At 60.6% G+C, this 57,671-nt stretch carries 54 protein-coding genes (2 of these 54 cut by a window edge); 30 read left to right on the top strand and 24 right to left on the bottom strand.

The annotated features are described in order from the left end of the window. The 11 genes from IE127_RS15805 to IE127_RS15755 all read left to right on the top strand — a co-directional run. On the top strand, positions 1-1,003 hold the 3' portion of the coding sequence (locus tag IE127_RS15805) for an ABC transporter ATP-binding protein (RefSeq protein ID WP_189426662.1). It extends 848 nt beyond the left edge of the window; 1,003 of the gene's 1,851 nt are visible here — the last part of the coding sequence; the start codon falls outside the window, past its left edge; the stop codon is at positions 1,001-1,003. Beyond that, the gene (locus IE127_RS15800) at positions 993-1,925 is read left to right on the top strand and encodes an ABC transporter permease (RefSeq protein WP_189426661.1); all 933 of its coding nucleotides are present in this window, start codon (positions 993-995) and stop codon (positions 1,923-1,925) included. The genes IE127_RS15805 and IE127_RS15800 overlap by 11 nt, the downstream gene beginning before the upstream one ends. Next, positions 1,925-2,881, top strand: coding sequence for an ABC transporter permease (locus IE127_RS15795; protein ID WP_189426660.1), 957 nt, complete (start codon positions 1,925-1,927; stop codon positions 2,879-2,881). Before IE127_RS15800 ends, IE127_RS15795 begins: the two co-directional genes overlap by 1 nt. A 94-nt stretch (positions 2,882-2,975) precedes the next feature. Beyond that, a complete protein-coding gene (locus IE127_RS15790) occupies positions 2,976-4,190 on the top strand; it encodes an NAD(P)/FAD-dependent oxidoreductase (RefSeq protein WP_244640237.1) in 1,215 nt (404 codons plus the stop codon). Between the two features lie 88 nt (positions 4,191-4,278). Next, positions 4,279-5,445, top strand: coding sequence for a pyridoxal phosphate-dependent aminotransferase (locus IE127_RS15785; protein WP_189426658.1), 1,167 nt, complete (start codon positions 4,279-4,281; stop codon positions 5,443-5,445). A gap of 86 nt (positions 5,446-5,531) precedes the next feature. Continuing rightward, entirely contained in the window at positions 5,532-6,257 is a 726-nt protein-coding gene (locus tag IE127_RS15780) for a GntR family transcriptional regulator (RefSeq protein WP_189426657.1), read from the top strand. Positions 6,258-6,296: 39 nt separating this feature from the next. Next, positions 6,297-6,689 (top strand): RidA family protein, encoded by a 393-nt coding sequence (locus IE127_RS15775; RefSeq protein WP_189426656.1) that lies wholly within the window; start codon positions 6,297-6,299, stop codon positions 6,687-6,689. Positions 6,690-6,952: 263 nt separating this feature from the next. Further along, on the top strand, positions 6,953-8,044 hold the full coding sequence (locus IE127_RS15770) for an ABC transporter ATP-binding protein (protein WP_189426655.1): 1,092 nt from the start codon (positions 6,953-6,955) through the stop codon (positions 8,042-8,044). Between the two features lie 43 nt (positions 8,045-8,087). After that, positions 8,088-9,392, top strand: coding sequence for an extracellular solute-binding protein (locus IE127_RS15765; protein ID WP_189426654.1), 1,305 nt, complete (start codon positions 8,088-8,090; stop codon positions 9,390-9,392). A gap of 66 nt (positions 9,393-9,458) precedes the next feature. Then, positions 9,459-10,382, top strand: a complete 924-nt coding sequence (locus tag IE127_RS15760) for a carbohydrate ABC transporter permease (protein WP_189426653.1) — start codon at positions 9,459-9,461, stop codon at positions 10,380-10,382. Next, positions 10,382-11,221 (top strand): carbohydrate ABC transporter permease, encoded by an 840-nt coding sequence (locus tag IE127_RS15755; RefSeq protein ID WP_189426652.1) that lies wholly within the window; start codon positions 10,382-10,384, stop codon positions 11,219-11,221. Before IE127_RS15760 ends, IE127_RS15755 begins: the two co-directional genes overlap by 1 nt. Here IE127_RS15755 and IE127_RS15750 read toward each other — a convergent pair. Genes IE127_RS15750 through IE127_RS15740 form a run of 3 tightly spaced genes read right to left on the bottom strand, consistent with a single transcriptional unit; the run spans position 11,211 to position 14,548 of the window. Beyond that, positions 11,211-12,137, bottom strand: coding sequence for a lysylphosphatidylglycerol synthase transmembrane domain-containing protein (locus IE127_RS15750; RefSeq protein WP_189426651.1), 927 nt, complete (start codon positions 12,135-12,137; stop codon positions 11,211-11,213). The two genes, IE127_RS15755 and IE127_RS15750, sit on opposite strands and share 11 nt — an antisense overlap. Positions 12,138-12,197: 60 nt before the next feature. Continuing rightward, positions 12,198-13,796, bottom strand: coding sequence for a sulfatase-like hydrolase/transferase (locus IE127_RS15745; protein ID WP_210310518.1), 1,599 nt, complete (start codon positions 13,794-13,796; stop codon positions 12,198-12,200). Then, positions 13,793-14,548: a CDP-alcohol phosphatidyltransferase family protein gene (locus IE127_RS15740; protein WP_189426650.1), complete on the bottom strand. Its 756-nt coding sequence runs from the start codon at positions 14,546-14,548 to the stop codon at positions 13,793-13,795. Before IE127_RS15740 ends, IE127_RS15745 begins: the two co-directional genes overlap by 4 nt. Positions 14,549-14,650: 102 nt before the next feature. Between IE127_RS15740 and IE127_RS15735 the strand changes: the two genes are divergently transcribed. Beyond that, complete coding sequence (locus IE127_RS15735; RefSeq protein ID WP_189426649.1) at positions 14,651-15,214, top strand: cytochrome b; 564 nt, start codon at positions 14,651-14,653, stop codon at positions 15,212-15,214. Here IE127_RS15735 and IE127_RS15730 read toward each other — a convergent pair. The 4 genes from IE127_RS15730 to IE127_RS15715 form a co-directional block, all read right to left on the bottom strand. Then, positions 15,211-15,942, bottom strand: a complete 732-nt coding sequence (locus IE127_RS15730; protein WP_189426648.1) for an endonuclease/exonuclease/phosphatase family protein — start codon at positions 15,940-15,942, stop codon at positions 15,211-15,213. The two genes, IE127_RS15735 and IE127_RS15730, sit on opposite strands and share 4 nt — an antisense overlap. Positions 15,943-16,026: 84 nt before the next feature. Continuing rightward, the gene (locus tag IE127_RS15725) at positions 16,027-16,524 is read right to left on the bottom strand and encodes a CehA/McbA family metallohydrolase domain-containing protein (protein ID WP_189426647.1); all 498 of its coding nucleotides are present in this window, start codon (positions 16,522-16,524) and stop codon (positions 16,027-16,029) included. Between the two features lie 193 nt (positions 16,525-16,717). Beyond that, complete coding sequence (locus tag IE127_RS15720) at positions 16,718-19,261, bottom strand: ABC transporter permease (RefSeq protein WP_189426646.1); 2,544 nt, start codon at positions 19,259-19,261, stop codon at positions 16,718-16,720. Next, on the bottom strand, positions 19,258-19,959 hold the full coding sequence (locus tag IE127_RS15715) for an ABC transporter ATP-binding protein (protein ID WP_189426645.1): 702 nt from the start codon (positions 19,957-19,959) through the stop codon (positions 19,258-19,260). Before IE127_RS15715 ends, IE127_RS15720 begins: the two co-directional genes overlap by 4 nt. A gap of 112 nt (positions 19,960-20,071) precedes the next feature. Between IE127_RS15715 and IE127_RS15710 the strand changes: the two genes are divergently transcribed. The 15 genes from IE127_RS15710 (at position 20,072) to IE127_RS15640 (ending at position 35,149) form a co-directional block, all read left to right on the top strand. Continuing rightward, complete coding sequence (locus IE127_RS15710) at positions 20,072-20,662, top strand: arylesterase (protein WP_210310516.1); 591 nt, start codon at positions 20,072-20,074, stop codon at positions 20,660-20,662. A 198-nt stretch (positions 20,663-20,860) separates the two neighbouring features. After that, entirely contained in the window at positions 20,861-22,081 is a 1,221-nt protein-coding gene (locus tag IE127_RS15705) for a nuclear transport factor 2 family protein (RefSeq protein WP_244640235.1), read from the top strand. A gap of 335 nt (positions 22,082-22,416) precedes the next feature. Then, positions 22,417-23,655, top strand: coding sequence for an ABC transporter substrate-binding protein (locus IE127_RS15700; RefSeq protein WP_244640234.1), 1,239 nt, complete (start codon positions 22,417-22,419; stop codon positions 23,653-23,655). An 80-nt stretch (positions 23,656-23,735) separates the two neighbouring features. Next, positions 23,736-24,764 carry a carbohydrate ABC transporter permease gene (locus IE127_RS15695; protein WP_189426643.1) on the top strand — a complete coding sequence of 343 codons (1,029 nt, stop codon included), beginning with the start codon at positions 23,736-23,738 and terminating at the stop codon, positions 24,762-24,764. Between the two features lie 10 nt (positions 24,765-24,774). After that, on the top strand, positions 24,775-25,665 hold the full coding sequence (locus IE127_RS15690) for a carbohydrate ABC transporter permease (RefSeq protein WP_244640231.1): 891 nt from the start codon (positions 24,775-24,777) through the stop codon (positions 25,663-25,665). A gap of 11 nt (positions 25,666-25,676) precedes the next feature. Then, positions 25,677-26,729, top strand: a complete 1,053-nt coding sequence (locus IE127_RS15685; RefSeq protein WP_189426642.1) for an ABC transporter ATP-binding protein — start codon at positions 25,677-25,679, stop codon at positions 26,727-26,729. 23 nt (positions 26,730-26,752) lie between these two features. Further along, positions 26,753-28,063, top strand: coding sequence for a histidinol dehydrogenase (hisD, locus tag IE127_RS15680; protein ID WP_189426641.1), 1,311 nt, complete (start codon positions 26,753-26,755; stop codon positions 28,061-28,063). A 1-nt stretch (position 28,064) separates the two neighbouring features. Continuing rightward, complete coding sequence (locus IE127_RS15675) at positions 28,065-28,829, top strand: SDR family NAD(P)-dependent oxidoreductase (protein ID WP_189426640.1); 765 nt, start codon at positions 28,065-28,067, stop codon at positions 28,827-28,829. Further along, positions 28,829-29,845: a LacI family DNA-binding transcriptional regulator gene (locus tag IE127_RS15670; protein ID WP_189426639.1), complete on the top strand. Its 1,017-nt coding sequence runs from the start codon at positions 28,829-28,831 to the stop codon at positions 29,843-29,845. Before IE127_RS15675 ends, IE127_RS15670 begins: the two co-directional genes overlap by 1 nt. 213 nt (positions 29,846-30,058) lie before the next feature. Continuing rightward, entirely contained in the window at positions 30,059-31,027 is a 969-nt protein-coding gene (locus IE127_RS15665; RefSeq protein ID WP_244640229.1) for a cupin domain-containing protein, read from the top strand. A 59-nt stretch (positions 31,028-31,086) separates the two neighbouring features. Continuing rightward, complete coding sequence (locus IE127_RS15660) at positions 31,087-32,220, top strand: cobalamin-independent methionine synthase II family protein (RefSeq protein WP_189426638.1); 1,134 nt, start codon at positions 31,087-31,089, stop codon at positions 32,218-32,220. Beyond that, a complete protein-coding gene (locus IE127_RS15655) occupies positions 32,217-32,909 on the top strand; it encodes an alpha/beta fold hydrolase (RefSeq protein WP_189426637.1) in 693 nt (230 codons plus the stop codon). The genes IE127_RS15660 and IE127_RS15655 overlap by 4 nt, the downstream gene beginning before the upstream one ends. Next, positions 32,909-33,604 (top strand): RraA family protein, encoded by a 696-nt coding sequence (locus IE127_RS15650; RefSeq protein ID WP_189426636.1) that lies wholly within the window; start codon positions 32,909-32,911, stop codon positions 33,602-33,604. The genes IE127_RS15655 and IE127_RS15650 overlap by 1 nt, the downstream gene beginning before the upstream one ends. A gap of 7 nt (positions 33,605-33,611) precedes the next feature. Beyond that, a complete protein-coding gene (locus tag IE127_RS15645; protein WP_189426635.1) occupies positions 33,612-33,788 on the top strand; it encodes a hypothetical protein in 177 nt (58 codons plus the stop codon). After that, positions 33,785-35,149, top strand: coding sequence for an amidase (locus tag IE127_RS15640; RefSeq protein WP_189426634.1), 1,365 nt, complete (start codon positions 33,785-33,787; stop codon positions 35,147-35,149). The genes IE127_RS15645 and IE127_RS15640 overlap by 4 nt, the downstream gene beginning before the upstream one ends. A 62-nt stretch (positions 35,150-35,211) precedes the next feature. On the opposite strand, the gene hisD (IE127_RS15635) is transcribed toward IE127_RS15640, so the two are convergent. After that, on the bottom strand, positions 35,212-36,501 hold the full coding sequence (gene hisD / locus IE127_RS15635) for a histidinol dehydrogenase (RefSeq protein WP_189426633.1): 1,290 nt from the start codon (positions 36,499-36,501) through the stop codon (positions 35,212-35,214). Between the two features lie 224 nt (positions 36,502-36,725). Between hisD (IE127_RS15635) and IE127_RS15630 the strand changes: the two genes are divergently transcribed. Continuing rightward, a complete protein-coding gene (locus IE127_RS15630) occupies positions 36,726-37,367 on the top strand; it encodes a DUF998 domain-containing protein (RefSeq protein ID WP_189426632.1) in 642 nt (213 codons plus the stop codon). Positions 37,368-37,407: 40 nt separating this feature from the next. Here the strand turns inward: IE127_RS15630 and IE127_RS15625 are convergent, their stop codons facing one another. Continuing rightward, positions 37,408-38,454, bottom strand: coding sequence for an L-idonate 5-dehydrogenase (locus IE127_RS15625; protein ID WP_189426631.1), 1,047 nt, complete (start codon positions 38,452-38,454; stop codon positions 37,408-37,410). 349 nt (positions 38,455-38,803) lie between these two features. Between IE127_RS15625 and IE127_RS15620 the strand changes: the two genes are divergently transcribed. Next, positions 38,804-39,121 carry an Hpt domain-containing protein gene (locus IE127_RS15620; RefSeq protein ID WP_189426630.1) on the top strand — a complete coding sequence of 106 codons (318 nt, stop codon included), beginning with the start codon at positions 38,804-38,806 and terminating at the stop codon, positions 39,119-39,121. A gap of 69 nt (positions 39,122-39,190) precedes the next feature. Here IE127_RS15620 and IE127_RS15615 read toward each other — a convergent pair whose 3' ends face one another. The 11 genes from IE127_RS15615 to IE127_RS15565 all read right to left on the bottom strand — a co-directional run bounded on the left by IE127_RS15615 (position 39,191) and on the right by IE127_RS15565 (position 52,576). Further along, positions 39,191-39,565 carry a response regulator gene (locus IE127_RS15615; RefSeq protein WP_189426629.1) on the bottom strand — a complete coding sequence of 125 codons (375 nt, stop codon included), beginning with the start codon at positions 39,563-39,565 and terminating at the stop codon, positions 39,191-39,193. 22 nt (positions 39,566-39,587) lie between these two features. Then, on the bottom strand, positions 39,588-42,683 hold the full coding sequence (locus IE127_RS15610) for a CHASE domain-containing protein (protein ID WP_189426628.1): 3,096 nt from the start codon (positions 42,681-42,683) through the stop codon (positions 39,588-39,590). Continuing rightward, positions 42,655-43,521 (bottom strand): response regulator, encoded by an 867-nt coding sequence (locus IE127_RS15605; protein ID WP_189426627.1) that lies wholly within the window; start codon positions 43,519-43,521, stop codon positions 42,655-42,657. Before IE127_RS15605 ends, IE127_RS15610 begins: the two co-directional genes overlap by 29 nt. Positions 43,522-43,717: 196 nt before the next feature. Further along, positions 43,718-44,872, bottom strand: coding sequence for an acetate/propionate family kinase (locus IE127_RS15600; RefSeq protein WP_189426626.1), 1,155 nt, complete (start codon positions 44,870-44,872; stop codon positions 43,718-43,720). Continuing rightward, entirely contained in the window at positions 44,869-47,256 is a 2,388-nt protein-coding gene (locus tag IE127_RS15595; RefSeq protein WP_189426625.1) for a phosphoketolase family protein, read from the bottom strand. The genes IE127_RS15600 and IE127_RS15595 overlap by 4 nt, the downstream gene beginning before the upstream one ends. A gap of 71 nt (positions 47,257-47,327) precedes the next feature. After that, entirely contained in the window at positions 47,328-48,041 is a 714-nt protein-coding gene (locus tag IE127_RS15590) for an ABC transporter ATP-binding protein (protein WP_189426624.1), read from the bottom strand. After that, positions 48,034-48,798: an ABC transporter permease gene (locus IE127_RS15585; RefSeq protein WP_244640227.1), complete on the bottom strand. Its 765-nt coding sequence runs from the start codon at positions 48,796-48,798 to the stop codon at positions 48,034-48,036. Before IE127_RS15585 ends, IE127_RS15590 begins: the two co-directional genes overlap by 8 nt. Further along, positions 48,788-49,774 (bottom strand): ABC transporter substrate-binding protein, encoded by a 987-nt coding sequence (locus tag IE127_RS15580; RefSeq protein WP_189426622.1) that lies wholly within the window; start codon positions 49,772-49,774, stop codon positions 48,788-48,790. Before IE127_RS15580 ends, IE127_RS15585 begins: the two co-directional genes overlap by 11 nt. Before the next feature lie 93 nt (positions 49,775-49,867). Further along, entirely contained in the window at positions 49,868-50,755 is an 888-nt protein-coding gene (locus IE127_RS15575) for an NAD-dependent epimerase/dehydratase family protein (RefSeq protein WP_189426621.1), read from the bottom strand. Then, positions 50,718-51,584: an aldo/keto reductase gene (locus IE127_RS15570; protein ID WP_189426620.1), complete on the bottom strand. Its 867-nt coding sequence runs from the start codon at positions 51,582-51,584 to the stop codon at positions 50,718-50,720. The genes IE127_RS15575 and IE127_RS15570 overlap by 38 nt, the downstream gene beginning before the upstream one ends. Before the next feature lie 17 nt (positions 51,585-51,601). Further along, positions 51,602-52,576 carry an aldo/keto reductase gene (locus IE127_RS15565; RefSeq protein WP_189426619.1) on the bottom strand — a complete coding sequence of 325 codons (975 nt, stop codon included), beginning with the start codon at positions 52,574-52,576 and terminating at the stop codon, positions 51,602-51,604. A gap of 162 nt (positions 52,577-52,738) precedes the next feature. Here IE127_RS15565 and IE127_RS15560 point away from each other — a divergent pair, with 162 nt between their 5' ends. Continuing rightward, a complete protein-coding gene (locus IE127_RS15560) occupies positions 52,739-53,677 on the top strand; it encodes a LysR family transcriptional regulator (protein ID WP_244640225.1) in 939 nt (312 codons plus the stop codon). Positions 53,678-53,698: 21 nt separating this feature from the next. Here IE127_RS15560 and IE127_RS15555 read toward each other — a convergent pair whose 3' ends face one another. The 4 genes from IE127_RS15555 to IE127_RS15540 form a co-directional block, all read right to left on the bottom strand. Beyond that, positions 53,699-54,520, bottom strand: coding sequence for a SapC family protein (locus IE127_RS15555; RefSeq protein WP_189426618.1), 822 nt, complete (start codon positions 54,518-54,520; stop codon positions 53,699-53,701). A gap of 73 nt (positions 54,521-54,593) precedes the next feature. Further along, positions 54,594-55,142, bottom strand: coding sequence for a hypothetical protein (locus tag IE127_RS15550; RefSeq protein WP_189426617.1), 549 nt, complete (start codon positions 55,140-55,142; stop codon positions 54,594-54,596). A 15-nt stretch (positions 55,143-55,157) separates the two neighbouring features. After that, positions 55,158-57,074: a polysaccharide biosynthesis protein gene (locus IE127_RS15545; RefSeq protein ID WP_189426616.1), complete on the bottom strand. Its 1,917-nt coding sequence runs from the start codon at positions 57,072-57,074 to the stop codon at positions 55,158-55,160. Then, positions 57,067-57,671: the 3' portion of an MraY family glycosyltransferase gene (locus IE127_RS15540; protein ID WP_189426615.1), read on the bottom strand. Its footprint extends 412 nt past the window's final position; the window shows 605 of its 1,017 coding nt (coding positions 413-1,017); its start codon lies off the right edge, out of view; the stop codon is at positions 57,067-57,069. Before IE127_RS15540 ends, IE127_RS15545 begins: the two co-directional genes overlap by 8 nt.

Genomic DNA, 57,671 nt, shown 5'->3' with positions numbered 1-57,671 from the left:
TGCTGATCGCTGCCCGGCCGTAATGGATGTGTGCCGCAACCAGCGCCCGCCAATCCGTCAGTTCGAGGACGGAACGCACTCGCTGTGCTGGCTGGAAGAGAAGGCCTCGAAGGCTTTGACGCCCGCACAAGCGACACCCGAGCAAACATACACGCCGGACACCTCCGATATCGTCGTCAGCGCATCGGACGTGCGCCTGACATATGGCGGACGTTCGCTGTTTTTGCGCAGCTCCGGGGTCGAGGTGCTCAAGGGCGTCAGTCTCGAGCTGGCGCGGGGCACAACCCTCGGTATCGTCGGCGAGAGCGGATGTGGAAAATCCACCCTTGCGCGCATCATCGCGGGATTATTGCCGCCCAGCGCAGGTGATGTCGCCATCGAAGGCAAGAGCATTATCGACCTCGACCGGGCTGAGTGGGTCGAGACCCGCAAGCGCGTTCAGATGGTGTTTCAGGACCCGTTCGGATCGCTCAACCCGAAACGCCGCGTCGGCTCCATCATCGGTGACCCGTTCCGCATCCAGAATGTCGCCAAAGGTGACGACCGCAGGAACCGGGTGCGTGAATTGATGGAGCTGGTGGGGCTCAATCCCGAGCACTATAACCGCTTCCCTTCCGAGTTTTCCGGCGGCCAGCGCCAGCGCATCGGCATCGCGCGCGCTCTCGCGCTCAATCCCTCCATCATCATCTTCGATGAACCAGTCTCGGCGCTCGATGTGTCGATTCAGGCGCAGATTCTCAACCTGATCGCGAAGCTTCAGAGGGATCTAGGGCTGTCCTACCTGTTCATCTCCCACGACCTCGCCGTGGTTCGCCATGTCAGCGCGCAGATCATCGTCATGAAAGACGGACAGGTGGTCGAGCGCGGCGCGACGCAAGAGCTCTACAACGACCCGCAGCACCCCTATACGCGCGAACTGCTGGCGGCAGCGGACCCCAATTATCGCAATGTCGGCGGTGCTCCTGGGTCAATGATCAGCGAGGGCACAGTGCATGGCGCCTGAGATCAAACAGCGCAGTTCCTTCGACCTGACTATGCGGCGCCTGCTGGCTGACCGCGCCGGGCTGGTGTCGCTGACCTTCATCGTGATTCTCGTTGTCATGGCCATCGGGGCCGACGGCATTGCCGCGCTGACAGGGCATTCGGCAATCGCGCAGTTCCGCGATACCGGCCTGACACCGACAGGCTTGCCGGTACCGCCAAGCGGAGAGTTCCTGTTCGGCACCGACCAGATCGGCCGCGATCTCTTCGTTCGCCTCGCGTATGGCGCGCGCATATCGCTTGCAATCGGCATGGTGGCCTCTCTGCTTGCGGCGGCAATTGGCGTGACCATCGGACTCGTGGCCGGCTATTTCGGCGGCTGGGTCGATGCCGTGCTTGGGCGCGTGATGGATCTCGTTATGAGCATCCCGGTGCTGTTGTGCATGCTCTCACTCGTGGCGGTTTTCGGCCCCAGTGTCTCTCTCAGCTTGAGCGTGATCGTCTTCTTCTCGTGGACAACGATGGGCCGCGTCATCCGAGGGCAGGTGCTGTCGCTGAAGGAGCGCGAGTTCGTTCTTGCCTCCCGGTCGATGGGGGCAGGGCACTTTTCCATCATGTTCACTGACATCCTGCCCAATCTCGGCGCGCCAATCATCATTTACACGACGATGATGGTACCCACCTCGATCATCTTCGAGGCGACCCTGTCGTTTCTTGGGCTTGGCATCGTCCCGCCGGCACCAAGCTGGGGCGGCATGCTGGCGGAGGCCGCCAACAACTCGATCTACATGTTTGCCTGGTGGCTGGTGCTGTTTCCCGGCCTTGCGCTGCTGCTCACCACGTTGTCCTTCAACATTCTTGGTGATGCCCTGCGCGATGCGCTCGATCCGGCAAATAAGGGGCCGAAAGCCGCGAAGGCCAAGAAACCGGCGGGGGTAGCATAATGATCGGCTTTATCGCCAGCCGGATCGGCTTTGCCTGTCTCGTCCTCATCATGTTGAGCGGCTTCGTCTTCACCCTATTTTTCGTTGCCCCGGGTGACCCGGCACGCATCGTCGCAGGTGAGCGCGCAACAGAGGCGCAGGTAGCACTTGTTCGAGAGAATCTGGGGCTCGACCGCCCCGTCATCGAACAATATGTGAGCTTTCTCGGGCGCAGTCTGCGTGGTGACCTCGGCTATTCCTACCGCAACCAGCAGCCGGTCCTTGAACTGATCCAGAACCGCATGCCGGCGACCATTTCGCTGTGCATCGGCGCTGTCGTGATGTGGCTGTTGATGGGCGTTCCCATAGGCATCATGTCGGCGCGTCGGCCCGGCAGCCTGCAAGACCGGATCGGGCAAGGCTTCGTCTTGATCGGGGTAAGCTTTCCCTCATTCGTCCTCGGTATGGCGGCGCTTTATTTCTTGTACTTCCTGCCACGCCAGGCCGGCTTCACGCTGTTCCCACCAGGCGGTTACCGCAGCTTTTTCGACAATCCCGCCGTCTGGGCATGGCACCTGCTGCTGCCGTGGTTCACGCTGGCGCTGACCTCGGCTGCCATTTATGCGCGCCTGACGCGCGGACAGTTGCTCGATGTTCTGGGCGAAGACTATATCCGCACCGCCCGTGCCAAGGGTCTGTCCGAGCGCAAGGTCGTCTACAAGCACGGCGTGCGCTCGATTTTTTCACCCCTGGCCACCCAGCTCGGCGCAGACATCGCGGCGTTGCTGGGCGGTGCCCTGGTCACCGAACAGGTGTTCGGGCTTCAGGGCATCGGCTCTCTCGCTGTGCAATCGGTACAGACACAGGACCGGCCGGTGATCATTGGCGTGGTCATGCTCGCCGGCTTTTTCATCGTCCTCGCCAATCTCGTCGTCGACTTTCTCTATTTCCTTCTCGACCCACGTATTCGCGGCTGAGGCCATGGACCCCGCGACAATCTTGCCTTTCGGAGATCGCTTGGAAACGCTTTGGACCCGCACTGCCCGTCTTGTCCTCTCGCCTGATAGATCAGTGCCGGACACTGTGGATGTCGCCGTCATCGGCGGTGGGTTCACCGGCATGACGGCGGCACGTGAACTGCTGATCGCCGGACGGTCCGTTGCCGTGCTCGATGCCGGCACAATCGGGGGCGGCGCCAGCGGCATGAACGCCGGCTTCGTAGTGCCGAACTTTGCCAAGGCCGATCCGGCGGCGGTCCGCGCCAAACTCGGGGCAGAACGCGGCGATGCGCTGTTGCGGCTCGTGGGCGATGGCGCAAATGCCGTGTTTCGCACCATTGCCGAAGACGAGATCGAGTGCGATGCGCGCCAGACCGGCTGGCTCAACCCGGCCTATGGCGCAGCAGGAGCCGAGCTGTTGAAGGCGCGCGCCGCCCTGTGGCGCGAGCTCGGACGGCCGGTATCGTTTCTCGATGCCGACGAAATCCGCGCCCAAACCGGCATGGATATCTATTCCGGCGCCCTGCTCGATGGCGACGGCGGCACCATTCATCCGCTCGATTATCTTCGCGGGCTTGGTATCGGCGTACAGCGCCGCGGCGGCACTGTGCATGAAGCGCAGTGCGTCGAGCGTGTAAGCAAAGACGGCAATGGCTGGCGCCTGACGATGCGCTCAGGCGCGTCGCTCCGCGCCAGCAAGGTCTTGCTGTGCACCAATGGCTTCACAACTGGTGTTGCATCGCCAATGGGACGTTCGACGGTGCCGTTGCGTGTTTATCAGATTGCCACGACCCCGGCGGATGAAGCGACGGTCAGGCGGATCTCACCAGATGGCCGGCCCTTGGGGGACACCCGCCAGAACCTGTTCACCTATCGCCTTGATCGCGATAATCGCCTGATCAGCGGCGGAATGGCTGCCGTCCCGCTTGGTGCGTTTGCCCGGCTGGGCCGAAGCGTTGCCGAACGCCTCAGCGAGGAACTGAGCCTGCCCAAGGCAGTGAGCCCGGAAGTCGTGTGGACAGGAACCGCTGCGATGACGCCGGATTTCCTGCCGCGCCTGCACCAGTTGGGCGATGGCTGGTTCGGCGGCATTGGCTGTAATGGCCGCGGCATCGCGATGACGGCGCAACTCGGTCGTGTACTGGCACGCGCGGCGCTCGGAGAGCCGGTGGAGCACCTGCCGATCCCCGTAAGGCCTTTGCGCCCTCTGCCGTTTCAACGCTTCACGCCGATCGTGGCATCCGCCGCGCTGCTGCAGGCGCGGCTTATGGACCGGATGGCCAAATGACCGGTCGCTTCTCAACAAACCGCAGCATCGCGCCGCTTCGTATGCCCGCACTCAATCTCGTCTATACCAGGCGTCAGGACACTATTGTATGAAACAGCTCGCCCGCCGCATCACCGGCACGTCCAAGAAGTCCTTCGGCATGTACGCGCGCGCCGCGGCCAGCACCCGCGATGACCTGATCCACATGGAACTGGGCAAGCCCCATGCGGATACGCCCAAGCACATCAAGGACGCGACCATCGCGGCGATTGAGGCCGGCGAGGTGCACTATTCCGACTTGCCCGGCATCTTGCCGCTACGCGATGCGATCGTTGCCAAGCTCGCGCGCCAGAACAAGATGGACGTGACGCCCGACCAAATTGTCGTCACCAACGGGCTGACTCACGGCTCTTACGCGGCGCTGATGGCCTTCATCGATGATGGCGACGAAGTCATCCTGCTCGAGCCCTATTATCCGCAGCATATCGGCAAGATCGAGCTCGCCGGCGGCGTACCTGTCATTGTCGAGCTTGATGACGAAAACGGTTTCGCCATTGATGCGGATCGCATCAATGCAGCGATCACCCCGCGCACCAAAATGATCGTCCTGATCAGCCCCTGCAATCCTACTGGGCGCGTCTACTCGCGCGACGAGCTGACCGCGCTTGCCGATATTGCCATACAGCACGATCTCATCGTCGTCTCGGACGAGGTGTACGAGGAGATCGTTTATGACGAAGCCCGACACATCTCGATCGCCTCGCTGCCGGGCATGGCCGAGCGCACGGTGACTTTGTTCGCCTTCACCAAGAGCTTTGCGATGGATGGCTGGCGGATCGGCTATCTGGCCGCCCCTCAGGGCGCCGTCGGTGCCATTCTCAAGATCACCGCCAATGAAGTGACGCATGTGAACACTTTCATCCAGCACGGTGCCTTGGCGGCGCTGACCGGTGATCCGGCGGTGCTGGCAGAACTGGTCGCCGAAGACCGCGCCAAACGCGACCGGGTGGTGACCCGCCTCAACCAGGTTTCCGGCATCAAGTGTCCATGGCCGCAGGGGACGATCTATGCGTTTGCGGACATTTCGGCGTTCGGCATTCCCTCGCAAGAGTTTGCGGAACGGCTGATGGACGAGGCCGGGGTCGTGGTCGAGGCCGGCAGCTTTTATGGCGAAACCGGCGAGGGGCGTCTGCGCCTCTGCTTTGGTGCGCTATCGCTTGAAGACATCGATGAAGCGATGGACCGCATCACAGCCTTTGTCAGGACACTGGGGTAAACGTCGAGATTTCCGTTTTGCCGATCATGCCTGCTTGATCATAGTGGCAAGATGCGGCAAGCGCCGGACCAAGGGAGGAAGACCTTTTGCACGATAGCAAATTCTCAACCGGCGATTTCAAACCCGTTTCGTCGCGCAAGACAGTCCATGACCTTGTCTATGAGCAGTTGCGCGACGCCTTGATGTCGGGGGCGTTCGAGGCACAGAAGGCCTTCACCATCGCCTCGCTTTCCGAACGCTTCCAGACATCGCACATGCCGGTGCGCGAAGCATTGCGCCGGCTGGCCTCGGAAAATGCCTTGAGCATATCCGCCGCCGGTACTGCCTATGTTCCGGCAATTACCGCCGCGGAGCTGCGTGACATCAGCCGCGCCCGGATCATCGTCGAGGGGGCGACCGCGAAAATCGCCGGCCCCAACATGACGCCACAGGATATCGCGGCGCTAGAAACAATTCTCGAGCATCACCACGCGAGCGCCAGCGCCGAACGCAATACCGAGATGACCGCCGCCAACCGGGCGTTTCACTTCCACATCTACCGCGCTGCCGGCAGCCCGGTGCTGCTCAGCCAGATCGAGAATCTCTGGCTGCGTTCGGGACCATACGTCCGGTTCCTGTCGGATCGCATGGGGGCGTTACTGAAGACCGAGCATAAGGCCGGCTTCACCGATCAGCATGCCGCGATGCTCGAGGCCATCAAGAACGGCGACTGGGCAATGCTCGGCGCCGCCTGCGAGGCTGATATCCGCACCTCGCGCGATCTTCTGCTTGAAATCCTCGCCGAAGAAGAGCGCACCGCCGAAGAGGCCTAGCCCCTTCCACCCAATCTATCCGACACTCAAGGAGCTTTAATGTCGACAAAACGCTGGACGATTTCATCCGGATCGAAGTTTGAAAAACTCGCCGGTTATTCCCGCGCGGTTGTCGATGGGGAGTGGGTTTTCATCTCTGGCACCGCGGGCCACGACCCAGCGGACGGTTCGATTTCGGAAGACCCCGAACAACAGGCGCGCCAATCGCTACGCACCATCACGAAGGTCCTAGAGCAGGCGGACGCCAGCCTTGCGGATATCGTCAAACTCAACGTCTACGTTGCCAGCCGCGACGACGTCATGACCATCTCGAAGGTCCTCGGGGAGCATTTTTCGGACCCACGCCCGACCAATACCACCATCATCTGCGGCTTTCCCGTCGAGGAAATCAAGGTGGAGATCGAGGTCACCGCGCTCAAGCGGCGGGCTTGAGTAGACTGGCGGCCTCTCGCTGCTCAGCTGTTGCCGGTCGGATTATCCAGACCCTCCCAACTGTGCCTGCATCAAAAAAGTCCTGCGCGCGTCGCGGCCGGCGGCAAGTTCACTCGTCAAAGATGAGGGGATCCAAAGCTGGTGCGCGTGCGTATCCCTCGCTGAGCGTTGACGTTGCTCGGCTTGACCGTTCGCTGGCGCCGGATGAGACTTGATGGATGATGAGCGCCTGTGCGCTCGGACAGTAAGGATTCGGCGCGTCTATGGCACCAGTCAGCCTTGTTAGCCTAGGAAAAGCGTTCGGATCTATCGAAGCGGTCCGCGATATCGACCTCGAAATTGCAGACAACGAGTTTGTTGTGCTCGTCGGGCCGTCCGGATGCGGCAAGTCGACCACCCTGCGGATGATCGCAGGGCTTGAAACAATCAGCCGTGGTGAGTTGCGGATTGGCGAGACGGTGGTGAACCACCTCTCGCCCGGCGAACGCGATATCGCCATGGTGTTCCAGAACTACGCTCTCTACCCGCACATGAATGTCGCGCAGAACATCGCCTTTGGCCTGCGCCACCGAAATCTCTCCCGTGCCGAAATCAAGGCGGCGGTGCTTGATGCGGCACGATTGCTGGATATTGAGGCTCTGCTCGACCGCAGGCCGAAGGCACTGTCCGGGGGGCAGCGGCAACGCGTGGCGATGGGCCGCGCAATCGTGCGCCGACCGAAGGTCTTTCTGTTTGATGAGCCGCTGTCCAATCTCGATGCCAAGCTGCGGGCGCAGATGCGTATCGAGATCAAGCGCCTGCATCAACGCGTGCCGACGACGACGATCTTCGTCACGCACGATCAGGTTGAGGCGATGACCATGGCCGACCGCGTCGTGGTGATGAACAACGGTGTGATCGAGCAGGTGGGCACACCGCTCGATGTTTACAATAAACCGGCAACGCGGTTTGTCGCCGAGTTCATTGGCTCCCCCAGCATGAACTTTTTTGACGGAACGCTGGAGGCACAGGGCGAAGACCTGGTCTTCAGGATCGGCAACGGTCGGGCTTTGCCAGTGCCGCGTGCGCGTGGGTCAGCCTACTCCAAGCATTTCGGTAAGCGCTTGACCTTGGGGCTGCGCCCCGAGGCGTTGTCCGTAAGTGATGCCAGCGACTTCACGATTGAAGTCGAGACAAAAGTTGTCGAGCCGTTGGGTGTTGAAACGATCGTCTACTTCGATCTTGCCGGGCATCCGGCCAGCGTGCGTGCCGCGCCAAACCGCGCGCCACGGGCAGGTGAAACGGTGCCACTTTCATTCGACATGACGTTTATGCATCTCATCGATCCAGAAGATGGCTCGGTCATTCCATACTGAGGATCAGGTCAAGATTAAAAAAAGAGGGAACGAAAAAATGAGAATGAACAGACTCTTCCGAACCGCAACTGCCCTGTCGTTCACCGGCGCGGTTGCACTTCCGCTTCTGCCAGCCTTGGCACAGGACGATCTAGTGACTCGTGATCGTGTTGGTCTGGCGGACGCAGAGAATTCGCTGACGTTTCGCCTGACGGCTTACGATCTCTACAGCGCTGATCCTGCGACCGCTGAAGGCTTCGTGGAGCTCTTCACCACCTTCATCAATGAACATCCGGGTTGGCGCATCGACACGCAGCTGCAGACCGGCAACCTCAATGAGGAGCAGGCGCGGATCCTGGAGCAGGCGCAGGCCGGTCGTGGGCCGGATTGTGCGATGATCGATTCCGCTCAACTGGCAACTTTCAAGAATGCCGGCGTGCTCGCGCCGATGACCGACTACTTCACCCAGGCCGAAATCGACGATCTCTTTCCTTACGTTCGCGAAGCCGTGACCGACGACAACGGCGACATCGTCGCCCTGTGGTGGTTCACCGATCTGCGTGTGCTCTACCGCAATGCCGGGGTCGTGCCGGATGCCCCGCAGACCTGGGAGGAAACACAGCAAGCCGCTCTCGACACGGTTGACGAGGGATACGAGGGACTGCTGTTCAATGGCGGACGTACTGAAGGCACAGCCTTCGACTGGCTGGCGTTTTTCTGGGCGCAGGGTGGGGAACTCGTTGATGAGACAGGCGCCCCGATATTCTATGAGGGCGAGAACCGCGAAAAGTTCCTGGCCGCTCTGCAGTTCTACGATGATCTGGTCGAGTCTGGCGCAGCGCCGCAGCGCGTGGCGACCATAACCACCTATGATGATATCACCGCCGCCGCCGCCGCCGGCACCACCGCAATGTTCATCGGCGGTAACTGGCAGTATGCACAACTGCAGACCACATTGCCGGTTGATCAGGCTGAGCAGTGGCAGGTTTCGGAATTGCCCGGACCGACGGCGGATCAACGCGCGACCGGCACCGGGGGCTGGGCGATAGCAGCGCTTTCGGATGATCCGGCGAAAGTGGAGATGTGCGCCGAGATCGCCAAGCTCTATGCAGGGCCGGGTAACGCCTTCCAGCGCTTGCTGCCGACATCAGCTGCTCTTTACGAAGAGTACGATGAGTTTGCGGGACCAGAATTCGATGTGTTCGCGGCAGCTCTCGAGAATGGTCAGGCACGGCCAGGCGTCGCCAGCTACCCCGAAATTTCGAACCAGATCCAGATACTTCTGGGTGAGGTGCTGTCGCAGTCGAAAGAGCCGGAACAGGCGCTTGATGATGCGGCAGCCGCGCTCGAGGTGGGGTCCGACAGCTAGCAGATCCATCTGCGCCCGGGCCGCAAATGGTCCGGGCGTCCATCTTTTCCTTCCAAGACCCCATAAATGCCGAAACCTATTGCCCAGGCGCTTAGCCGGCGGACCGCAACGACACCCGAGGCGTCCTCCATCCCGTACTGGGCGTGGCTGCTTCCGGTCATGCTCGTTATCGGGGCGTTCTACATCTATCCGATCATCGATGCACTGCGGCTTGCCTTCACTGACGCAACGCTGACAGGAGGGGCCGAAAGCTACACCGTCCGCTCCCTGCAGCGCGTCCTGAGCAATCCTGCGCTGCCCACCATTCTGTCGAACACGGCAATCTTCACCGCAGCCAGCGTCGTTGGTCAGCAATTGCTGGGCCTGTCGGTGGCTCTCCTCGTTGTTCGAGGAGAGCGGCATCACCTTCCGGGAATGCTTGTGCTGCGCACCATCGTCCTCGCCGCCTGGGTCGTGCCAGGCATAGCCAATGGCGTCATCTGGTCGATGCTGTTTTCCGAGTCGCCTTTCGGCGCGATCAATGGGGTGCTGCGCCTGCTGGAGCTGCCGACGGTTGCATGGCTGTCGAATCCCGCCAACGCCATGCTCTCTGCAATCATTGCCAATGTCTGGCAGGGCACGGCGTTTTCCATGATCGTGCTCTATGCCGCACTCAAGAGCGTCGACCCCAGCCTTTACGAGGCCGCCGCTGTTGACGGTGCACCGGCATGGGAGCGGTTCTGGTTCATCACCCTGCCGCAACTAAAGGCTGCGATCCTGGTGAACTCGATCCTCATCACCATCCAGACCCTCAATACGTTCGATGCCATTCTCGCCCTTACCGGCGGTGGTCCTGGCCGCGCCACCGAAGTGCTGTCCTTGTTCGCCTACAACACGGTGTTCTACCAGTTCGATCTCGCCGGCGGCAGCGCGTTGTCCATCCTGCTGCTGCTCATATCGTTGGTCCTTGCGGCGCTGTACATGCTGTTCATGCCGAAAAGGGATATGTGATGGTCTCCCGTGGAGGCATTCTCGCCAACGTCGCCACCTATGCCGCGGCTGTCCTCATCGCCGCATTTTTTCTTGTGCCGTTGACCTGGCTCGTCTCCCTCGCGCTTCGGACGCCGCAAGAGATCTTCTTTGGCGCATCACGCTTCATCCCGGAAAACCCCACGCTCGATAATTTTGGCCAGGTGCTGAGAGATCGCGGTTTTCTCAATTACCTTTGGAATGCGCTCAAGCTTTCAGGTTTGGGGGCGCTGGGTTCGGTCATCGTCGCAGCTCCGGCCGCCTACGCGTTCTCGCGCTTCGACTTCAGGGGTCGAGGGGTGATGATGATGGCTATTCTGGCGGTTCAGATGGTTTCCGGCCTCGTCATCCTGATCCCCCTCTACAGATATATGGGCTGGCTGGGGCTTCTCGAAACGCATGTCGGAGTGATCGCAATCTATATCGCCATCGGTCTGCCGATAACGGTCTGGTTGCTCAAGACCGCCTTCGATGGTGTCCCGATCGTTCTCGAGGAAGCGGCAGCCATTGATGGCTATGGCCACTTCGAGACATTCTTGCGGATTACGTTGCCACTGGCGTCCCCAGGCATGGCTTCGGCTTTGATCCTCAACATGATCTTGAACTGGTCTCAGTTTCTCGTGCCGTTCATCATGCTCAGCCGTGATGCGCAGTGGCCGATCTCGGTGGCCATCTATAATTATGCCGGCAGCACCACGGCCAGCACCACGCATCTGCTGGCCGCCGCATGTCTGATCACGATATTGCCGGCAATCCTCGCATTTCTATTGTTGCAGCGCGCAATTGTTTCAGCGCTCACCGCCGGCGCCATCAAGGGTTAGCGGCGCTTGCCGATTTGCCCGCGCGTCGGCTGAACAGAACCAGGATGCCGGGCAGGCTCGCCGCAAGAATGACGAGCCCGAACACGAGGCTCGCAGCCAATCCTGCAGCGGCGCTAAGCCCGACTAACGGAAAAAGAGCCGCCGCGGCGCCTTCGCGGTAACCCCACCCGGAGATGGTCGCTGGTATCAGCATTGCACTCAGGATCAACGGGATCACCACAATCACCGCTTCCAGCGACAGGCCCGAGCCTGTGGCGCGCGCAGCGAAAGCAAATCCGGCGAGGTTCAGCCCGACAATGACCACTCCGAGCAGCATCTGTTTTGGGAGAACTGCGGGGTCGAAAATTGAAATCTTGAGAGCTGCTCCGAAATTCCTGATCTTGGAAATACGCCGGCGCCCAAACCAGGCAACGGTCCCTGCGATGACGACTGCCGTCAAAGCGCCAAGAGTAATCTGTATCGCGGACTGAGACCATTCAATCCCCCCCGGCACCAGCAGGAAAACGAGAACGCCCACGGCGAGTGTTGCAAACAGCATCACCTGTCCGGCCAAACGCTCAATGATCACGGCCTGCGCAGCCTTGGAAAAGCCGGCGCTGTGACGTGAGCGCACCGCACGCGAGGCGTCACCAACGACGCCGCCCGGAACGCTCTGGTTCACCAGTTGCGCGAGGTAGTACTCCGCCACCGCCCAGCGTAACGTGAAGCTCTGGCCAAGCCGGTCAGCCACCCATTTCCAGCGAAGCGCAGATGCAAGTATCTGCAGATTTGCTGCTACCAACGCCCACACAACCCAGGGCCAGTCGATATTGCCAAGACGTGACAATGCGTCTTCCGCATCCGCAAGGGTCCAGATCACGCCGATAAGGACGATCGGCACCAGCATCCGCACAAGCGCCGGCCAAGCGCGCTTCAAAAGAGCTCCGCCTGAAATCGTCACGGTGAAGCCGTTTCCACCGTTTGCGTGGTGAACGCATCAAGAAACCGGTCTCGAAACGACTCCATCGGCCAAGGCATCAACGTCGGAGCCTGGTATGAGACCCTCGGTCCATTGCCAGTCGTCGGTGGCATTGATGAGGTCCTCGGGGCCGACAATATGGATTGGGATGTCATAGCCCTCGATGCCGGCAACCATAATTGTTGGCGGGTGGTCACCGAGGATGATGGTAAGCCGATCCTTGCTTTGTGGGCTGCGTGCGACGTAGTCGAAGATTGTCTCGAGAGAATAGTCGATCGAGAGCCTGTACTGGTCGCGGATGCGGTCTGGGTCCCGCCAGACGACAGACGGGGGATCACCCGATTTTGCCACGGCGTTGAAGACGGTGCCGTCACCAACCGCTTCCCACGCGATGAGCTCCGGTACGGGCACCCACGGAGCGTGCGAGGAGATCAGGGCGATCTGGGCGAACAGCGGCGATTGTTGGTCCTCAAAAAGACGGTCGAACGCTGTCAGCGTAAACTGGTCCGGCATCGTTACCCAGTTGAACGGCTCGCCACGATAGCCCAGATTCTTGGCGGGATAGACATGCTCGAAGCCGAGCAGGTCTGCTTCCGGCCAGGGCAGTGTAATCGCTGGCATGACGGCAGCCGTTTCGTAGCCGGCGGCGGCGGCGTAATCCCACAGCGTCTTGCGGCCACTGGCCAACATAGCGGTATAAAGCGCCTGGTTTGAGGTGCGCATGCCCGAAGCAAGCGTTCCATGGGCCAGCCAGCTCTGCCCGCCCGAAATGGGCGCGGTGAGCCACCCCGACCGCGCCTCTACACCGGCCTGCTCGAGCTTGCTTTCAGCAGTGCCCAACGTCGCGAGGTGCGTTTGCGAATACAGCGAATTATCGAAGCTCGCACGGCCATAGCTCTCAACGAAAACGAACACCGTATCGCGACCGCCTAATGCGTCGAGCGGCCGTTCGACGTCGGCAAACGGATCCTGTGCAGCGGCTTGACGAAACTCGCTCAACTGTGTGAACAGCCGATTATAGGTTGTGGTCCGCTCGAGGGCGACGCGCGCCGTGAAGGCCGCACCGGGCGGCTCGACGGGAAGAGTCCAGCGACCGCGCGCCTCTCCTATTTCAGCAACTGCAACGCCGGCGGCGATAACCGCTGCAAACCCGGCCAGCGCTCGAAACGACAGGGGTAGGGCAATATGCGCCCATTGGCCGGTCGCCCACCAGAGTGCCGCTGCGAGAACAAATGGCGCAATGATGGCTCCAACGACAACCAGACTCGTCTGCAGCGTCCCTATGGTGCCTGCCAGAAGGCGGATGCCCGCCTCGATCAAGTTGAGATCAACCAGCGGGTTGAATGGTCGATTGAACGCCGTGAAGAGCGCAACGTCCGCCGACTTTAGGACCGCCATGACAACGAGGAACGCGACCAGCAGCACGCGCACCGCGATAGTGAGGGCAGCGCGCGACGGCAGCGCGACGAGAAGCAGAATGATGACAGGCAGCTCAAGCGGGAACAGCAGCAGCGCCTGCCACGTCATCGCGCCCGGATGGTTCGGCTGGATCAGAACAAGATGCAGCAGGAGCGTCGCAAGCACGAGCCCCACAAGAGTGATCAGACTGCGCATCATGATTTGTGACGAGCCAGCCAGATGATGTCGACAAGGAATGACCAGACGACCATTGCGCTCACACACACTGCAACCCACCAGGAGGCGGGATGGGCCCCTAGCGGACTGGCAAGTCCTATGAGGGCCCCGACCTGAATCACGCACACCAACTTGCGCGAGAACCTCTCTGGCAGCTCAGCCATGAGCCAAGGCAGGACAAGGCCGGCGCCGATGAAAAGATACCGCGGCAAACCAAGGGCAAGGACCCATATTCCCGCCTTGCCGGCAAGAAAGACCATCACTGAAAGGATCAGCGCGAACGCTGAGTCCACCTCGATATCGAAGCGTGCCCCGTAAGCAGAACTCAGGCCTTGCCTTCGTGCAAAGAACCCGTCGAAGCCATCGAACACCAAAGCGACAAGAGCGAAGCTTGATATTACCCAGGCGCTGGTCGGGTCTCGCAGAAGCGGTGGAGAAAACAGCGTGGCGACGAGAGCCATGATCATGGCAAGCCGCAACAGCGTTATCAGATTTGCCGTGCCGACTCTATCGTAGGCGTAGAACCGGTTCGCAAGAACGACGACCGCGACGGTGGCGCAGACATACAGTGCCGTAGCAATAGCGGTGCCGGTGGCAGTCGTATCGAGCAAGGTCGCGAACGGCCAGAGAACCGCCATGCCGATGACGGCAGCGGCAACGGCCATCCTCCCGGCCACTGGACGCAAGTCCTTGAGATCAAAGCTTGTTGCAAGTTCGGGTTCTGTATGGCCCAATCGATTCTCACGCATAAAGGACAAGTTCGCTAATCTGCAGAACTGCCAACAAAATGTCATAACACATATCGGTTGCTACGCGATGGGAGCCAGAACAGTTCAATGACAAAGCCAAGCGCTCTGAGCTATCGCCCGGTCGCAATCATATTGCACTGGTTGGTTGCCCTTTTCGTCATCTCGACCGTTCCGGCGGGCATCATCATGCTTGAGGAGGGGTTGGCGCGATCGGTGCAGGATCGGCTTTTCATCTTTCACAAGAATATCGGGGTGGTCATTTTCCTGCTGGTCATCGCTCGTATCGTATTCCGTGCGTTTAACCCGCCGCCGCCGCTGCCGTCATCAATCCCGGTCTTGCAGCGGCATGTAGCATCGGCCACCCACATTGGGTTGTATGGGCTTCTGCTGATCATGACGATATCCGGATATGTCTATGTGATTGCCGGGGGCTTTCCCATTGAAGGTCTGGACGCAATTGGCGTTCCGCATCTCGTCCCTGAGGACGAGGGCTTGTCGAAGAGTGCCCTATCCATTCATCTTGCCGCACGCTTTGTGCTGATCGCGCTGGTTTTCGCCCATGTGGGCGCTGCGCTCTATCACTGGCTCATACGCCGGGATGGTGTCTTCGAACGTATGGCGCCGATGCTGCGACGGTCCTCCCAGCGCTAGAGCCGTATGTCGCCCCAAAGCGGACGATGGTCGGATGCGCGCCTCAGCCGGGGACTATCGAGGACGCGTGTCGCCCGAACCGTGCCCGGTGCGTCAATCAGTATCCTGTCGAGAGGCAAGATCGGGCGAGCGACCGGAAAGGTTGCCCGACTTGGTCCAGTCAAGCGCGTACCGACCAGCCCACGGGAAAAGGCGAGGCCGGACCACGGTCTCCAGTCGTTAATGTCGCCGACAAACAGTGTCGGCATCCGGGGCCGGCGCATGATGAACTGGCCGAAGGTGCGCATCTGGGCGATGCGCAACAGTTCAAGCCTTGAAAGATGCGCTGTGGCGATACGCATCGGCGTTCCGCGCCATAGCGTCTCGAGGATGACCGCGCCCCGGTGCCAATGACCCGGTAAATCGACCACAGCACGATGGGTGATCTCGATTTCGGGATGGATGAACAGCACCGACCCAAAAAATCCGCATGACTGCGCACTTGTCCGCAGCACCGGATCGCTCTGGGGATGGGTCAGGCCGAGAGTGTCAGCAACATAGCTCGGATTGATAACCTGAGTGTGTGGCCTCAACTCCTCGTCGGCCTCCTGCAATGCCAGGACATGTGGTTCAAGAGGCGCGATATCCGTCTCGATCGCCTGATAAATGCGCTTTGCGTCCACCCCGGAACGGTCATTCGCACCCCGTCCGCGGTGTATATTCCAGGTAATGCAGCCAAATGCGGGCATGAGGGGCCGGTTGTCGTTCCTGTCTAGAAGTAAGCCGACTGGTGAGGCGAGCTACGCCTGTGGCTGATGGCGCCCGAACGGCCACTAGAAGTTCGGATTGTAGTTGAAATAGATGGGATTGGATAAGGCTACCATGTTTTCGCTGAGCGCCATCGAGTTTGGCACTTCGGCGAAGGGGACCTGTGGCCCCTCGATTTCGACGCGATAGTAGCTGCGCTTGCCAGCCTCAGGAGTATCGCAGAATTGCACCGACAGTGTCGTGCCATCGGTTAGGATGACACCGAATTCGCTGCGGTTCTTGATCACGCGGACCCGATAGGATGCGCCCCCAATGCCGCCACCGGCAAGACGGACCTCAAAGCTGACAGGGCGCCCGTTGGGAATGATATTGTCGCCCATCATCATTTCAAAGTGCCCGTCGCCCTCGGCATCGGCGTATAGCTCGACACGCGGATTGAGAGGGTTGGAACTGATCGAGGCGCGGCCCTGCTCGAGCGCCGCAAGTATCGCCGGCTTGGTGCGGGTCTCGGCAAAGACCCAGGTTGTGGGTGTGCCCGCGAGGCGCTGTGAGCTCAGCGCCATAAAACAGCAGCACCGCGTCCGAGCGATAGTCGGGATCGGCCCAGGCATGCTCCGCCGCCGCCCCATCCACGTGCACGTCATGATCGGTGATCGCGAGATAGTCGAACCCGTGCCGCTCGGCGAACGACGTGACAATCTTGCCGATAAGCCAAATGGCAATCCCGGCTACGGCGCTGCGGCTTGGAAAAGCTGCCTAGCCCTTCTCTCTCAACTGATCCACCGGACGCCGCGACATCGCGGACCATGTGGTCGCCGCCCCCGTCGCTGTGGTCACCACAATGATGGCGGCGGTGAACGCCGCCAGTTGCAGAGGTTGCGCCGCAAAATCGATATCGAGGAGAAAGCTTGCCGCAGCCCATGCCGCCGCGAGGGCGATGCCGCCTGCGAGCAATGCTGCTATCGCACCGAGAAAAGCGTACTCGACCAGGAACGCAAGCACGACATAGGTGCGGCGCGCCCCCAGCACCTTCATCACCACTGCATCCGCCTCCCTTTGCCTGCGCCCGACGCTCAACGCCCCGGCCAGCACCAGCATGCCGGTCAACACAGACGTCGCGCTGACCAGGAGCACGGCGTTGACCAGCCCGTTGAGCACACCCTGAACCTGGGCCAGTGCCTCACCCACGGGCACGAAGTTCAGCTGCGGAAGTGTGCGGATCAGAGTTGCCTCCACGGCCTGCGCTTCGCCCGCTGCCGCCTCGATCGTGCCAAAGAACGACTGCGGCGCGCTCTCGATCAGGCCGGGGGAAACGATGATACGGAAATTGAATGTGGGGCTGCGCCAATCGACCTCGCGGAAGTTGGCGATGGTCATCGTCAAGGGACGACCGGCAATCGAAATGGTGATCGTATTACCCGGCTCCAGCGCCAGGCTGTCGCGCATTTCTGCACTCAGCGAGGCGAGAGGCGGGCCATCATAGTCGTTTGCCCACCACTCCCCCTGGTCGATCAGCGTGCCCGCAGGCATCTCGCCCGCCCAGGTCAACGTCGTGTCCCCCTCGAACATGTCGGCAACCTCGCGCGGCAACGTCTCGCTCGATGGTGCCGGCCTTCCGTCCAGCTCGGTGATTGTTCCGCGCAGCAGCGGGGTAGACGTCAGCGTCGCGACTTGCGGTGTTTCTTCTGCGAACCTTTCAAGGGCGCTCAACCCCTCGCGATCCATATCGAGAACGATGAAGTCCGGAGCTTCAGCGCTGACCTCTGCGGTGATCTGAGAATTGATATTGGTCTGCGTCATGATGATGAGGAGCAGCAGCGACAGTCCCAGCCCCATCGACACCAGAACTGAGCGTGTCGGCGCCCCCGGTCGAATGATCGCCGAGACCGCGTGTCGCAACATCCGATTTTCCAGCGGTGGCATTTTCATCAGAGCGCGTCGCACAAGGTCTGCGGCTGCACGCAGCAAAGCAAAGGCGACAAGAGTTCCGGCAAAATAGATGGCGACAAGCTGCGGATCGTTGGCGATCCTCAATGTCAGCGCGAACAGCACGATGAGACCGGCCAGCAACGGGATGGCGGCGCCGGGCGTGAGCAGTCGGCGCCAGCCTATGGCGTCGAGGGCGCTGCTGGAGCCGGCGCGGAACAGAAGAGCTGGCCGTATCGCGCGTGCCTGGAGCAGTGGAACCCAGGTAAACAGCAAAGCGGTAAGCATTCCGATGGCGGCGGCGACCAGCATGGATTGGAGGTCGAGGACTGGTGGCAGATTGATGCCGATAAGGCCCGACAGCAGCGGCAGAAGCGACAGCGTGGCAGCGCCAACAATGATAAGCCCGCCAATTACGGCTATGAAGGACAAGGCAGCGATCTGCGTCAGAAAATGAAACTGCAAGCGGTCGCCCTTGGCTCCGAGGGCCCGCATGGTTGCGATGGCTCCCTGCCGCTCGCCAATATAGGCTGTTACGGCATTGGCAGCACCAAGACCGCCAACGACCATCGAGGAAAGGGCGACGAGGAGCAGGAAATTACCGAAAACCTCGATAGTGCGGGCGATTGCTGCCGTCGCCTCGCGCGGCGAGCGTATCTGCCAATCGCGCTGGACAAATTCCTCTTCGAGTTGAGCGCGCGCCGCCTCGAACGATAGGCCGTCGAGGAGCGCCTTGTAGCGAAACTGGTTGAGGACCCCTTGCTCGCGCAGCCCTGCGGGGCCGAGAGCGGCAGTCGAGATCAGCGCAGGTGCGCCCAGTTGAAAACCCGCTGTCGCCTGGTCCGGCAGCGCCTCAATGATGCCCCGCATCTGCAGTTCGAGGGTGCCGATGCGCACCGTGTCACCAATGCCGACCGCGAGCCGCATAGCTGCCTGACTTGAAAGCAACACACCGAATTGCCCATCTTGCGGCGCCAAGAGCTCGCCAACTTTTTCGGTTTCGCCGCTGGCTAGCGTCACCGAGCCGATCAGCGGGTAAGACTCGGTGACGGCCCGCAGAGATAGAAAAGCGTTCCTGTCACCGGCGCGCGCCTGCGTACTGAGCTGCACCTCCCGGCTGACGGAACCTAGGGTGTTGAGCGCTGCGATGACAGCTGGTTCGGCATCGCGTCCCTGGGTTTGCAACTCAAGGTCACCGCCAAGCAAGAGGCGCACATCGCGCGCAATGGCGGTTTCCACGCTGCTGCGAACCGCGCTGACGGTGCCGATTGCAGCGACACCCAAGGCGAGGCAGGCGATAAGAACGACAAATCGGCGCGCGCCACCGCGAAGGTCGATCAGCGAGACCCGCAGCCAACTCGTGAGCCAGTTCATGCGGACGTGCCATCCAGCTCGTGCAGTTCGCCCCGATCCATGCGCATCTGCCGATCGGCGCGGCGGGCGAGAGCGTCATCATGAGTGATCAAGAGTACCGCCATCGTATTCCGCTTTGCGAGACCAAACAGCAGTTCGATGGCTGACGCAGCAGTCTGCTGGTCGAGATTGCCGGTCGGCTCGTCCGCCAACAGCAGTTTGGGTCGCGTGACAATAGCCCGGGCGAGCCCGACGCGTTGCTGCTCTCCGCCGGACAGCGCGCTCGGCAAGTGGTCTTCCCGTTCTGAAAGACCAACCTCAGCCAGAGCCTGCCGGGCCCGCATGCGGATCTCGGAGAGCGGGAGGTCCGAGAAGGCGATCTCGAGCGCGAGCGCGACGTTTTCCAGCGCCGTCATCGACGGAATCAGGTGAAAGTTCTGGAAAAGGATGCCGATGGTGCCCCGGCGCACATCCGCGAGTTGATCCTCGTTCAATGCGCCAAGATCCGTACCACCGACAACAACAGTCCCGCTGGTGGCCTTTTCGAGGCCCGCCAGTACCATCAACAGGCTGGTCTTGCCGCTACCCGAAGGGCCTACAGCCGAAACCACCTCGCCCCGCGCTATCGAGAATGTGATGGACTTGAGGATATGAAGCACGTTCTCGCCTGACTTAAGACGCAGATCCATGTCCCGTATTTGCGCGATACTTTCAGTCATGAAACGGTGCCGGACCTTGAAATCACGAAATAAAGCCAACCCAGGTGCTGTTGTCCCAAGATGGCGGCGTCGCGTTTCTGGTGCAATGATGCTGATTGGCGCAGTCGCCGCAATGGCAGCTTCCGCTCCTGCTGCGGAGGCCGCTGAGGCAAAAGTGCTGCTATATGGCGACTCCCTGCTCGCCGGATATGGCCTCTCCGTCGAAAACGGGTTCATGGCTCAACTGCAATCTGCGCTCGATGCGCGTGGGATCGACGCGGAGCTGGTCAATGCCAGCGTGTCCGGCGATACCACAAGCGATGGCCTATCCCGGCTCGAGTGGAGCCTTGGCGTCGAGCCTGACGCCGTCATCCTCGGCCTCGGCGCCAACGACATGCTGCAAGGGCTCTCGCCGAGCCAAGCGCGCGAAAACCTCAACGCGATATTGTCGCGTCTTGATGAACGGAACCTCCCGGTTCTGCTGCTCGGCATGCGTGCCAATCGTGGCCTGGGGCCGGACTATGTGGAGAGTTTCGAAGCGATCTATCCCGATCTTGCCGCGCGCTACGACGCTCTTCTTTACCCGTTCTTCCTCGAGGGGGTGGCGCTCCAGACTTCACTGAATCAACCCGATGGACTTCACCCCAATGAGCGCGGCGTTGCGAGGATCGTCGAAAGCGTTCTGCCACTGGTCGAGGATCTCATAGAGCGGGCGAACCGGTAGACACGACGCCTGCGCCCAGTGCCGCCATAGCGCCGATGACCTGCTTCCAAAAACCTTCGCATCAGAATTGCATACGTATGCCATGTGTGTAACTCTTTGCCCTGCAACCTTGGCCCGTTCACCACGAACCGGGTCGAAAATTTCCTCTTGCCCGAAGCTCTTGTATGCTGGGGCGAGGCGAGCTCAGGCGGAGCTGGGATGAGCGAAGAGACAGATATGAAGAAATCCGAGACTGGTCGGGGAGCGCCTGCGGCCAACTCTGGCAGCCCTGCCAAAAAAGAGGGGCAGTTAACACCTGGGTCCGACGTGATGCAGGTCGAGCGTCACGATTTCACCGACCTGGTGCCGGAAAACCGGCCGCGCGTGCAGTCGATGAAGGGGTTCGATGAGTGCTACACCGATATCGTCGACTACATCATTCGATGTACGCACAAGATCTGGGATGAGCGTGACATCGGGCTAATCTATACCCACTACACGCATAACTGCGTGCTCTACGGCACGCTCGGCACCATGTATACGCGCGAGGAGGTCGTTCGCGATACCATCCAGCGTCTGGTCCAGTTGCCCGAACGGCGCGGCATGGGCACCCATGTGATCTGGAACGGCAACGATGAGGAGGGTTTTTACACCTCGCATCTCGTGACGGGAACTGGCCGGCACACCCAGTATGGCCAATACGGCGCGCCGACAGGCCGCACGTTCACTTCGCGCACCGTCGCCGACTGCATGATCTATCAGAACAAGATTTACCGCGAATGGGTGGTTACCGACACCATGGCGGTTCTCAAGCAGCTTGGAGTCGATCCGCACGGCTATGCCGAAAAGCTCGCAAAGATAAGCTTTGATAAGGGCCTGCTTGCTCTGGATATCGGCGAAAGCCGAATGATGATCGGCCAGTATCCGCCGAAAGACCTTGCCGATACGTCGATGGCGAACACCGATCTGGAAGCCGAGACAATCCAACTGCTGCACGATATCTACAACCGCAAGATGCTTGGTCGCATCAAGCAGATGTACGCGTCGAACGCCCAGTACCATGGGCCGCTGATGGCGGAGCTGTACGGGGAAGCCGCAATTACGCACCAGACGCTGGGTCTCATCGGCTCGATGCCCGACGCCAATTTCGAGGTGCAGCACATCTGCTCGACGCCTTGCGAAGAGGGTGGCACCAAGGTGGCCATTCGCTGGGTCATGGAGGGTCATCACCTCGGCTATGGCAATCTGATGGAGCTCGGCGATCCGACCGGCAAGCGGATCCAGCTGATGGGCATGACCCATCTGCACTTCAAGAACGGCAAGATCGTCGATGAATGGCGCGTCTTCGATCAGCTGGCGCCACTCGTGCAGGTCAAGCTGGCGCAGATGGCCGACCGTCCTTCTGCTTTGCCGGAACCGTCAGAACAGCCGGAGGGCTGACGCTCTCCATCAGCGCCAATTATTCAGCCCCGCGCAGATGGCTGCGCGGGGTTTTTGTATGTTGGGGCGTCGGGGCTAGCCAATTTTGCTGTGTGCGCTGAACTGGTTACGCCATGCCCGAAATGCCTGCATGTGCTTAAACCTTCAGCGCTTTTGTGCTCTGCCCACGTCTCGTTCAAAACTGTCATTTTGGGAATTGCAAACGTATGCAAAAATGGCTAGCGTTCTATGTGCAGATGAGAGAGCGGCCGGCATGGAATGACCGAGCGCCACGCACTGCGGGGATGGAATTCGGGTAACGGGTCGGTGCAAACGCGGCCCCACAGGAGAAGAACATGAAACATGTATTGAGCATGGCGGTGTCGTTTGGCGCGCTGTGCATTGCCACAGGCGCTGCTTACGCGGATTGCGGGATCGAGGCAGGCTCGGTCCGCATTCTGTCGAACGACTTTGAAGCGCTGCGTATCGTTGCCTCGGAAGCCGAGGAGTGCGCATCTGATACGGTGACGGTCACCAAGAACCAGACCGAAGAGCACAAGAACCTGCAGGTTCCCGCGCTCACCATTGACCCGGCCGAGTACACCATTGCGATGGTGGCCAACAATTCGCTGGTGCCGCTGCTCAATGACGACCTGGTGCAGCCAATGGATGACCTGGTTGAAAAATACGGCCAGGACCTGCTGCCCAACCAGTTGATCCGCATCGACGGCAAGGTCATGGCGATCGCGTTCATGGCGAATGCGCAGCATTTCTTTTATCGCAGCGATATCCTTGAAGAAGCCGGCCTTGAGCCGCCCACTTCCTATGAGGAAATTATCGAAGCCGCCAAGGTCATCCAGGACCAGGGTCTCATGGAGTACCCGCTGATCGCCTCCAACAAGGCCGGCTGGGACCTCGCTGCAGAGTTCGTGAACATGTATCTCGGCACTGGCGGCGAGTTCTTCGCTCCGGGCTCGGCTGAGATCGCGATCAACAATGAAGACGGCCTTCAGGTGCTCGCCACCATGAAGGAAATGACCGAGTACATGGATCCGGACTACATGACCTACTCGGCCAACGAGATGAAGGCCGACTGGGAAGCCGGCAGGGTTGCAATGATGACCGAGTGGGGTTCCCTCGCCGGCGCCACCATCGATGACGAAGGCTCGACGCCCGAGATCACCGGTGCAACGGTGCTGACTGCCGCACCAACTGTCGGCGGTGGCGATATTCCCGCTGTTGCGCTGTGGTGGGATGGCTTCGCCCTCGCCAAGAACATCTCCGATGAAGACGCAGAGGCCTCTTTCCAGGCGATGATGCACGGCATCCGCCCCGAAGTGGCTGAAATGTATCCTGAGGCAGCCACCTGGCTGATCAAGGGCTATGAGCCGGGCGCTGGCGCGGTTGGCGTCGTTGCAACAGCCAATGCCGGTGCGCGTCCTTATCCGATGTCGCCGTATATCGGCCTGCTGCACACCGCGCTCGGGTCCGAACTCGCAGAGTTCATGCAAGGCAATGAAAGCGCAGAAGATGCTCTGGCCGACGTCGAGGCGGCCTATACTGCCGCAGCGACCGAAGCCGGCTTTCTGAACTAGGCCGATTGTTTACTCACGTCCGGCGCGGAGCTTCCGCGCCGGCCCTCCTCACCCTTTTGTAGACACGGGAGAAGCCGCCGGTGCCGCACAAGACGTTTCTGGCCTTCATCCTGCCGGCTGTTATCGCGATGCTTCTGTTCATCGCCTTGCCGATCGTTTCGGTGATCGTGCAATCGCTCTATGTCGAGCATGAACAGGTTCTGGAGGAAGTCGAGAATTGCGGCCCGTTCGGGTGCACCACTGAGGTGCGCGTCGACGCCGAGGCGACGGCGGCGCTGAAGTCCGCAGATCCGCTGGGGCGCTTCAACGGTCTCGGAACCTTCTTCAATCGCAGCCATCTTGCTGTCAGCGAAATCGGTGTCATCCTCGCAGACAATGACGGCCTCGGCGATATCGCCGCGCGCATCTACAATCTTCCGTTCTATAAAGCCCTGCTGTTCACGCTCAGCTACACCTTCATCGTGACGCCGCTCGGCATGATCCTCGGGTTCCTGATCGCCCTCTCCGTCAATTCGGTGTCGCAGGTGCTCAAGGGCCCCGTCATCTTCTTCTCGTTGCTGCCGATGATCATCACGCCATTGATCGGTTCGCTGATCCTGTTTTGGATGATCAACTCGCAGGGCATTCTGGGTTCGGCCCTGCAGGCGCTCTTCAATGACCCGACCTTATCGCTCAAGGCGTCGACGCCTCTGACATGGCTCACATTATTCGTGTACGGCGTGTGGACCGCTGCGCCCTTTTCCTTCGTCGTTTTTTACGCGGGGCTGCAGACTGTGCCGGGCGATACGCTCGAATCCGCGATGATCGATGGGGCCTCGCGCTGGGAGCGCGTGCGCTATGTGATCATTCCGCATCTCGGGCCGCTTGCGACATTCGTGGCGCTGGTCCAGCTGATGGACAATTTCCGGGTGTTCGAGCCGATTGTCGGTTTTTCTGCTGAGGCGAATGCCACATCACTCAGCTGGCTTGTGTTCAATGATCTGCAAGGCGAGAGCACGCAGCTCTTCGGGTCTGCCGCCGCGACCTCGTTGTTGACCATTGCAGGGGTGATCGTTCTTCTCTCGCCAGTGCTCGTGCGCACATGGCGCGAATTCTCGAACAAGGCCTGAGGGGGCGCGCATGTCCGGAACATCAATGATAGCCCGCAGGCGCTCACGTACTCTCGCCACGGTCTCGACGCTGTTTCTGATCACATGGCTGATCGTTGCCGCATTCCCGTTCCTCTGGACGGTGTGGGGCTCGTTCAAGGTCGAGTCTGATTTCTTCTCCCGCGAGAGCTGGTTGAACGCGCTTTTCGGAGTCTACACCGAGATGCAGACCGGCGCGCCATTCACCGGGGATGGCTATTACGGCGCCTGGATCACGCGCGACTTTTGGCGAGCAGTCGTCAATACCGCCATCGTCACACTGTGTGTCACTGTAATCTCGCTGACTATTGGCACGCTCGGCGGCTATGCCCTCGCAAGGTCTGGGCATCGCTACGCTTTCTGGATCCTCATCGCAGCGCTGGTATTTCGCGCCATGCCGCATATCACGCTGGTCTCGGGCTACCTTCTGCCATTCTTTGAACTTAACATCTGGGGGCATCTGGCCACCTCGATTGTTGTCCTCGTCGCGATCAACCAGCCATTCACGCTGTGGATGCTGCACTCGTTCTTCCTGTCGATCCCCAAGGATCTCGACGAAAGCGCGATGGTGGACGGCTGCACGCGCTTTCAGGCGTTCCGCTGGGTCGTTATCCCGGTCATGTGGCCGGGCGTCATCACAACCGGGCTGTTCTCGTTCCTGCTCGCCTATAATGACTTTGCGGTCACGGCGATGCTGTTGAGCCAGGACAACCAGACCATGGTGCCAAAGATCTCGAGTTTCCTTGGCTCCATCCAGGAACAGGGCAATGTCATGTTCGCGGTTGCCGCGGTGGTTTCGGCCACAGCGCCGCTGTTTCTGCTCGTCATGTTCTTTCAACGTCAGATCGTCAGCGGCCTCACCGCCGGCGCGGTCAAGGGTTAGCGGAGGCCGTCATGGCAGAAATCCGGCTGAAAAACGTAACCAAGCGCTGGGGCGACTTCGTCGGCGTTCAAAAGTTTGATCTCGATATCGCCGACAAGGAGTTCCTTGTCCTGCTCGGCCCCTCCGGCTGCGGCAAGACCACGACCATGCGCATGATCGCCGGTCTCGAGGACATCACCGATGGTGAGATCTGGCTTGGTGATCGAATGGTCAACAAGCTCGAGCCGAAGGACCGCGATATCTCGATGGTGTTCCAGTCCTATGGGCTGTATCCGAACATGACCGTTTACGAGAACATTCGCTTCCCGCTCAAGGTGCGCAAGGTCCCGAAGGACCAGCACGATGAACGGGTGATGAAGGCGGCAGAGATGGTCGAACTCAAGGACTTTCTCGACCGGCGGCCGGCCGCGCTGTCTGGCGGGCAGCGTCAGCGCGTGGCGCTCGCCCGCGCCATCGTGCGCGAACCGACGGCGTTCCTTATGGACGAGCCGCTATCCAACCTCGATGCCAAGCTGCGCGTGTCGACGCGCGCCCAGATCAAGAACCTGCACCACACGCTCAAGACCACGACGATCTACGTTACCCACGATCAGATCGAAGCGATGACACTGGCTGACCGTGTCGTGGTGATGAACAAGGGCGTCGTCCAGCAGGTCGGCACGCCAACCGACATCTACGACAAGCCGGCCAACACCTTCGTTGCCGGCTTTATCGGCTCACCGGCGATGAACCTCGTCGACGGCGAGCTGCGCGATGGCGTATTTGAAGCCGGCAAGGTCCGGGTCACCGGCCTGCCCACCACGCACAATGGCAAGGTCACGCTCGGCTTCCGCGCCGAGGACGCCACCATCGTCCCGGAAGGCGGCGAGTTGAGTGCCCCCGTCTATTCGATGGAGCTCCTGGGCGATGCCTCGATGATCTCCTTCCGTGTCGGCGGCGAGCTGGTGTCCATCAAGGCGGCCAAGGACTACCGCGCTGAAATCGATGAACAGGTGCATGCCGCCATCCCGGCAGAGATCTGCCATCTGTTCGACAGCAAGACCGGCGCCCGCCTCGGCGCCTGAACAACAGAACTGAAAGTGCATTTATGTCTGTCGCGTATCTCAAATCCGGAAAGCCGGAAACCGAGCGGTCACAGGATGACACGCGGACCCGCGAAACAGTGGAAGCGGTTCTGGCCGACATCGAAACGCGCGGCGACGCCGCGGTGCGCGAGCTTTCTGAAAAGTTCGACAAGTACAGTCCGAAAGCCTTCCGCCTGAGTGCCGAGGACATCGATGCGCTGATCGCCCAGGTCTCGGAAAAAGACCTCGAGGACATCCGGTTCGCTCAGGCCCAGGTGCGCCGGTTCGCCGAAGCGCAGCGCGCCTCAATGACCGATATTGAGATCGAAACCATGCCGGGGGTAATCCTCGGGCACAAGAACATCCCGGTGCAATCGGTTGGCTGCTACGTGCCGGCTGGCAAGTTTCCGATGGTCGCATCAGCGCACATGTCGGTGCTTACTGCATCCGTCGCAGGCGTTCCGCGCATTGTCGCGGCGACACCACCGTTTAAGGGTGCGCCCAACCCGGCGGTCATCGCGGCAATGCACCTTGGCGGCGCCCATGAAATCTATGTGCTGGGTGGCATTCAGGCCGTCGGCGCCATGGCCATCGGTACCGAGACCATCGCCCCGGTTGATATGCTGGTCGGCCCCGGCAACGCCTTTGTGGCCGAAGCGAAGCGCCAGTTGTTTGGCCGCGTCGGCATCGATCTCTTCGCTGGTCCCACTGAAACCATGGTCATTGCCGACGAGACTGTCGACGCTGAAATGTGCGCAACCGACCTCCTCGGCCAAGCCGAGCACGGCTACAACTCGCCCGCGATTCTGCTGACAAACTCCGAAAAGCTGGCGAAAGAGACCCTGTCTGAAATCGAGCGCATCCTCACCATCCTGCCCACCGCCGAAACCGCGCGGGCCAGCTGGGAGGCCTATGGCGAGATTATCGTCTGCGACACCTATGAGGAAATGCTCGACACGGCGAACGAGATCGCGTCCGAACATGTGCAGGTGATGACCGACCGCGATGACTGGTTCTTGGAGAACATGCACTCATATGGAGCTCTGTTTCTCGGCCCGCGCACCAATGTTGCCAACGGCGATAAGGTGATCGGTACCAATCACACCCTGCCCACCCGCAAGGCCGGGCGCTACACTGGCGGACTATGGGTCGGCAAGTTCCTCAAGACGCATAGCTACCAGCGCGTAACCACCGATGAGGCCGCTGCCGAGATCGGCGCCTATTGTTCGCGGCTTTGCCTGCTCGAGGGCTTTGTTGGTCACGCCGAACAGGCCAATCTGCGCGTTCGCCGCTATGGTGGCCAGAACATCGGTTATGGAAAGCCTGCTGCCTAAAATGGACTTACCAGTCACCCCCAGTTTCACGCTCGACGGCAAGCGCGCCCTCGTTACCGGTGCGTCTTCCGGAATCGGGCTTGCGGCGGCGACTGCGCTTGCGCGTGCCGGCGCCTTCGTGACGCTGGCGGCGCGGCGCGAGGACAAGCTGCGCGACGTCGTTGAGGCGTTGGCGGCGGAAGGGGTGAAGGCCGAAGCACTCGTCCTCGATATTGCCAATGTCGGTGAAACGCAAAGCCGTATCGCGGCCAATGGCCCGTTCGATATTCTCGTCAACAGCGCCGGGACCGCCCGCCATGCGCCTGCCGCCGATGCGACAGAGGCGGATTTCGACGCGGTGATGGAGACCAATCTCAAGGGCGCGTTCTTTGTCACAAGCGCTGTGGCAAACGGCTTGCTGTCTCAAAACCGGCCTGGCTCGCTGATCAACATTTCCTCGCAGATGGGCCATGTCGGTGGCATCGACCGCTCCGTCTATTGCGCCAGCAAGCACGCGGTCGAAGGCTTCACCAAGGCGATGGCGATCGAGTGGGGACCGGCAGGCATTCGCGTGAACACCGTCTGCCCGACCTTTCTCAGAACGCCCCTGACCGAAAAGACCTTTGCCGACCCCGCGCGGCGCGCCTGGATCGAAGAGCGCATTAAACTCGGTCGGGCAGGGGAATTGAGCGACATCATGGGCGCTGTCGTCTATCTCGCCTCCGACGCCTCTGCCATGGTGACCGGCACGGCGCTGATGGTGGATGGAGGCTGGACGGCGGACTGATGGCAAACGAGAAGATTACATCCCTTGCGGTTGCTGAGTTGGCCGGCGTCAGTCAGTCGGCGGTGTCGCGCTTTTTCACACCGGGCACATCGGTCTCGAAAAAGACGGCTGACAAAATTCGCACCGCCGCCGCGCAACTGGGCTACCGGCCAAACATTCTCGCGCGGTCGTTGAAATCCGGCAAAAGCCGGATCATCGGGCTCGTTGTCGCCTATCTCGAAAACTACTTCTATCCAGAGGCCCTGGAGCGGCTTTCGGCAAGCCTTCAGAAGGAAGGCTACCACGTCCTCGTCTTCATGGCGGCGCCGACAGAAACCGATGTGGCGCAGGTGGTGCAGGAAATTCTCGACTATCAGGTCGATGGGATCGTTCTCGCCTCAACCGAAATGACCTCGGTCCTCGCTGAACGCTGCGAGGCCAATGGCATTCCCGTCGTGCTGTTCAACCGCGCGCAGGAAGACCCGCGCCTGTCGTCGGTGTCGTCGGACAATCGCACCGGTGGACGCATGCTCGCCAATCTGCTTGTGGCGGGTGGGCATGAGCGCATCGCCTATATTGCCGGAACCGAAAGCGCTTTGACTCAACGTGACCGCGAAGCCGGTTTTCGCGAGGGGCTGGCAGCAGCCGGCCGCGACCTATTCGCGCGCGAAGCCGGCGACTTCAAGTTCGAACAGGCGCAGACAGCGGCACGCAGGCTGTTTAATGCGCCGCAGCGCCCGGACGCGGTGTTCGTTGCCAATGACCACATGGCCTTCGCCGTCATGGACGTCGCCCGCTTCGAACTCGGACTGTCTATCCCCGACGACGTCTCGATCGTCGGCTATGACGATGTGCCGATTGCGGCCTGGCCCGCATATAACCTCACAACCGTCCGTCAGGATGTCGAAGCCATGGTCCGCGAGACGGTGGCGATGCTGATGGGCGCCATGGCCAACAAGCTCGACGAACCGCGCCGCACCGTTCTCGATGGCGCGCTTGTCATTCGCAAATCGGCGCGTACGCCGAAACCGATCTAACGGAGGTCGCAATAGACAGCTGGACATTTCACACAGTGCAGGGCGCCCTCCAGATGGCCCGCGCAAAGTGGCGTGGGCTGAGCACAACGCGCACCTGACACTCTGATCGACAGTGTGCGCAACCGTCGCACACACACCATTGAAATCACCTTCAGCCGCCGGAAGCAGACGTTTCCGCGAACGGCATCGCTTACCAAAAGAAAGGCCACCACCATGCTGACGCAACAAGAGATGGAAGCTCGCGTCGTGCGCTACGGGGAGTTGATCCCCTGCCGCACCGCCTTCATCGATGCGCATACGCCCGGCTCCAACCAGAAGGAAAACTTCACCATCATCGGTGGTGGCGTTTCCGAAAGTGCCGACCAGCATGTGCACATCACCGAAACGCCCGGCTTCAATATCGGGGCCGCCGGCCAGCCGCCGAAATGCCGCAACTCGCTGCATTCGCACCGCACCGCAGAGGTGTTCTTCGTCCTCAAGGGCCGCTGGCGCTTCTTCTGGGGCCGCTGGGGGACTGCAGGCGAAGTCGTTCTTGAAGAGGGCGACATCATCAACATCCCGACCGGCATCTTCCGCGGCTTCGAGAACATCGGTACGGACTACGGAATGATCATGGCCATTCTCGGCGGCGACGATGCCGGCGGCGGCGTCATCTGGGCTCCGCAGGTGATCGAAGACGCGCGTGATCATGGCCTGGTGCTCGGTGAGAACGGCAAGCTCTACGACACCAAGAACGGCGATGCACTTCCCGAAGGCGTCAAGCCGATGCCGCTCCTGACCGATGAAGAGCTCAAGGCCTTCCCCGAAACCCCGGTCACCGATGTCGTTCGCGATTATGTGGCCCGCTATTGGGATTTGATGGCGCTCGCCGGCAAGGCGCCTGCCAAGGTCATCGGCGAGAATGCGCTCTTGACCGACAAGCCCGGCTTCGAGGTGGATTTCCTGACGCGCGGCTCGATCCCAGAGACCCGTTACGAGAACCCGAACCATGAAGTCCTCATGGTCATGCGCGGCCACTGGACGCTCGAATGGGAAGGCGGCAAGACCGTTCTGGCCCCCGGCGACACGGCGGCAGTTCCGCCCGCGCTCAGCCACTCGCTGACGCCCTCGATGTCGGGCGAAGCGAGCCTTTATCGCGTCACCACGACCGATGATCCTGCCGGGCCGACCTGGCGCAGCTAACGAAACAGGCTGGCGCGTCGGATCATGGCGCGCCGCCACCACCGGAACGGGGAGGGGATATGCCCAGCATCAAGACAACCCATGTCGGCTCGCTGCCACGCAGCCAGGCTGTCGTCGATCAGATCTTCGGCCGCGAAAAAGGCGAGCCGATCGACCCGGTGCAGTTCGATGCGGTGATGACATCGGCAGTGTCCGAAACCGTGCGCAAGCAGGTCGAGGCCGGGATCAATATCGTCAGCGATGGCGAGACCTCGAAGATTTCCTACGCGACCTATGTGAAGGACCGCTATACCGGCTTCTCCGGCGATAGCCCGCGCAACGCGCCCGGTGATCTCAAGCGCTTCCCGAGCTTCATGAAACGGGCATCCTCCTCCGGCGGGACGCCCACCTACGCGCGCCCGCAATGCACTGGCGACATTACTTCGAAGAATAATGGCGAGCTGGACAAGGACATCGCCAATCTCAAGGCGGCGATGGCCGAACACGGCGTTGATCGCGGCTTCATGAATGCCGCCTCGCCCGGCGTCGTCTCGCTGTTCTTGCAGAATGCGCACTACAAGGACCGTGAGGCTTACCTGTGGGCGCTGGCTGATGCGTTGAAGGCCGAATACGAGACGATCGTCGCGTCAGGGCTCGATCTGCAGCTCGATTGCCCCGACCTTGCGCTGTCCCGCCACATGCTGTTCGAAGATCTCAGCGACGCCGAGTTCGTCAGGATCGCGAACCTGCATGTCGAAGCGCTGAACTACGCGCTCAAATCGGTGCCGCAGGACAAGGTGCGTATCCACATTTGCTGGGGCAATTACGAAGGCCCGCATGTCTGCGACATTGCGATGGACAAGGTCTTTCCAACGCTGATGTCGGCCAAGGCCCGCTATGTCTTGTTTGAAACCGCCAATCCCCGCCACGCTCATGAGTGGACGGTGTTCGCCGAGCGCAAGGCCGAGATTCCTCAGGATACGGTTCTGATCCCGGGTGTCGTCGATACCACCACCAACTTTGTCGAGCACCCGGAACTGGTGGCCCAGCGGATCGAACGCTTCACAGCAATTGTTGGGCCTGACCGGGTGATCGCCGGTTCCGATTGCGGCTTCGGCACTTTTGCGGGCTTTGGCGCTGTTGATCCCGACATTGCCTTTGCCAAGCTCGCAGCGCTCAGCGAAGGGGCGAAGATCGCTGGAGAGCGTGAGTGACACCACTGGTGCTCGTGCCCGGCATGATGTGCGATGCGCGCCTGTTCGCGCCGCAGATCGCTGCGTTCAGTGCCGGGCGGACCATCAGCATTGCCGATGCGTCCGGCTCTGACAACATTGCAGCGCTTGCCGCGCAGCTGCTCGACGAGGCACCGCCGCGCTTTGCCCTATGCGGGCTTTCGATGGGCGGCATCATCGCCATGGAGGTGTTGCGCCGGGCACCGGAGCGGGTCGAACGCATCGCGCTGCTCGACACCAACCCGCTTGCGGAAACCGACACGGTCAGGGCCGGCCGCGAACCGCAGATCGAGCGGGCCAACGACGGCCATCTGGCCGAAATCATGCGCGACGAGATGAAGCCGAACTACCTCGCCGATGGTCCCCGCAAGCAGGAAATTCTCGATCTGTGCATGGATATGGCGCTGGCCCTCGGCCCTGAGGTCTTCGTTCGCCAGTCGCGCGCACTGCAAACGCGCCGAGACCAGACCGACACACTCAGCGCCGCCCGGCTGCCGGCGCTGGTGTTGATGGGCGCGGACGATCAACTGTGCCCGTTGCACCGGCATACATTGATGCATGAGCTGCTCGGCGGCTCGATCCTCGAGGTGATAGAAGGGGCGGGGCATTTGCCGACGCTCGAACAGCCCGAGCACACGAACGCGGCGCTGAAGCGCTGGCTGGAGACATGATGGATAGCGAACTTTACGACCTCTTGCGCAGCGTCGATACACCCACGGTCTGCAACGCCATCGAAGTGGCCGAGGGCAAGCGCGGTTTCAACGGCTTCACACGCGGCACCATGCTGTGTTCTGCCCCCGAGGAGCCACCAATTGTCGGCTACGCGCTCACTGCCCGTATTGCCGCGCTCGAGCCGCCGACCGAAGATCCGGCGGTCATAAAGGCGCGCCGCATGGATTACTATCGCTATATGGCCGAGGGGCCAAAGCCATCAGTCACGGTGATCGAAGACCTCGACTATCCCGAGTGCATCGGCGCCTTCTGGGGCGAGATCAACACGACAGTCCACAAGGGGTTCGGTATTTCCGGCACGCTCACCAATGGGGTGATGCGCGACCTTGGCGATCTGCCTGAGGGCTATCCGGTGGTTGCAGGGTCTGTCGGCCCCAGCCATGGCTTCGTTCATGTCCGCGAAATCGGCGGCACCGTCGATATCTTTAACATGACGGTATCGCACGGTGATCTGATCCACGCCGATCGGCACGGCGCCGTCAACATCCCGCAAGCGGTCGTTCCAGTCTTGGCCCAGTCGATCCGCAAGTTGCTCGAAACGGAAAAGCTCGTCCTCGGCCCGGCGCGCGAAGAGGGCTTCGATTTCGAAGCGTTTGAAAAAGCCTGGGCAGCTTTCGAAGCTGCGCGCACATGAGGCCGAGATGAGCGATACCGCAAAAGACCAGAACAGCGAAACGCGCCTTCTGGCTGATCGGCTCGATGCTGCAGGACTTGCGGTTTCCCGAGAGAAGCAGGCCCGCATTCTGCCGGTCTTTCAATGGCTGCGCGCTGGCGCAGAGCGTTTGCAGCGCCTCGAAGCCGACGAGAAGACGCGATGAGCCTCGCTGACCTGTCTATCGCTGAGGCCGGGGAAGGGCTTCGCGCCAGAACCTTCTCGTCCGTCGAGCTGCTGTCCGCCCATCTCGAACGGATCGCCGCCCGGGACAGTGCGCTGCAGGCCTTCGTCACCCTCACCGAGGACCGCGCCCGCGCCGAAGCTGAACGAGCCGATGACGAGCTGGCACGCGGCGAAGATCGCGGGCCACTTCACGGCATCCCCTATGCGCTCAAGGATCTGATCGACACGGCTGGAATCCGCACCACCGGCGGCTCAAAACTGCACCTCGAACGCGTTCCGCAACGCGATGCCGATGTTGCCGGAAGTCTGGCGGATGGCGGAGCAGTGCTGCTTGGCAAATTGATGACCTATGAGTTCGCGCTGGTCGGCCCCAGTACCGATCTGCCGTTCCCCGCCGCGCGCAACCCCTTCAACCGAGATCATATCACTGGCGGCTCCTCCTCTGGCAGCGCCGCAGCAGTCGCTGGTGGGCTGGTGCGCACGGCGATCGGCAGCGATACCGGCGGCTCCATTCGCTCACCTTCGGCCTATTCGGGGTGTGTCGGTCTCAAGCCCGGATATGAGCGCGTCCCGCGTCGAGGCGTCATTCCCCTCTCGGAAAGTCTTGATTGCATCGGCCCGCTGTCGGCGTCTGTCAAAGACGCGGCACTGACCTTCGATGCCATCGCGACGCCCTCGGATTTTGACAGCGCTGCCGCTGAGATCGGTCGCGACATTGCCGGCCTGCGCATCGGCTATGCCCGGGATTGGTTCATAGATGATCCCGCCCTGCAGCCGGACATGGGCGTTGCAATGGATGCCGCCGCATCCGACCTGTCGATCCTCGGCGCGCGCATCGAAGAGATAGCGCTGCCCGACTACGAGGCGATGGAAGCGGCGGGCGCCATCATCCTTCACGCAGAGGCTTTGGCCTACCATCTCGACGACATGCGCAGCCGCTCAGCCGATTACGGGCGCCAGGGCTTCAACAGCCTTGCGGCCGGCGTTGCCGTCACCGGTGATGATGTCGAGCGCGCCCACCGGCTGGGCCGCAAATGGCGCAGCGAAATCGACGCGCTGTTCGCCCGGTACGACGCCATCCTCACCGTCACCACGCTGGCGACAGCGCCGGCGTTCTCGGCGTTCGATGGCGAAAGCCCGGTTTGGACGCCGATGCGCACCCTGCCGTTCAATCTCACCGGTCACCCGGTGCTGGCCCTGCCGATGGGGTTTGCCAACGGTTTGCCGATGGGCCTGCAACTGATCGGCCGCCATGGCGGCGAAGCACGCCTTTGCCGTATTGGTGCTGCCTATGAGGCGGGCACGGATCACTCGGCGCAAAAGCCGGTCTTCGCCGACTGAACTCACAAAAGAAAGCCGCCACATTTTCAGCGGCGGCTTTCATAGCAATACTCTGAAACCGATCAGCCCTTGATCTGCATCCGGTCGAGGCGCAACTGCGCGGCACGTCGATGGCCTTCAAGCCCTTCGCTGGCGCTCTGGCGCACTGCAGGCGGTGCCACCTGCTTCACGCCCTCTTCGGTCAGCCACTGGTGGGTGGCAATCTTGACATACGCACCGACCCACAACCCGCCGGTGTAACGGCCTGCTCCCATCGTCGGCAGCGTGTGGTTGGTGCCCGAGCACTTGTCGGAATAAACGACGCTCGCCAGCGTGCCGATGAACAGCGAACCATAATTGCGCAGCTTCAGCGCGAAATCCTTGGCGTCCTTGGTGTGCACCTGCAGGTGCTCTGCGGCAATATGGTCGGAATAGGCGATCATCGCCTCTTCGCTGTCGCAAACAACGATCTCGCCATAGTCGCGGAACGCCTGCCCGGCGGTCTCGGCGGTCGATAGCGTCTCAAGCTGCTTGTGCACTTCGGCCAGCGTCGCTTCGGCGAGTGCCTTCGACGTGGTGATCAAGCCGACGCGCGTGCGAATGTCGTGTTCGGCCTGCGCCAGCATATCTGTCGCCAGCATCTCGGCATCGCCGGTATCGTCGGCAACGGTGTAGATCTCCGACGGGCCCGCCAGCTGGTCGATGCCGATCGGTCCGAAAATCTGCCGCTTCGCCTCGTTGACGAACGCATTGCCCGGTCCGACGATCTTGTTGACTGCCGGCACGGTCTCGGTGCCGAAAGCCATCGCCGCGATCGCCTGCGCGCCGCCGATCTTGAAGATGCGATCTGCACCTGCAAGGTGGCAGCCGGCAATCATCGCCTTGTGCGCATTGGGCGGCAGGCAGGCAATCACCTCGTCGACCCCCGCGACCTTGGCCGGAACGATGGTCATGATCGGCGCCGACAGCAACGGATAGCGACCACCGGGCACATAGCAGCCAACGCGCTCAAGCGGGATCACTCGATGCCCAAGATGCACGCCCGGCAGCGTTTCGACCTCAAGAGACCCGATCGTGCCCAACTGCGCTTCGGCGAATTTGCGCACATTGGCAATCGCGAACTCGGTGTCGGCACGGGTTTCAGGGTCGAGTTCGGCCAGCGCCTGTTCGCGCTCGGCAGCCGTAACCTCGAACGCTGTCAGATCGGAGTTATCGAACTTGGCGGAGTACTTCGCCACAGCGGCATCGCCATTGGAGCGAACATCGGCCAGCACCTCGGCGACGGTTTCGACAATCGAGCTGGTATCGGTAATCGAGTCACGCTCTGGCGACTTTATCCAGGTGAGGCCGGTAATGCTGGTTTTCGCGGACATGCCGAATGCCTTGGTTTCGTATGCAGACAGTACGGTCGCTTCATTCAAGCCTTCATGGAGAGGTAGAAGCGACATTAGTGGAGTAATAATTGCATACGTTTGCAATTGCGTCCACTGGGCTTTCTCGTCGTGCAAAGGGTGCTGCACCAGATATAGGTGAGGAACCCTTGGTGTGTTCATCTGTTGGCGAAGGAGCAGTGCAGATCCGCACTTGGGGGTATAGAGTGCAAACGTCAGAGGCGAGACGCGGCGAACTGCTGACGGTTGTTGCCGGCTATTGCGGATTGATTGGCTGCGCTGCGGCGATAGTGTCCGATATCGCTGCCATCATCGCTTATCCGCCGCACAATCCGATAGCCGATACGATCAGTGCCCTCGCTGAAGGGCCTTACGGATGGATCCAGGACTGGGGATTGTACTTTTTCGCAGCCGCGATATTCGCCTGCGCTGTCGGGCTCGATCTTAATTTTGGCAGCAAGAGAGTCCTTATTGCGAGGCTTCTGCTTGGTGTGATGTCGCTGGTCATCGTTGCCATAGCAGGCGTCAATCAGGACATGCGTGTCACGGTGCCTGCGTCCAATCTGCACCTCGGCTGCGTACTGGCACTCTATGCCATACTGGTTATCAACAGTGGCCTGCTGGTCTCGCAGATCGCGCGGCTCAACCGCATCTGCGGCTGGCTGATCGGCGGTATCGGCGTGGTCTGGACCGTGCTGGCGCCGATATTCTTCATCGTGCCGACCGAATGGGACGGCGCATACGAGCGTTTTCTCGCGGTGCTTGCGATCGGCTGGGTCTCGACGATCTCCATCGTCCTTATCGGCTATGGAAAAGCCGGCGCGACCATGGTCCCCGACAGCGCCTGACACAGCCTCGCAGCGATTCTGAATGCTGAAGGACCACAGCCTAGCTCGCGGCACCCTCACTGAACGCGATCTGCACCTTTATCGCGCTTGAGCGGTCCGAGGCTGTCTCGAACGCCTTGATGGCCGCCTCAAGAGGTAGGGTATGTGTGATCAGCGGCCGAGTGTCGATCAGACGCTTCTGCATCAGTTCGACGCCGATTGCGTACTCTTCGTGAAAGCGGAAGCACCCTCTGAGGTCGAGCTCCTTGCTTGTGATGGTGAGCATTGGCAGCGACATGTCACCGCCCATTCCAAGCTGCAGGACGATTCCACGCGGCCGCATGGCAGCAATAGCCGCCCGCAACGCCGGTTGCGCGCCGGAGCATTCATAGAGAACGCCGAAATAGCCCTTGTCCGCCGTGTACTGTTCCAATGCGTCCGGATCTTTTGCGGTGTCGTGAACGATATCGGCGCCAGCCCGACGGGCAAAGTCGAGCGCAAGTTCCGACAGGTCCGTGGCAATAATCTCGGCCGCACCGGCCCGTCGTGCTGAAAGGATCGACAGCAGGCCGATCGGGCCACATCCGGTCACCAGGACCCGTTTGCCGAGCAGGTCGCCCGCGCGGCGCGTTGCATGAAGGGTCACGGCCAAAGGTTCGGCCATGGCCGCTTCTCCCGCGCTCAGCCCATCCGCGGGCACGCACTGGCTCGCCTGCGCCACCAGCAACTCGCGAAACGCGCCCTGAATATGTGGGAACGGCATCGCAGAGCCATAAAACCGCATGTTCAGGCACTGGTTCGCCAAGCCTTCTCGGCAATAGCGGCATTCGCCGCACGGGCGCGATGGCGAGACCGCTACCAGCTGCCCCTTGCTCAGCCCCGTCACGCCCTCTCCCAAAGCCTCGACATAGGCCGAAACTTCATGGCCGAGGATCATCGGCTCGCGCAACGAGACCGTTCCGAAGCCGCCATGGTGGTAATAATGCAGATCGGAGCCGCATACCCCACCACGCGCGAGGCGCAGTAGCACTTCGCCCTGTTTCGGGGTTTCTGCCTCGCGCTCTTCGAGGCGAAGGTCTTCGGCAGCGTGAATGACAATGGCTTTCATAACTGCCTGTTACCAGAGCGGCGTTGCGCTCGAAACCGAAACATTGGGCGCCCGGTATAGTTCGATGGCGGACTCAACCGACCTGCCTCGCACTTGTCTTCGGCAAGTCCATGAAATCTTAACACCAGACAGTTGCAATGTTGGTCGAGGATGCTCGAGGTGTGCGCTATGTCTATGATGGAGGGCAAACGGGTCGCAGTGGTGGATGATGATCCACCTATCTCTCCGTCTTTCGCGCTTGCTTGCAGAAGCGGCCGATCGGCTGCCAGCTCGAGTGCTGAACTTGGTCGTTCCCTTTGCGACAGCGGCTTCGCCGGCTTAGTCCACGGCACGTTTAATCGAGGAACGCATGAGCACGGTTGAGGCGCTTCAGGGTAGCGTGTCGCCGCTGCGCGACAAGTTTGCGCAACGCATGCGGCACGATGCTGCCGAACTCGAGACGTTACTATGCGATCCGAGCGTATCCGATTCAGAAAAGCACGAGCGTATACGGTTTCTGGCCCATCGGCTTGCTGGCAGCGCCTCGATTTTCGGATTCGCCGTGGTGGCCGACCCTGCAGCCGAGATTGAGGATGCGATCAACCAGAATGCGTCGGCCTCAAGCGTAGAATTGCTGACCCGGCGCCTGATCGTTCTTATAGAACGGGCGCTCGCTGATTTTGGCTGAACGAGGAATCCGTCGGCTCGATTGTGGCGCTTGCGGCAATCACCATGGCCGCGGATCCGTCCGTCTTGCCTAGCCGAGGAACTGTCGCACTTCGGCTGCCAGTGTCATCGGGTCGAACGGTTTCGAGATCACTCCAGCAGCACCGATTGCACGCAGTTCATGAACCTCATGCACCTGCGCTCGTGCGGTGATGAAGACTACCGGAATCGAGGCGAGCTCTGGATCGGCCTTGATGTGCTTCAGTGTCTCGGGACCATCCATCTCCGGCATCATGACGTCGAGCAGCACGAGGTCGGGTTTCCACTCCGCAGCAAGCGCGATGCCCTCGCGTCCTGACGAACTGGTGCGCACCTCAAGGTCCGCATCGAGCGACAGTGACAGTGAGGCCACCTCGCGCACGTCGTCATCGTCGTCGATGTAAAGTATCTTGTTGCCTGTAGCCACCTTGAACTCCCTGCAGTCGAGGTTACGAAGCCATCTTGAGATGGCGGTCGGCCATGGTTCGGATGGCGGAAATCACCTCATCGTCGCGATGCTTTGACTTAACCAGGACCGCGTCGAAACTGGCATGGTGTGCCTCCTCTGAGGCCGTGACGGCGACGATACTCCCACTCCAATCGGCCGGAAGAGTTGCCAGCAGGTCCAGTCCGTTTCCGTCCGGCAATTCGAGATCGAGAATGATCATATCGATTTCGCTGGTGAGCATGGCGCGGGCCTCTTCCAGCGAGGCTACGGACCGGACATTCAGAACGCCCTGCAAGGCGGTCCTGAGATAGGCGCAGAAATCCTCGTCGTCTTCGATGTGCAAGGCCAGTGGCAGGTTCCTGTCGGTGGCTTCTTCCGGCGCCTGAACGTCGTGGAGTGGGAAGTGGACGAAGAACGTCGTTCCCACGCCTTCCTCGGTTTCAAAGCTGATCTTGCCACCCATGCGTTCCACCAGTTGCCTGGTGATGTGAAGGCCCAGTCCTGTGCCGCCTTTCTTCCGAGTCGCCGAGGCATCGGCCTGGGAGAAGGGAGAAAAGATGCGGCTTGTGAAGGCGCTCGGGATCCCTTGACCCGTGTCTTTGACAAAAATTGTGGCGGCGTTGCCTGAGGCCACAACGCCGACCTCGACTATGCCTTCAGCTGGTGAGAACTTGACCGCATTGGAGATGAGATTGGCCATGATCTGCAGCAGCCGCGTCGAGTCGACGGACGCATGCAGCGGTGTGCTTGGCGTCTTGTCAGCCAGGGCGATCGAATAGTCGCTGGCAAATCCCAGATTCTCCTCGATTGACAGTCGCACGATCTCCGCGATGTCATGCGGACGATTGTCGAAGGTGATCTTGTCGGCATTGAGCTTTTCGAGATCGAGAATGTCGTTGATCAGGAAGATCAAGCGTTCGCTGTTCTTGTAGGCGATGCGCAGCAGGTGCCGCACATTGTCGGGAAGGGTATCGGAAAGCGACCCGACAATCAGTCCTAATGAGCCACGAATGGATGTGAGCGGGGTGCGCAATTCGTGGCTGACATTGGACACGAACTCGCTCTTGAGCGCGTCCATCTGCTTGCGGTCATTAATGTCGAGAATTTGCGAGATGAAGTAAGCCGGCTGTCCATAAATGTCCCGTGCCAGCGAGACACTGAGATTGCCCCAAAGTGCATGGCCATTCTTGTGGATGTAGCGCTTTTCGAGCTGGTAGGTGGAAATTTCCCCGCGAAGCAGTTTTTGCACCAGCTCGATATCGACGCCGAGGTCATCCTCGTGGGTGATCGATTGAAAATCCTTCTCAGCCAGTTCCTCGCGGCTATAGCCGAGAAATTGCACGACTGCTTCGTTTATCTTGAGCCAGCGTCCCTCGAGATCCAGCAGCGCCATGCCGATCGGGGCATTCTCGATGGCATCATCGAGACGCTGCTCGCTAGCGGCGATCTCTCTCGTCTTGAGTGCCACGGTTTCGCGGATTGCTTCTTCGCGCCGTGAAAATGAATGCAGGTAGAAGGCCAGAAGCGCTGTCAGCACGAGCCCGCCGACGACGATCAACAGAGCTTCATTGTTTGCCGCGCCTTGCTCGAATTGCGGGGTGCTCTGCCAGACAATAGTCCACAGCTGCCCGTAAACCGGCAAGGTCTGAACGACTCTGAAGCGTCCTGTCGGATTGGCTGCAGTATTGTCGTTGCTGGAGAAGATCAGCTGCTCTGCATCCACCCGCGACCCGTCATAAATCTGAACATCCAGGGTTTCGCCTTGACTGGAGGTCAAACCATCCATGAACAGATCTGCGATAAACGGTGCATAGACCCAGCCTCTAAAGGCACTGCGCCGCTGCAGGGTGTTGGTCAAGGGGACGCCCGTCTCATAAAGCGGGCGCAAGAATAAAAAGCCAGGGGTTCTGGTCTCGTCCTGAACCAGAAAAATCCGCCGCGTGATCGTCGGCTTACCCGAGTCCCGTGACCATATCGCCGCATCGTACCGGTTTTGTTCAAACGCAATATTGAGTCCCACTGCTTCTTCGTTCGCGGCAATCGGTTCGATGTAGCGTATGATAAAGTTTGCCGGAGCATCGACCTGCGGATGGGGCTGCAGATCAACGCCATCTTGTGCAGCGTCGCGCAGAAAAGCAGCCATGTCTTCGAACGGTACGCTGTCGACAAATCCCATGCCGTTGATGCCCGGCAGGGTCGAGCCGATATTGAGTGTATCGACATAGGCTCGCCATTCCGCCAACGTCACATCGTCGGTAGCTGCGAACAGACCGGCGCCACCGTCGAGGCCCTGCAGGTAGGATTCAAGCCGGAAACTGAGTGAGTGCTGATGATCCAGTGCCAAGCGCTCGAAAGCGTCTAGGCTGCGCTCATAGGCGGCGCTGCTGGTATACTTCCAGGCGTAAAACGTCAGTGCGAGCGGCACGAGAATAGCGAGAAGGGTAGGCAGCGAGAAGTTTGCGACGGCACGTTGCGACCATCTGATCGAGCGAGGGCTCCATGGTGCCAGAAGCGCGAGCGGCAGGACAATCACGACCCCAAGCAGGTCGCCAAGCCACCACGTGGTCCAGTTGGAGGTGAAAAGCGATGCTGGAATGATGCCCGCAAATAACAGCGCACCGACGCCGACCGTCGGCGCGATCAGGCAGCCAAGAGGGCCCACCAGCAACGCAAATCCCGCCAATTGCTTCGTCGCGGTGAAGGCAATTGGTGTGCCGAATACGCGTTTTGAGGCCGCCGATGCGGCGAATGCCTGCAGTCCAGCACCAATCGCAATGGTTCCTGCAACAGCCACACCCGTCCAGTTCTCAATTCTCGGTAGCTGAGCGAGGATACCGCCCGCGTAGAGGTTGACCAGAAACGAGCCGAGCATCACGCCTGGCAGCAGGCGGGGTCCGCAGACAAGAAGTCCTGCAAGGGCTGCCCCAGAGGCGGGCCACAGAACGGTCGCGTAGCCAGGCGGGACGGCGAGTTCAAGGCCGATCACGCCAAATGCCGTGTAAAGCACCAGCATCACCAGATTCGCCAGCCATGCCGGCACGCGCGAAACCTGCGCGCTATGGTCGCGATCAGCCGTGAATGGAAGATCTATATTCATGCTCGGAGTCCAGGATCATCTCATCGAACGACTTGTCGATGCTGCGAGGATGGGTCTTTAGACGACCGAGCTGCAGTCGCGGCGTGATCTGGACAGTACGCCCGTTGAGAGTGGTGGTGCTGGACAGGTGGTAGGACACCAAGTTGCGGAGTTGCTCGATTTCGGCAGCAGTCGGAGTTTTCTCGAAGATGAAGACCGAAACCCTGGTGCCGATCTGGGCAAAATAACCCCCGCTCACCGGCAGGCGGCCGAGCGAATCTATGAAGGAGCGCCGAACTCTCTCGGCCATGGTGTGTCCATACTGGTAGTGCAGTAGCGCGAACTCCTCGAGTTCGACGCGCAGATACATCATCTCTTCGATGCCCTGCTCGCGCTGCGCTTTCAAAAGAGCACTCTTGAGATAGCCGGGTGAGAGCATGCCGATGCCCGACGGCGGAGGGACAAGGGAGGCACCCGCTTCGCTTGCCCGGGTTATCGCGTCATGGATGGCAGAAGCCAGCGCGCCAATATCCAGATGCCGCTTGGGAAGGTAATCTGCAAAGCCGGACTTGAACGCCTGCACCGCGAGCTGCTCGTTGCCCACCCCGGTCAACATGATGATCGGCACCAGGGCCCCGTATTGCTCGCGCAGTCGCTGGGCGAGTTCGAGCCCGTTGGACTGTCCGAGATCATGATCAACGATTATGCAGTCTGGATTATGCACCATATCGTTGGAGTGCAGGTCGACATCGGACCGGCTCCACGCATTAGTGCCATACAAATCCTGCAGCTGCTGGGCGATCTGCTCGGCAAATAGCGTGTCATCATCGAATATGTGGACATGAGTGTTGCGAAGCATGACGAATTCCCAGCCTTAGGCATATCTGCCGAGGCTAGTGGGCATATTCATACGCACTGTTAACAGGGTTGCGCACACCTGTCGTAGAATTACGATTGATTGCCGGTTGAAGTGGAAAAAAACTGTCGTGCCTGCAAGGCACCCCAAGTGTTTAGGCCGTTAAGTCTTCATCAACCACGCAGCAAATGCACAAGTCTTAAGCCGTTAACTTCGCCGTGTGCGCGGCAATGACCTGCTCTTCATCGGTCTTGACCAGCAGAACATCGACCGGACTTGTGTCAGGGGAAAGCCTGGTCGCATTATTGCGGTTTTCCACCTCATCGATCTCGGTGCCGAGCCACGCAAGGCGCTGGCAGACGGCGGTTCGAATCTCGGGGGCGTTCTCGCCCACCCCGCCCGTGAACACCAGCGTATCGATGCCCTGCAGCGTGTTTGTCATGGCTGCAACCTCACGAGCGATGCGAAACGTGAACAACTGGATCGCCTCTGCAGCGTCTTTGCGATCGCTTTCCACTAGCTCTTGCACGTCACCGGAAAGGCCCGAGACGCCCTTGAGTCCACTTTCCCGGTAAAGCGCCTCTTCGAGTTCTGCGACATTCATACCGTCGTGCCGGAGCATATAGAGAAGGATACCGGGGTCGATCGCTCCTGGCCGTGTGCTCATTACCAGCCCATCGAGCGCGCTGAAGCCCATCGTTGTATCGCAGCTCCGTCCCTTCGTAATGGCGCAAAGGCTGGCGCCACTGCCGAGGTGAGCCACCACCATCCGCCGTTCATGCTGTTCCGGTAGTTGGCTAACGATGCTTTCGTAGGACAGGCCATGAAAGCCGTAGCGCCTTAGCCCTTTTTCCTCCCATGCGCGCGGTATGCCATAGCGACTGACGGGCGGGGTGAGGTGGTGATGAAACGAGGTATCGAAGCAGGCGACCTGCTGCGCTCTTGGACAAATCGCGCTCGCCGCATCGATCAGCGCAAGCGCCGGGGGCTGATGCAAGGGGGCGAGCGGCGTCAGTCGGTCGATCGCGGTACGCACGTCCGGTGTGATGACTGCGGGCCCGGCAAAGTCGGGACCGCCGTGAACGACGCGATGGCCGATTGAACAGGGCACTGGCGCGTCAAAAGTGTCTGCCAACCATGCGATAAGCTCTTCAAGGCGGGCTCCGTCATCGGCGCGCAACGGCAAGCTCACATTCTGTGTGCCTTTGACGGAGCGGGCCGAGATCGTGACGCCGTCCTTGCCTTCCAACTGCCCGTGCGCCAGCTCTCGCGGTGCATTGCCGTGCTGAAGGCTGTAATAGCCGAATTTCAGGCTGGAAGACCCTGCGTTGAGCGCCAGTACGGTGTCGCTCACGCCTTTGCTCCCCGCCACTGCCACTCGAGAATTTCGGGCATGTCCTCGCCATGCTCTTTAATATAGGCCGTATGGCGATCGAGTTTTTCTTCCAGCGTGCGCTTCAGCTTTGCGCCGACCTCGCCCTGATCCGGCATCCACTTCAGCGCCGCCAGTGCCAGGTGAAAGCGGTCGATCTCGTTTAGCACTGCCATATCGAAAGGCGTCGTCGTCGTGCCCTCTTCGCGATAGCCGTGCACGTGCAGATTGGCGTGGTTGTGCCTCTTATAGGCGAGCCGATGGATCAGATAAGGATAGCCATGGTGCGCAAAGACGATTGGCCGATCCGTGGTGAACAGCTGGTCGAAATCTCTGTCAGACAGGCCATGCGGGTGACTATATTCCGGCTGTAGGGACATTAGATCCACCACGTTGACGACGCGGATCTTCAGCTTAGGTAGCGCCTCGCGCAGCAATTGCACGGCTGCCAGCGTTTCGAGGGTCGGCACGTCACCGGCGCAGGCCATGACGATATCGGGTTCTTCATCCTCAGCAACTGAACCGGCCCAATCCCACGCCCCGGCGCCGACGCGGCAATGCCGCTCGGTTTCTTCAAGGTTCATCCATTGCGGGGAGGGCTGTTTACCGGCGACAATGACATTCACCCTATCTGTCGTTTGAAGACAGTGCGCGCTCACCCAGAGCAGGGAGTTGGCATCTGGCGGCAGGTAGATGCGGACGATATCGGCCTTCTTGTTGGCGACGTGATCGAGAAATCCCGGATCCTGATGCGAGAAGCCGTTGTGGTCCTGCCGCCAGACGTGAGAGGTCAGGAGGTAATTGAGCGATGCAACCGGCTTGCGCCACTCGAGCCCCTGCGAAACCTTCAGCCATTTGGCGTGTTGGTTGAACATCGAGTCGATGATGTGAATAAAGGCTTCATAGCACGCGAACCAGCCGTGACGGCCGCTGAGGAGATAGCCTTCAAGCCACCCCTGGCACAAATGCTCACTCAGCACTTCCATCACGCGGCCATCATGAGCCAGGTGATCGTCATACGGCTCGATCGGCTCCATCCAGACGCGGTCAGTCTCTTCAAACACGGCATCAAGGCGGTTGGAGGTTGTCTCGTCCGGCCCCATCAGCCGGAAATTGCGCGCTTCGGCGTTCAGCCGCATCACCTCAGCCAGATACTTGCCGAGCGTGCGCGTTGCCTCGCCTGTCGTTTCTCCCGGTCCTGAGACATCGAGCGCAAACTGGTGGATTTCGGGCAGTTTCAGCTCGGCTTTGACGCCGCCATTGGTGTGTGGGCTTAGTCCCATCAGTCGTGACTTGTCCGGCACCAGCTTCAGGATATCGGGCATCGGCCGGCCGGATGGATCGAACAGCTCTTCGGGCCGGTAGCTGCGCATCCACTCCTCAAGGAGCTTTCGATGCTCACCATTCTCGCGTACTTTGCCGATCGGTACCTGATGCGCCCGCCAGAATCCCTCGAGCTTTTTGCCATCGATCTGCTTCGGGGCAGTCCAGCCCTTGGGCGAGCGCAGGACGATCATCGGCCAGCGTGGCCGTTCATTCACAACGCCCTCACGCGCCGCTTTCTGGATCTCATGGATGCGCGCCACGGACCTGTCGAGCGTCTCCGCCATCGCCCTATGCATCGGAGCATGGTCCTCACCTTCGACAAAGAACGCCTCCCAGCCGAACCCGGAGAACATGTCCCTCAGTTGCTGGTCATCGAAGCGAGCTAATATCGTCGGGTTTGCAATCTTGTAGCCATTGAGGTGAAGGATCGGCAGCACCGCGCCATCGTGCTCAGGATTGAGGAACGTGTTGCTGTGCCAGGACGTGGCGAGCGCCCCTGTTTCCGCTTCCCCGTCTCCCACAACGCACGCCGCAATTAGGTCGGGATTGTCGAACACTGCGCCAAAGGCGTGAGCAAGCGAGTAGCCGAGTTCTCCACCCTCATGCATTGATCCCGGCGTTTCGGGCGCCGCGTGGCTCGGCACGCCACCGGGAAACGAGAACTGGCGGAATAGCGTCTGCATGCCTTCGCGCGTTCTCGGGACGTGGGGGTAGATTTCGCTGTAGCTGCCCTCAAGCCAAGTGTTGGCCAACATCCCCGGTCCACCGTGGCCGGGACCGCAGACATAGATCATCTCCAGATCATTCTTGGTGATGATGCGGTTGAGGTGAGTATAGATGAAGTTGAGACCGGGAGTGGTTCCCCAGTGTCCGAGAAGGCGCGGCTTGATGTGTTCGGGCTCGAGCGGCCTGTCGAGCAACGGATTATCCATCAGATAGATCTGCCCAACGCTCAGATAGTTGGCAGCACGCCAGTAGCGTTCGAGCACGTCCATCTCATCATTTGTCAGGCTGGCTGTGTCTATCTGCGCGTTGCTCATCGTTGCTGGCTCCTGTCCGCTTCAGGGACCAATCGTCTCAGCGCGAGGATCGGTTCCAGCTGTAACCGGGGCTAGAGACCTGGCAGCGCAGCCCTCATCACCTCAGCCAGTTGAGCCGCTACCTCGGCTGTATAGGCTGCATCGCGCTGTCGACGATCCCACGCGAGCACCCTACGTGCCACGATAGTCGCAGGACGGCCGCCGAGAACGATCACCTCATCTGCAAGTTGCGCTGCTTCCACGAGGTCATGGGTGACCATCAGCGTCGTGGTCGGCCGGCGCGACCAGACGCTCATCAAGGTCTCGCGCAGGCGCATCGCAGTTTCCTGGTCAAGCGAGGCGAAAGGCTCATCGAGCAGGAGCAGATCGGGCGCCACGGCGAAGGCGCGGGCCAGCGCAGCGCGCCGGGCCTGCCCAAGCGACAGTTCACCAGGAAAGTTCCGCCCCTTGCCCGCGAGCCCGACCCTGTCGATCAGCGAGCCAATGTCGACGCGCTCTTTGTTGGAACCAAGAGCAAGCCTTATATTGTCCTCGACGCTGCGCCAAGGAAGCAGGCGTGGCTCCTGAAAGACGGCGGCGACACGCCCGGAGGGCACCACGATGCTGCCATCGTCCAGAGTTTCGAGCCCTAGGACAAGGCGTAGCAGGGTAGTCTTGCCGCAGCCGGATGGTCCGGTGAGGCAAATCAGCCGGCCGGTGTCGACGCGAAACGTGACCCTCGCGAGCACGTCGACCTTTTTTTCGCCATGCCCGAGCGCCTGGGAGTTTATCTCAACCTTAAGCATTCACGGTTCGCCAGCGCCGAGCGTGCCGTTCGAACGGTTGCAGCAATAGGCCATCGATCGCGAGCATCACCAGAACGAATGCCAGCGCGTAGGCGAGGATTCCGGCGACGTCGAACATCTGAAAATATAGATGCACCTGAAATCCTATGCCGTTTGAGCGGCCCAAAAGCTCCACCACCAATACGATCTTCCAGATCAGCGCGATGCCGGAGCGTGCCGCCGCTGCGTAATAGGGCTGCAGCTGTGGCAGCACGACGTGACGCAGGCGCGCCACCCACGAGAATCGAAAGACCTTGGCCATTTCCGAGTAGAGCGGGTCGAGGGCGCGCGTTCCCTCCCGCAGCGTTGCCGCGACCATCGGAATCTTGTTGACGGCCACTGCGCCGATCGCCGCGGCTTCGGTCAGTCCGAACCAGATATAGGATAATACGATCACCACCAGCGCCGGCAGATTGAGCGCAACGATCAGCCAGGGCAGGAAGAAGCGATCGAGCCGGGCGCGCGCACCGAGCGCCATGCCGATCGCGCCGCCTATGGCCATTGCAAGTACGAACGCAAAGGCAACACGCATCAGCGTCATCGAGAGATGAAACGGCAGGTCGCCATCGGCGGTTTCCGCCAGCATGACCGTAAGCACTGCGCCGGGACTTGGCAGGTAGCGCTGGTCTACGAGAGTTGAGACTATCGCCCAAACGAGCACCAAGGCCGAGAACGACGCCACGAACCAGCCGAGGCGAGCAAGCGGCTCAGCGCGCACCTGCAAGACCCCAGTAGGTCTCGGGGTCGAAAACTCTTGCCCCGCCCACGAGATCCTCGCCACCGATCTGTGCGAGAATCTCATAAAGCAGCGCCGCATCCTGGCGATCTTGCGCCCCGCCCCTGCGTGGGATGCCGTCGCGATAACTGTCGCGTAGCGCCAGGAGCGTTTCACCCTCGTCGCGGATCACACCTGTCTCTTGCAGGCGGCGCCATTCGTCGTCATCGCTCGCAAGCAATTGTTTGGCCGCAGTGGTTGCAGCGATAAAACCCTGGATTGCCTCCGGATTGTCTCTGGCCCAATCACGGCGAAACACATAGCCGAGCATCGACACATTGCCCTTCGCGCCCAGGGCGTATGCCACGTCCTGTGTCCCGATCAGCTCGCGGAACCCCTCGGCCTCAAGCCGGGCCGCGTAGTGCCAGAACGTTAGTACCGCATCCAGCCGATCGGCCTTCAGCATTTCGGACAGCAGCGGCGGCGCCCCGTAGGAGATTTCGTTGGCTTCAGCGAGATCACGGTCAAACCGTTCGGAAGCAAGGCCCTGGAGCAGCAACCAGCTCTTGTCGAGAGGTCCGCCGGCAACGCCGAGGCGCTGGCCGGTCAGGTCCTCGATGTCCTCGAGCGGCGAATCCTGTGGCACCATGAGTGCCGCAGCCGAAGTGGAATAAGGCGTCAGAACGAAGTCTTCACCTTCGCTGCGCATCCGCGAGACCCAAAGCCAGTCGGAGACGATCACGTCGACAGCGCCGGTCTTGAGCGCAATCGCCGTCGCATCTTCGCCCGCGAACGGTACGATCTCGAGCGCGATGTCATGAGCGGCATCCAGCTCGTAGTCTTTCACCGTCGCAAGCTCCCACGCAACGGTGCCGTATTCGAGGATGCCGACGCGCACTTCGGGAACTTTGGATTCCTGAGCCAGAACCAGCTGCAAGCTGGACGCTAGCACAATTGCTGCAATGGCGAGACGGACCATGTCGGCTCCTGTTGGGCGGGCGGCTTCAAGCTATGAACAGCGATGCAGGGGCCGTCAACCGAGGTCGGCCCGTGCTCGTGCCCAACGATCTACCTAGACGTATTTGCGCCAGTTGTGCTCCTCCTTGAAGCCCAACACTTCTCGCGCCTTGCGGTTCGAAAGCGGCGCCTCGTACTCGCCCATCTCACGCGTGATCGGCGTGTTCGGTGCGTACTTGGCCAGGAAGTCCTTGGTCGGGATATCCGCCGTGATCGTATCGTTCACCGCATTGAACACCGTGAACCCGAGCCCATCTTTCTTGACGCACAGATCAACGATCTGGCCGAGATCACGCGCATCGATATAGCTCCAGGCGTTGCGCTTGCGCGTTTCCGGATGCGCTACAAAGCCGGGGAAGCGGTCATATTCATGCGGCTCGATGACGTTGCCGATCCTGAGGGCATAGATGTCGGCACCGGTGCGCATGGCAAAGGCGCGGGCGGTCTTTTCGTTGACCACCTTGCTCAGCCCGTAGCTGTCCATCGGATCGATGTCGTAGTCTTCCTCGAGGGGGAACTGGTGGTAATCCTTGTCACCCTCGGCGAAACAGACACCGTAGGTGGTCTCGCTTGAAGCGATGATCACTTTGCGGATGCCAAGCTTCACCGCCGCCTCGATAACGTTGTAGGTCGATACCGTATTGATCCGGAACGTTTCGTTGTCCGGTCGCCGGAAGATTGCCGGAATCGCGGCGAAATGAACGACCGCATCGATCGGCGCCGGGCCATTGCCAGTCTTCAGGCCCTCCGCGCTGAAATGCATCGACAGCGCGTCGAAAGCCTGCCCGCTATCGGTCAGATCGGTTATCAGCGTGTTAACACGTTTGTCAGGGTGTGGTGCCATGTCGAGATTGAGGATCTCGTGTCCCTGGTCGAGCAGGTAGGGCACGACGTGGCGGCCGGCTTTACCGCTGCCGCCGGTGAAAACAATGCGTTTGCTCATGAGAGTTCCTAATGGTCCCAGTGGGGGCATGCGCGCCGTTGATCAGCCGCATTCCCTTGTCGAGTGCCTCGATGCGGGTAATTTCCGCATCACTCAAAGTGATGTTGCCAGCCGCAAAATTGCTGGCGATCCGCTCTTTCTTGCTGGAAGAGGGGATGATGATCAGTCCCTTCGCCACCAGATAGGCCAATGCGATCTGATCGCTGCCGGCGTTGTGGGTCGCCGCTATGTCTTTGAGCACCGCGTCCCCAAGAACCTTGCCACGCGCCAGCGGCGCATAGGCCGTCACGGGGATGTTCAGCCCCTGGCAGTAGTCGACGATCGGCAGGTTCTGCAAATAGACGTGGCACTCCACCTGGTTGGTGGCGATATGCCGATCGCCAAGGAGTTGCAGGGTCTCGTCGATGTGCATCCTGGTGAAATTGGAAACACCGATGCGCTTGGCCAGGCCGGCGTCGTAGATCTCAGCCAACTGGCTGACATAGGTCTCCAGTGGATATTGATCTTGCGGCGATGGCCAGTGCAGGAGAAGCAGGTCAACCGCCTCGACGCCGAGCTTGTCGAGACTCTCGCGGACAGAGGGCATCATGGCCCCCGGCCCGAAATTGTCGGGCTTGACCTTCGTGGTCACGAAGATGTCGTTCCGTGGGATCGCGCTGTCGCGAATGCCGCGTCCGACATCCGCCTCGTTGTCATAGCCTTGCGCCGTGTCGATGTGCCGATACCCCGCTTCCAGCGCCCAAAGAACGCCGTTGCGCGCATCCTCACCCAGCAATTGCCAGGTGCCGTAGCCTATCTGAGGAATATCACCGACCGTTTTCACCGTCATATCGCGCCTCGCTACTGTTAAAAGCCGGTAACGGCGAAGGACTGGTAGGGGGCCTCGAGTGTTGCGATCTCGTTTTCGCTCAGCTTGAGATCAGCGGCAGCGATTGCGTCTTCGAGGTGCCCCATCTTGGAGATGCCGACGATCGGGGAGGTCACTTCCGGTTTTGCCAGAACCCAGGCCATCGCGATCTGCGCCATCGGTACGCCGCGCTCCTTGGCAACCTGCTCAACAGCTTCCACAACTGCTTTATCGTTGCCGCGCGGCTGCTCGTACATGGTCTTGTTGTGCCGATCGGTCGAGACGCGCTTGGTCTCGGTACCCCATGGACGGGTCAGCTTACCGCCCCCCAGTGGACTCCATGGCAGCACGGCAATGCCCTCTTCACGGCACAGCGGCAGCATCTCACGCTCTTCCTCGCGGTAAACCAGGTTCACCTGGTTCTGCATCGAGACGAACTTGCTCCAGCCGTTGAGTTCGGCTGCGTGCTGCAGTTTTGAGAACTGCCAGGCGAACATCGATGAGGCGCCGATATAGCGGGCCTTGCCGGCGCGCACGACATCGTTGAGCGCTTCCATCGTCTCTTCGACCGGAGTGTTGGGATCGAACCGGTGAATCTGGTAGAGATCGACATAGTCCGTGCCGAGGCGGCGAAGGCTGTTGTCGATCTCGCTCATGATCGCGCCGCGCGACAGGCCCTGTCCATTGGGGCCCGGCCGCATCCGACCGAAAACCTTGGTGGCGAGGACGATCTCTTCGCGCGGGGCCAGATCCTTGATAACCTGGCCGGTAATTTCTTCACTGCTGCCGGCAGCGTAGACATTGGCCGTATCGAAGAAATTGATACCAGCCTCCCAGGCGCGCTCGAACATCGGCTTTGCCTCTTCAAGTCCGAGCACCCAGGGACGCTCGTCGGTGACCTTGCCAAACGACATGCAGCCGAAGCAGATCCTGCTGACCTGAAGGCCGGTCCGGCCCAATCTCGTGATATCCATGTATTGTCCTCCGCTGTAGCGGCTGCGTCTCCGCCCCCGCTGGTGCAAGTCTTGAATGCTGATGAGTGTTGATGCCGCGCGTCGACATTATGAGGTGTTCGCGAGTGAGCCTGCGCCGGTTTTCTTCATCGTTCAAATAGAATATATCGATCGGATTGATCGATGAGCGAGAATAGTCCGATGGAATTGCGCCAGCTCGAATATTTCATTGCCGCCGCAAAGGCCGAGCATTTCACGCGTGCCGCGCGCCGCCTGAATATCGTTCAGTCGGCCCTCTCAAGCGCCATCCGCAGCCTCGAGGAGGAGTTGGGAACGCCTCTATTCGTGCGCACCACCCGCCAGGTGCGGCTGACTGCGGCAGGCCGGACCTTGCTGGAAAAGGCAGAGGCGGTCACGGAGGCAGTGCGCGAGGCGCGCGAGGCCGTAACCGCCATCGCCGAGGCACGCGCCGGAAAACTCAGCCTCGGCACGGTGCAGGGTCTGCCGGCCTTCCTCGATCTGCCGGCCCTCCTTGCCTCGTTCCATGAACGTCACCCACAGGTCGAGGTACGGCTGATACAGGCCGGCTCAGCGCACCTGCTGGAAAAGCTGCGGGCAGGCAAGCTCGATCTGGCGTTTCTTCCCGTATTCGAGCCGCCCTCGGACATCGCAACCACGATCATCGCCTGCGAAGAACTGGTGGTGGTCTGTGCGCCCGAGCATCCCCTTGCACACCGCCAATCAGTGCCGCCACGCGATCTGGCCACGGCGCCGTTTGTCGAGTTTGAATCGGACTGGGGCACCCGCCGGCTTGCGGACGAAGCCTTTGCCAGCGCCGGAATCGATCGGCACATAGCGTTCGAAGTCAGCGACCTCTCGACCATGCTGGAACTCGTCACCCGCGGCCTCGGCATTGCGCTGGTACCAGAATCGGTGGCGGCAAACCGCGCAAATGATCTGGCGCAGTGCCGGCTTGCGGGACCAGAGGCGTGCTGGGAGCTTGTCGTCGCGACGCGCACATCGGCTCGTCAGGAAGCTTTGGTGGGCCGCTTCCTCGACCTTCTCGGGGGCATCAGAGATAATCATGAACTTGAGCAGGACGAGGCGCGCGTGGCCTCCTGAGGGTCGCGCGCCTGCTTTGCCTCAGCGATCCTTGAGGAACTGATTCCAGTCGATCTTGAGGTTATCGTCTTCCTCGCCGACGAAGCTGTTTTCAGGGATTTCCATGCGTTTGGCCTGAGCCGCGCTTGCCTTGGCGTGCGCCTGCGCAAGCGTCGTCAGTACCGAGATATTGCTCATGGAGAACAACTGGCCGAAAGCCAGCGCCAATCCGCCCGCATCGCGCAGCTCAACCATAGCCTCGGGCTCAAGGGCGTTGAGCTTGGATTCGCTGATCCGTCCGACGCCCGCGATGGATTTCTCCGCTTCGCCGTCTTTCACCTTCAAAGGCCAGGTCTCGATCAACTCATGGCGCTGCAGGGCGTCGACCGCGCGTGCACATGCGTCGCCACTGCGTTTCGTCTTGATGAGGAAATCGAGAACCTTCTGGGTCTCTTCCGCCGGCTTGCCCTCTTCATTAAAGAACGAAACGCCGTCTTCGCCGACGCCGAGATCGGTGACGAGACCGCTCGATTCATCGACAACCATCGCATAATTGTCCTGCTTGTCGGTACGTCCAAGCCGGAACGGATAGGCGCGCAGGCTCGCCGGCACGTAAAGCCCCAGCCAGCGCCCATCAGGCGCGACAAACAGGTTTTGCCCAGGCAACAGACCTAGAAGAGCGACGAGCGTTTGCCGCCCTTCGGATTCGAGGAATGCCAAAGGCAGGGAGCGAACAGCCTGGCTCAGTTCAGCGGCGGCAATCGGGACCACGTTGGTCTTGGCGGCGAAGCTGTAGCCGCGTGAACGATTCCACTTCTTGTTGGCGTGGCGTTCACGGGTGACGAGCTGCAGAGGCTGATCCATCCGGTATCCTCGTTTGCTTGTGGTTTAAGGTTTTCGATAACGGCGCAGAGTGGCGAGGGCAAGGCCAGCGGGGTCAGTTAAGAACCCAGCTTGACTGGTCTTCCGCCAGCCAATCCTCGGAATAGGACAGCGTCCAGTCGGCCTCCTGGGCGCGTTTGGTCAAAGCGTCGACGAAAAGGTGCATCGCCCTGCGGCTGATCTCCGCAATCGCCAGAGGGCGCTCTCCGGCGCGGAACTTCAACTCGAAATGGGTCCGGTGCGTTGATACGTCGATATCACTGACCAGCGCGATCTGCGGCTGGCTCTCATGTGCTTCTGCAGTATCGTCGTCCGATGGTTCGGCACTTGTCCGGGGCTTTGCCTGGCGTTCCTGTTCCTCCTGAAGCGCCTGCTGGTGCTCCATGAGAATGACGTCGTTTCGCAGTTCCTCGGGCGCCGATGTGACCGTCGGGCTCGAACGCTTGAGGATGGCGCCAAGCCCGTTGATCAGCCTGCCGGTCATGCGTCGCGTCAGCAGCAGGATAACCCGCTCGCCGTCGGCATCCCGCACCCCGAGCGCAATGCGATCCTCGCCGGGATTATAGACGAGAGAAAGCTTGGATACGGTAATCGGCAGCGTCATGCGTACTCTTCGCCCTCAGTTGATGACCGCCGGGGCGGCGTTTGTATCGACCCTTTCTGAAGAGCCGCTGATGTCGAGAAACTCCTCAATCAGCGCACGAAGCGCCTGATCGTTCCCCTCGCCGACCAGGATGCCGATCTGTTCCAACAGCGGATCGAGCTGTGTTTCCCGCGCGCCGAGACGCTTGGCCTTGAAGATCTTCGGGTGCTGCGTGGCTGCCGCCGAGGCCGGATCGTAGTAAAGGCTTTCCGAGAGCTTTTCTCCCGGCCGGATGCCGGTTTCGCGGATTTCAATATCCCCCGTCGGGTTGTCCTCGCTCCTGACGCTCAATCCCGCCAGTCGCACCATATTTTCTGCAAGATCGCGAATGGCCACCGGCTCGCCCATATCAAGCAGGAAAATCTCGCCGCCATCAGAAAGCGCTGCGGCCTGAACGATCAGTTCGGCGGCTTCGCTGATCGCCATGAAGTAGCGCGTCATACGGTGGTCTGTCAGGGTAATCGGCCCGCCCTTGGCGATCTGCTCTTTGAACAGCGGCACCACGGAGCCGGTGGAGCCAAGAACATTTCCGAAGCGGACCGCGAGGAAACGCTGCGGCTTGCCGTCGGCCTCGCTGCGGTCGGACAATTTGCGTATGATCAGTTCGCTGATCCGCTTGGTCGCCCCCATGATGCTCGATGGCCGGACGGCCTTGTCGGTCGAGATCAGCACGAACCGCTCGACGCCGGCCTCCAATGCGGCTTCAGCGACAATCTTTGTGCCGAGCACATTGTTGCGCACACCTTCCACCACATTCGCCTCAACGAGCGGTACGTGCTTGTAGGCCGCGGCGTGAAATACCACCTCGACCGGCCATTGCGCGAAGATGCCGGCAATGCGCTTGGCATCGATCACGGACCCCAGAAGCGGGATGATCTCGAGGTCTGGCATCAGCCCACGCAGCTTGCGGTCGATCTCGTAAAGCGCGAACTCGCTGGCCTCGAGGATGATAAGGACCTTCGGCCCATTGGTCGCAACCAGCCTTGCGAGCTGCGAGCCGATCGACCCGCCTGCACCTGTTATCAGAATCGTCTTGCCGGCAACGACCGTCTGCATCAGCGCCGGGTCGGGGGCGACATGCGAACGACCGAGGAGATCCTCGATATCGATCTCTTTCAGCTGGCTGATGGTATATTTGCCGGCGGCAAGGTCGCTGATCGAGGGCAGAGTGCTCAGCCGCACCGGAAGCTCCGCAAGGCGCGTCGAAATTTCCAACCGCCGCTGCGAACTGGCAGACGGGATGGAAAGAATAATGTCAGTGATGTCGAAATTGGCGATCAGCTGCGCCAAATCCTCAGCGCGGTAGACCCGGCGTCCCACCAGGTCCTGGCCGCGAAGGCTCAGGTCATCATCGACAAATCCGACAACCGATCTGTCACCGGCAGCGTCGAGTGCAATGGCAAGCTGCGTGCCGGAGCGGCCCGCTCCATAGATCAGCGCGCGGCGCTGTCCCGCCGCCGGCACAGGGCCGGCAAAAAAGGCTTTTGCTGCAAAGCGGCTGCCAGCAATCACCACGGTGCCGAGCGCCCAGTAGATGACTGGTATGGAGCGTGGCACACCCTCCGCGCCGGACATTTCGGCGAGAAAAATCAGCGCCATCCAGCCAATCGCAGCGGCGCTCATCGCCTTCAGGACGGTCCACAGCGCCTTATCCGGCAGATAGCGCAGGATGGCGCGGTAAAGGCCGAGCCGCACGAAGAACGGAATGGCCAGCACCGGTGCCAGCAGCATGAAGAACAACTGCCAGCCATTTGGCTGAAACAGCGTGCCAAGCCGCAGCGAATACGCGCACCACACCACCAGCAGCAGCGCCAGGCAATCGAACGCGACCTGCAGCATGCGCTTTTGCGGGCGCGTCAGGCGCTCGAAAAAGCTACGGATTCGATCAACCATTCTCGTCCTGTCCCGCTCCGCCCAAAATAGCGATCGCTATGCCAGTACCGTATAGTAGCGCCACGAGCCAAAGGCCGACGCTCTCGAACTGTCCTACGGCATAGGCGCAGGGCAGAACAATGCCGACATTGATCGCAGTCGCCGTCAGCGTCACCGGGCGGGCGCCGCCCCAGCGCCGCGAAAGTCGCTGATAAAAATGGCTGCGATGTGCAGCGGCCGGTGAATGACCACGCAGAAGCCGACGGGCCAGCGTGACGCTGGCATCGATGACAAACACCGATGCCAGTGCGAGGCACTGGCCGAGAGAAAGCCACTCAGCCGCAAGAGCGCACAGCGCCAGCGCCGCGAGACCGAGCGCCAGGAACAGGCTTCCGGCGTCTCCCATGAAAATTGTCGCCGGTGGCCAGTTGAACAGCAAGAAGCCGAGCGTCGACAAGGCGATCACCGCAAAGCCGAAGAACAGCGGCTGGGCATAGGCCTCCGGCACTTGCAGCCACGCCAGAATCATGGCGCCGCCCGCCATGAAGAGAGCCTGACTTGCCGCCAGACCATCGATGCCGTCCATGAAATTAAAGAGGTTTACCCACCACAAGAGCA

The organism is Devosia pacifica, assembly GCF_014652635.1.
Lineage (GTDB): Bacteria > Pseudomonadota > Alphaproteobacteria > Rhizobiales > Devosiaceae > Devosia > Devosia pacifica.
This window is presented reverse-complemented; position numbering and strand designations above follow the sequence as displayed.

Excerpts from the sequence above, each read along its gene's own strand:
- IE127_RS15675 (WP_189426640.1), top strand. The coding sequence starts at position 28,065 with ATGGACTTACCAGTCACCCCCAGTTTCACGCTCGACGGCAAGCGCGCC.
- IE127_RS15650 (WP_189426636.1), top strand. The coding sequence starts at position 32,909 with ATGGATAGCGAACTTTACGACCTCTTGCGCAGCGTCGATACACCCACG.
- IE127_RS15640 (WP_189426634.1), top strand. The coding sequence starts at position 33,785 with ATGAGCCTCGCTGACCTGTCTATCGCTGAGGCCGGGGAAGGGCTTCGC.
- IE127_RS15700 (WP_244640234.1), top strand. The coding sequence starts at position 22,417 with ATGAAACATGTATTGAGCATGGCGGTGTCGTTTGGCGCGCTGTGCATT.
- IE127_RS15605 (WP_189426627.1), bottom strand. The coding sequence starts at position 43,521 with ATGCTTCGCAACACTCATGTCCACATATTCGATGATGACACGCTATTT.
- IE127_RS15645 (WP_189426635.1), top strand. The coding sequence starts at position 33,612 with ATGAGCGATACCGCAAAAGACCAGAACAGCGAAACGCGCCTTCTGGCT.
- IE127_RS15710 (WP_210310516.1), top strand. The coding sequence starts at position 20,072 with ATGGCAGCTTCCGCTCCTGCTGCGGAGGCCGCTGAGGCAAAAGTGCTG.
- IE127_RS15665 (WP_244640229.1), top strand. The coding sequence starts at position 30,059 with ATGCTGACGCAACAAGAGATGGAAGCTCGCGTCGTGCGCTACGGGGAG.
- IE127_RS15705 (WP_244640235.1), top strand. The coding sequence starts at position 20,861 with ATGAGCGAAGAGACAGATATGAAGAAATCCGAGACTGGTCGGGGAGCG.
- IE127_RS15765 (WP_189426654.1), top strand. The coding sequence starts at position 8,088 with ATGAACAGACTCTTCCGAACCGCAACTGCCCTGTCGTTCACCGGCGCG.
- IE127_RS15570 (WP_189426620.1), bottom strand. The coding sequence starts at position 51,584 with ATGACGGTGAAAACGGTCGGTGATATTCCTCAGATAGGCTACGGCACC.
- IE127_RS15660 (WP_189426638.1), top strand. The coding sequence starts at position 31,087 with ATGCCCAGCATCAAGACAACCCATGTCGGCTCGCTGCCACGCAGCCAG.
- IE127_RS15795 (WP_189426660.1), top strand. The coding sequence starts at position 1,925 with ATGATCGGCTTTATCGCCAGCCGGATCGGCTTTGCCTGTCTCGTCCTC.
- IE127_RS15565 (WP_189426619.1), bottom strand. The coding sequence starts at position 52,576 with ATGGATATCACGAGATTGGGCCGGACCGGCCTTCAGGTCAGCAGGATC.
- IE127_RS15755 (WP_189426652.1), top strand. The coding sequence starts at position 10,382 with ATGGTCTCCCGTGGAGGCATTCTCGCCAACGTCGCCACCTATGCCGCG.
- IE127_RS15775 (WP_189426656.1), top strand. The coding sequence starts at position 6,297 with ATGTCGACAAAACGCTGGACGATTTCATCCGGATCGAAGTTTGAAAAA.
- IE127_RS15785 (WP_189426658.1), top strand. The coding sequence starts at position 4,279 with ATGAAACAGCTCGCCCGCCGCATCACCGGCACGTCCAAGAAGTCCTTC.
- IE127_RS15580 (WP_189426622.1), bottom strand. The coding sequence starts at position 49,774 with ATGGTCCGTCTCGCCATTGCAGCAATTGTGCTAGCGTCCAGCTTGCAG.
- IE127_RS15590 (WP_189426624.1), bottom strand. The coding sequence starts at position 48,041 with ATGCTTAAGGTTGAGATAAACTCCCAGGCGCTCGGGCATGGCGAAAAA.
- hisD (WP_189426633.1), bottom strand. The coding sequence starts at position 36,501 with ATGTCCGCGAAAACCAGCATTACCGGCCTCACCTGGATAAAGTCGCCA.
- IE127_RS15760 (WP_189426653.1), top strand. The coding sequence starts at position 9,459 with ATGCCGAAACCTATTGCCCAGGCGCTTAGCCGGCGGACCGCAACGACA.
- IE127_RS15550 (WP_189426617.1), bottom strand. The coding sequence starts at position 55,142 with ATGACGCTGCCGATTACCGTATCCAAGCTTTCTCTCGTCTATAATCCC.
- IE127_RS15625 (WP_189426631.1), bottom strand. The coding sequence starts at position 38,454 with ATGAAAGCCATTGTCATTCACGCTGCCGAAGACCTTCGCCTCGAAGAG.
- IE127_RS15745 (WP_210310518.1), bottom strand. The coding sequence starts at position 13,796 with ATGATGCGCAGTCTGATCACTCTTGTGGGGCTCGTGCTTGCGACGCTC.
- IE127_RS15800 (WP_189426661.1), top strand. The coding sequence starts at position 993 with ATGGCGCCTGAGATCAAACAGCGCAGTTCCTTCGACCTGACTATGCGG.
- IE127_RS15610 (WP_189426628.1), bottom strand. The coding sequence starts at position 42,683 with ATGAATATAGATCTTCCATTCACGGCTGATCGCGACCATAGCGCGCAG.
- IE127_RS15620 (WP_189426630.1), top strand. The coding sequence starts at position 38,804 with ATGAGCACGGTTGAGGCGCTTCAGGGTAGCGTGTCGCCGCTGCGCGAC.
- hisD (WP_189426641.1), top strand. The coding sequence starts at position 26,753 with ATGTCTGTCGCGTATCTCAAATCCGGAAAGCCGGAAACCGAGCGGTCA.
- IE127_RS15595 (WP_189426625.1), bottom strand. The coding sequence starts at position 47,256 with ATGAGCAACGCGCAGATAGACACAGCCAGCCTGACAAATGATGAGATG.
- IE127_RS15735 (WP_189426649.1), top strand. The coding sequence starts at position 14,651 with ATGACAAAGCCAAGCGCTCTGAGCTATCGCCCGGTCGCAATCATATTG.
- IE127_RS15670 (WP_189426639.1), top strand. The coding sequence starts at position 28,829 with ATGGCAAACGAGAAGATTACATCCCTTGCGGTTGCTGAGTTGGCCGGC.
- IE127_RS15715 (WP_189426645.1), bottom strand. The coding sequence starts at position 19,959 with ATGACTGAAAGTATCGCGCAAATACGGGACATGGATCTGCGTCTTAAG.
- IE127_RS15545 (WP_189426616.1), bottom strand. The coding sequence starts at position 57,074 with ATGGTTGATCGAATCCGTAGCTTTTTCGAGCGCCTGACGCGCCCGCAA.
- IE127_RS15555 (WP_189426618.1), bottom strand. The coding sequence starts at position 54,520 with ATGGATCAGCCTCTGCAGCTCGTCACCCGTGAACGCCACGCCAACAAG.
- IE127_RS15575 (WP_189426621.1), bottom strand. The coding sequence starts at position 50,755 with ATGAGCAAACGCATTGTTTTCACCGGCGGCAGCGGTAAAGCCGGCCGC.
- IE127_RS15730 (WP_189426648.1), bottom strand. The coding sequence starts at position 15,942 with ATGCCCGCATTTGGCTGCATTACCTGGAATATACACCGCGGACGGGGT.
- IE127_RS15685 (WP_189426642.1), top strand. The coding sequence starts at position 25,677 with ATGGCAGAAATCCGGCTGAAAAACGTAACCAAGCGCTGGGGCGACTTC.
- IE127_RS15770 (WP_189426655.1), top strand. The coding sequence starts at position 6,953 with ATGGCACCAGTCAGCCTTGTTAGCCTAGGAAAAGCGTTCGGATCTATC.
- IE127_RS15690 (WP_244640231.1), top strand. The coding sequence starts at position 24,775 with ATGTCCGGAACATCAATGATAGCCCGCAGGCGCTCACGTACTCTCGCC.
- IE127_RS15560 (WP_244640225.1), top strand. The coding sequence starts at position 52,739 with ATGAGCGAGAATAGTCCGATGGAATTGCGCCAGCTCGAATATTTCATT.
- IE127_RS15725 (WP_189426647.1), bottom strand. The coding sequence starts at position 16,524 with ATGGCGCTGAGCTCACAGCGCCTCGCGGGCACACCCACAACCTGGGTC.
- IE127_RS15720 (WP_189426646.1), bottom strand. The coding sequence starts at position 19,261 with ATGAACTGGCTCACGAGTTGGCTGCGGGTCTCGCTGATCGACCTTCGC.